This is a genomic window from Microbulbifer sp. ABH2_005, from assembly GCF_056160005.1.
Genome location: NZ_JBSWWI010000001.1, coordinates 2825901 through 2882979, shown reverse-complemented (window position 1 = coordinate 2882979; position 57079 = coordinate 2825901). Strand labels below are relative to the sequence as shown.

Below are 57079 nucleotides of genomic sequence, written 5' to 3'. Positions count from 1 at the left end.
CCGCATCGGTGTGGGTCTCCACTTCCTTGATGGCCTCGGCCACCTGGCGTTGATAACTGCTACTTAGCATTACCATCCTCCTGAAGCACCTCCTCCGCCAAATCCACCGCCCCCTCCGCTGAACCCGCCTCCGGTACCGCCGCCGGAAAAACCGCCACCTGGGTGTCCGGCGCCGAAGCCGCCACTACCATAGTAGCCACCAAAGCGACCGCGCTTGTAATTTCGGCCTTGAACCGGGGAGCTGAGGACAGAGCTGCCGAATAGATGGAGCATCACCAGTAATAGAAATAGACCAACCACAACGGCCAGGCGCCGGTCTTTTTTAGTCTCCACTGGCTCAGCCACATACTCGTTCTTGGTGGCGGCAATGATGGAGTTCACCCCGGCGTTAACCCCTTTGGCTAAATCGCCTTTCTGGAATTCTGGTAACACCTTGGTTTGGATAATATTGGCAGATAGCGCATCGGTAAGCGCGCCCTCCAGACCGTAGCCCACTTCAATGCGGACTTTGCGCTCCTTGGGCGCTATCAAGAAGAGAATCCCGTTATTTTTCTTCTTGTGTCCCAGCTTCCACTCTCTCGCCAATTGATTGGCGTATTCCTCTATGGTGATACCTTGAAGCTCCGGCAGGGTGGCTACTACCAGTTGATTGCTGCTCTCAGACTCATATTGCTGGATCAACTCTGTCAGTTTGTACCTCTCTTCGGCGGTCAGGAGCTCGGCTCTGTCCACCACTCGCCCAGATAGGGGGGGGAACTGCACCTCGGCCCAGAGCACCATGGCCAGCAGCGGTGTGATGAGTGTCAATAAGGTGAGAGAGGGGCGTGTCATAAGGGATTTCCGACTGCCTATTGGAAGTTGACTTCCGGAGCCTTCTCGGCTCCCTCACTGGTAGCCTGGAAGGTTTCCCTAAGCGGCATATCCCGGTATAGGAGTGCGTGCCAGATACGGCCGGGAAAAGTGCGAATCTCACGGTTGTAGCGCTGCACTGCCTGGATATAATCCCGGCGCGCCACGCTGATGCGATTTTCGGTACCTTCAAGCTGAGATTGCAGGCTGAGGAAGTTCTGGTTGGCTTTGAGGTCGGGGTAGCGCTCCACCACCAGCATCAGCCGCGATAGGGCGCTGGAGAGCTGTGTTTGTGCAGCCTCGAACTGTTGTAGCTTGGCCGGATCGTTGAGTAGCTCACCGTCCAGCTGCAGGGAATTAACCTTGGCGCGCGCTTCAGTAACGGCCTGGAGGGTCTCGCGTTCATGGCCGGCGTAAGCTTGAACGGTTTTAACCAAGTTGGGCACCAGGTCTGCGCGGCGTTGGTACTGGTTTTCCACCTGGGCCCAGGCAGCTTTCACCTGCTCGTCATAGGTGGGGATATTGTTGATGCCGCAGCCACTGATAAAGCTTGCCAGCAGACACAGCAGGGTGCAGCGCCAGATTGGCAGGCTGCCGCCGGTCGCAGAGGTCATACGGAATATCCTTAATCTTCCGTGAACCAACCAAGAATAGTCCGCCTTAGTTGCAGTGCTAAAGGTGGCGTAGAGATGGAGCCGAAATGGCACTAAAAGCAACAATTTTCAAAGCCAAGGTGCAAATAGCCGATATGGACCGCGATTACTACGCGGAACACCAGCTGACCTTGGCGCGTCACCCTTCGGAAACGGATGAGCGCATGATGGTGCGCTTATTGGCGTTTGCGCACAATGCGTCCGATGCATTGGAGTTTACCCGAGGTCTCTCCTCTGATGAGGAAGCGGACTTGTGGCAGAAGAACCTCAGTGGAGAGATCGATCTTTGGATAGAGGTGGGCCTTCCCGCCGAGGAGCGCTTGCGTAAAGCCAGCAACCGCGCCGGACAGGTTTTGGTATACAGTTACGGGCGGCGTGCCGCGCCGATCTGGTGGCAAAAGCTGGAAAGTCAGCTCGAGCGCTTTGAAAACCTCAGGGTTTACCATCTCGCCGCTGATACCACCGAGCAACTAGCGCAGATGGCTGAGCGCAATATGGATTTCAGTATCACCATTCAAGATGGCCATATTTGGCTGGCCGATAACAATCACAATACGGAGATTACTCCGCAAATCTGGAAATAGGAGCAGAGAAATTAATGCCTTCTTTTGACATTGTATCTGAAGTGGATAAGCACCAGCTGACCAACGCTGTAGATCAGGTAAACCGCACTGTCATCAATCGCTTTGACTTTAAAGGCGTGGATGCGGAGGTGGAGATGAGCGATTTTTCCCTGGTGGTGCGCGCCGAAGCCGATATGCAGGTAGACCAAATGGTAGACATGTTGCGCGGTGCTTTGATCAAGTGTGATATCGATCCATTGGCGATGGACGTGGGTGAAAAAGAACAGTCTGGCAAGCAGGTCAAAGTGGGTATCACCCTGAAAAATGGCCTCGACAAAGAATTGTCAAAAAAAATCGTTAAGCTAATCAAAGATGAAAAACTCAAGGTGCAAGCGGCTATTCAGGGTGAGCAGGTGCGGGTTACCGGCAAAAAGCGCGATGATCTGCAGCAGGTGATTGCCCTTTTACGTGGTAAAGAGCTTGAGCAGCCGCTGCAATTTAACAACTTCCGCGATTAATTGGTTCTTCAGTGATTCAACGTTTTCTCTTCAGTATTACTCTTGTGTTGCTCTCGCCTGTGGCGGCAGCAGTGGAAATTACCCCCGCAAAGCTGCAGGCCAGCTATTGGGTGGATAACAGCGAAGGGCTGGACATTTCGGGCTTAAGCTTTTGTGCCGGCAAGTTGCTGGCGGTTTCCGACAAGAACTCTGGGGAGATTTACGCTCTGGCACTGGATGGCGATCGCGCCGAGCTGCGCTCCCATCTACTTCTCGCCGATCTGGGTATCCCCAGTAAGGATCAGACGGGGAGTTTATGGGTCGCCCTTACTGAGTTCTTCCGGCCTGCTGATGAGCTGGACTTCGAGGGTATCAGCTGTGCCGATGACACCATTCACCTGGTGAGCGAGCATTACAACCGTATCGCCAATGTGGATGCTCGGGGTAGGGCGAATTGGCAGGAGCATATCTGGTCACCGAAAGCCAGGGAGCAGGGCTATCTGCAAAAGCCCAACGCTTCCAGCGAGGGGTTGGTCAAGGCCGGTGATACCTTTTGGGTGGCAATGGAGCGCGATCCCCGTGGTTTACTGCGGCTCAACGCTAATGGTGAGGTCAGAACATTTACTCTGCCGCCGGTTTCTGGTCTGGATTTTTATGGGCGTTCAGAAGATCTGACCGGTCTCGATTATTATGACGGGGCTTTGTTCACCCTGGAGCGCAATGCCCACGCAGTATGTCGCAGGGAGCTCTCAAGCTTAAAAGCCCAGTGGTGTGTAGATTATCGCGCGTTAGAGGAGTCTCCCGAACGGATTTACGAAGAAACCCGTTACGGCAAGGGAGAAGGCTTAGCGGTCAATTCCCAGGGCATTTTCGTTGTATTGGATAATAATAATGTCGGCCGTGCTCAGGCGCCGGAGGACAAGCGCGCCTTATTGCTGCATCTAGCCCTTCCTGAGAGTAATCATTAGAGCCTACAAGCACTATCTTTATGACTTCAAAGAGAAGTGCAATTTTTGGCACTGGTGCTGTCGCGTTTGGGGCTTGTCAGTTTTGGGCTGAGGGAGCACAAAGACTGTAGTTAGTGCTCGCGCCTGTGAAAACCGCCGCAAAATGCAATCATTGCCTCTTACCTTAGTCTTTTAATAGGAGTGACTGTGATTAAGCGCCTCCTCCTTTGTGTGTTTTTTGTATTGGTGTCATCCCTGGGGATGGCTACAGAAATTATTCCCGCCAACAAACTCAATCATTACTGGGTAAGCGCCAGTGCCGGGCTGAGTATCTCTGGTTTAACTTTTTGTGATGGCAAACTTTTTACGATTTCCGATAAAAAATCAGAAGAGATTTATGAAATTGTCGTGGAGGGCAGGCGCGCTGAGTTGGAGCCTTATTTGACCCTCTATGGGCTTGGTGCCCCGAAAAAAGATAGGCCCACAAACTTTTGGCACTTTTTACTGGATCTTACCCGACCAGCTGCGGCAATGGACTTTGAGGCAATCAGCTGTGTAGATAATAAATTTTATTTGCTGAGCGAGCGCTATAACCGCATTGCAGAAATAAATATGCAAGGTGAGGGCCATTGGCTGGAAAATATGTGGTCGTCCACAGCAAAAGCTCAAGGTTATTTAAAGGGGTATAACCTTTCAGGCGTGGGTTTGCAGAAGATCGGCGATGACTTTTGGATTGCGTTAGAGAGCGATCCCCGCGGTCTGGTAAAGATCGGTCCCAAAGAGAGCGTGCAAATTTTCAAGTTGCCGCCAGTTGCAGGGTTGAATTTTCGAGGGCAATCAGAAAATTTAGCGGCTCTCTATTACTATGATGGTGCGCTGTTTACCCTGGAGCCAAATGCTTATGCGGTGTGCCGAAGGGAGTTGCCAAGCTTGAAAGCACAGTGGTGTCTGGATTATTGGGAACAGGAAAACTCCTCTGAACTCAGGTATGAAGTTTCCCGTACTGGCGGCAAAGGGGATGGGTTGGCGGTGAATGAACAGGGTATTTTTATTGTGTTTGACAACGATAATATTAGCCGCATCCATGATCCTCAGGATCGGAGAGGGCTTTTGTTGCAGCTGGCTTTTCCCGAGGCGCAGTAGGTGGTGGTTGAGAAGTTGCCTGTTCTGTTAGACGAAATTCGCGCTTGTCGCCTCTGTGAGGATCACCTGCCTTTAGGACCCAATCCTGTGCTGCGTGCAGCGGCATCTGCGCGCCTGTTGATCGTAGGGCAAGCGCCGGGGACCAAGGTCCACGCCACCAGTATCCCCTGGAATGACCCCTCCGGTGATCGCCTGCGCGAGTGGTTGTCGATTGATAGAGATACCTTCTACGACGAATCTCAGATTGCCATTATCCCCATGGGCTTCTGCTATCCGGGGCGCGGTAAGGGGGGCGATCTGCCACCGCGCCCTGAGTGCGCCGCAACCTGGCACAAGCGCCTGCTGCAACAGTTGCCTCACTTGCAACTCACACTATTGGTGGGACAATACGCCCAGCGCCACTACCTGCCGCACTGGTATGGCAGCATTACTGAGAATGTTCGCCACTACCGCGATGCTCTGCCAGCGGGGTATTTCCCTTTGCCGCACCCCAGCCCACGCAATACGTTATGGTTGAGGCGCAGGCCCTGGTTTGAGGAAGAGGTAGTGCCCGAGTTGCAAAAATACGTAAAAAAGATTTTGAAGGTTAGATAATGCCGGTTCCGGACAAAATTAAGATCCACCCCTCCTGGTATGATGTATTGGGTGAAGAGTTCAAGAAGCCCTATATGGCCGAGTTGCGCCAGTTTTTGCGGGGAGAAAAAGAGGCTGGCAAGCGTATCTATCCACCAGGTGGGCAGATCTTTAACGCCTTTAACTCGACTCCATTTGATCAGGTGAAAGTGGTGATTCTGGGGCAGGACCCGTATCACGGTGTGGGTCAGGCACACGGCTTGTGTTTTTCTGTTATGCCCGGCGTGCGTATCCCACCATCACTACAGAATATTTACAAAGAATTGCACTCAGATATGGGGATACCCCCAGCGCACCACGGTTGTCTACAACCCTGGGCAGAGCAGGGAGTACTGTTGCTCAATGCCACCCTCACGGTAGAGGACAGCAAGGCTGGCGCCCACCAGGGCCGCGGTTGGGAGCAGTTTACTGATACCGCTATCCATAAGCTGGCGGAAGAACGCGAAGGTCTGGTGTTTGTACTCTGGGGTAGTTACGCGCAGAAGAAAGGCGGTTTTATCGATCGCAATAAGCATCTGGTACTACGCGCCCCTCATCCGTCCCCCCTCTCAGCCCACCGTGGTTTTTTTGGCACCAAACCTTTCTCTCAAGCGAACCATTGGCTACAAGAGTGCGGTGAGATGCCCATTGAATGGGCCCTGCCTGAGGCACATCAGTTAAAAAGAGTTGCTGTAGAAGTTTAATCGCTAAGATCCCTTCGATAAATACCACCTCTCAAAATACCAACCCAGCTTACGATCGTTAAGGGTAAGCTGGGTATATTTAGTCAATTAACCTGAGCGATATTTATAAGTGTTTGAGGCTGCTTCTAGTAATACCTTTGCACTGGTGTATTTAAGTGCCTGAGAGAATTCACCCCATTGATGGCTGATTTTTACTTTTTATAAGCTGTCTATAATGTTTTCAGTCTAAGGTTATGCGGTTTTCTGATGTGAGCTTTTGAGGAGTTCAACTCTTTTTACATAGGTTGGTGCTTTGTGAAATTTTCTGCGATACCTGACAGCTTAATTGGGGGCGTTAATGTTACTGGCGCTAAATGATTTGGTCGATTATCTTTTGGGAATTCTCTCGGCTCCATTTATGGAGGCCCTTCTCACGGCAACTTTTATAGGTTCTGGAGCAGTCCTGAAAAAAAGGATCGATGTAAAAGCTTTTAGAGATTTATGGGGTAATTTTTTTGGCGAGTCTGACTCTGAAATTCATGTGGTGCTTCCTCTGATAAAGCAAAAAACACTTTTCTCTGAGATCGCGAATACGGAAAGTCAAATACCTGAGAATGTGTTGTTTCTGCCTTATAGTGAATCTCTTGGGATACAGCTTCTAAAAGATGCTATTGAAAAAGCATACCCGAAGAAAAATGTAATTTTTCATGATTCCAGGAATTTTGTTGGCGATCAAAAGAGCTTTATCTGTATTGGTGGCCCGGCGGTAAATGTTGTTAGTCGTGATTTGATGCTTACTAGAAAGATAGATTCCAAATTTAAAATGGATTTCTTGGGTCGTTTTGCTGTTGATGGTGTTGATGAGAGCATTTATAGGACCAATACATTAAAAGGGTCGATTACTGAAGATTATGGGTTCATATTTTTTACAGAGAATCCCTACCATAAAAATAGCTGTATATGCTTGATTTTTGGCATATGGTCCCATGGGACTCATTCGGCAGTGCAGGCTTTGTGCCAGAAGGGGGAGCCTCTGAAAGAGTTGGTCAGATACCTTAAAGACAATAAATCTCTATTTGCTGTCACCAAATCTACGGTGAGGGGGATGGTGACAGGCTTTCCATCCGTCGAGAAAATGAGAAAAATAGAGAATTGTTGCCAGGTGTCAGCCGATTCTGCTTAAATTTCTTGCGCTAGGGTGATTAAGGAGGGGGAGTTCGCTCTAGTTTAATGGTTTTCTGACCCTTTGCCTATCTTACATTAGTGGTGCTTGTCAGATTGTGCACTTCCTTTGGGAACGTGTTTTTACTCCCATTATTCTGAAATGATAAATGCGCTAGTTATGTAGGTTTATTGGATCTTAATATGTTTTCATTGAAAAAACATTATCTAACCCTTTCTTGATATTGTTGATTGATAGGTGCGCGGTCTTTACCTCGTTTGCTGCTGGGTCATAGAGAATAATGGCGGGGTAACTGTGGGAATAATTTCCTATTTAGCGGCGCCTTCTTGATCGAATATGATGTAACTGACTGTCCTCCTTTTTTTCAACAGACTTCCAGAGCGGTCGCATCAATAGTCTGGCAAATGCGAACCCTACAAAAAACAGGTTGCAAATATAAGCCATAAAGTAGGGGCCAAATTCTCTCTCAAAGAATATTCCGGCGGCATTTAGGGTGCTTATTATGACCACGGAGCAGGCTATGCCAAAGAGCCCATAGTAGGTGAGTCGCATTATGGTAGAGACAAATTTAAAATGCCTTTTCTTCCAGAGATATACGATAAATCCTGTGGTTGCTACTCCCATCAAGGCACTGCTGATGGACCATACATACCCCGGCTTGATATGAAAATTTAGTAGAGCAAGCGAGAATGCCGAGAGTAGAGCGCTAAATAGGCTGATATAGACGATCATAGCAAGGGACACGACATGCCCCCGGGTGATGGTTTCTACCTTACGGGACTGAAATGTCGCCACCATCGCTGCAAATCCCGCCAAAATGATAGCGACTTCTATTATGTGAAGCAGCTGATCAATTTGTCCCGACAGTTTATCCATCTTTAGCTGTCGTCCTGAGCAGTGGTGATAAGTTGGAGGTAATTACCCGTGAATAAAGGATAGTTTATGCTTTTTTCGACTTGCTGTTTCTGTTGAAGGTTTATATGGGGGTGGGGTTTCTTGACGCCTCAACCTGCTTATCTATTTTCTTTAGCGAAAATTCCAATTTATCTCTTGCCTGTGTATTTCCTAAGTGGGCCTCTCAGTTCATTTTCTCTCACCACCTCCCACATTGGGCGCATAAGCAGTCTGGAAAAGGCATATCCAACAATAAATAAATTTAAAACGAAAGATAAAAAGTAGGGGCCGTATTCCTTATTGAAGCCAATTCCGAGGGCATTTAGCAGATTGACAAGAACCATGGTTCCTGCAAGGCCAAAAAGTAGGAAGTAGGTGATTTTGGCCGCTTTAGATACCGTCTTTAGTCGTTTTTTTATCCAGAGATAAATGATAGAAAAGGTTGTGGCTGCGCTCATTGCAAAGCTGCTTAGGGACCATAGATTCTGATCGCTAATGCCAAAGTTGGATAATATGAGGGTGAAAGCGGCGAGGAGCGCATTGACCAAGCTGATATAAATAATCATTGCAAGGGAGACAATTCTTCCCTTGGTGATCTTTCGCGTCTTCTTGGGCTGGAGTGTGCCTACGATTGCGGCAAAACCGGCCAATACGATGCAGGATTCCAGGGCGATAATAAGCTGATCAATCTCTTTCAATAGCGCCTTCCCCTGCTGCCACGAAAGTGGAAAATAGCATAAACCAGTGTAGTGGCCCTAGTTGCTGCTGTAGTAGATCAGCTAATAAAATTACCGATGTTTCTTTCCTATACCAGTAGAGGATTGTTTGTATGGTTTTAAATATAAAAAGGCGACTCGGAAAGTCGCCTTTTTAATTTGTGCGGATTGGGCGTTAATTTTTAAGCTAAAGGGTCGGCGTCGGCATCGTAAGGCAGTTCCTGAATCTCCAGGGTGCGGCCGTCTTTTAGTTTTAGGGATTCGCCGGCGGCAACTTTGGCGATGGTCAGTACCGCGAGTAACTCTATACCCTCTTCGCTATGACAAGCTTCAACCAGGTTGCCGATGCTTTGTTGTCCCTCAGCAAAAATCTCCAGTCCACTGGCGGGAAGATCACCACCCTCACACTTTGCTCGGTACAGGCGGCGCTTGGCGGCACCGCGAAACTGCATACGGGCGACCACTTCCTGGCCGGTATAACAACCTTTTTTAAAACTTACGCCGCCGAGCAGGTGCAGGTTAGTCATCTGCGGGATAAACATCTCAGAAGTGGCAGCATCAATTTGGGGGATGCCGGCCTCTATTTGTCCCTTTTGCCACTGGTCGTAGCCGGTCGCCTCGCTGTGTGGGGAAAGCATCTGCCAGAGTTGTTGTGTCTTACTGGCAGGGCAGAGTAATGCCAATTGGAGCTCATTGGTCGATTGGGCGATACAGCGTTCACCGTCAAAATTAAAAGTGACACTTTGACCGGGGGAGGGGGCTTCGAAGCCGAGCAGTTGTGCTGTCTGTTCCGCGACATCCTGCCCTTGCAGGCCGAGCCAGTGGAATTCCTCGCTGATATCGCGAAGCTCCGCCTTAAAAAATACGGCGTACTTCGCCAGTGCCTGCTGGGCTATCGGGGCCAGGTTGCGGGGCAGGCGGAGTATAAATTCGCTTTGGGAGAGTTTTAGGGCGCTAAAGGCGCTGATCATGCGCCCTTTAGGGTTGCAGTGGGCGCCCAAAGTGCTGTGTCCATCGGGTAGATTCACAAGGTCGCAGGTGAGTTGGCCTTGTAGGAACTTCTGGCTATCGGGGCCGATTACTGAAACGGCGCCTACTGGGCCGAGATCGATCAGATGTAACCCCTGGCGATTATCATTGCTGGTAAGAGGGAAGTGGGCCCTGCCGCCTTCCCAAATGGCGCCTTCGCTGCTGAGAAAATCCTGCCACTGTTGCTGGTCCATAGTGTTGCCACCTCCGGTTGTCTTGGTGGCATTAATTGGGGATTGCCGCGCCCCTTTTCAAGTTTGCTCAGCTAGCAGGTATACTGCGCGCTTTAACCTGGTTGGAAATGAAGTATGGATCGCAACCGCCTGTTTTGGGCCAGCCGCCGCGGCATGTTGGAGCTGGATCTGGTGCTGCTGCCGTTTCTGGATAATATCTACGAGACTCTGGAGCCTGAGGATCAGCAGCGCTATGTGCGACTGATGGATGAGCAGGACCAGGACCTGTTTGCCTGGTTCATGCGCCGTGAAGATCCGGCCGACCCGGATTTGCTGCGTATAGTGCAGATCATTCGTGACAACACCGGTTTGCAGCAGTAACTCTCGGCCTCAATATTACGAGCGCAGCGCGCGCTTAAGCTGCGTTGTTGCGCGATCGCCTCTCCTTCATCTTTTTTTGCTGCTTGCTACAGGGCAGGCGGTATTGCTGCTGTGGTTGTGTGACCTCCCTCTCTGGCTTTTTTGGCCCTCTCTGTTGCTTGTCTGCGTCTATGCCTTTTTAGAGAAGCGCCGTCTGGGGCGAATGGTTGGGGTTATATCGACCCGGGAGCGCCGCTGGTTTTGGCGGGGTGAGAGTGATGAGGAGCGTGAATTTGAGTTTTGCGGTGAGTTGGTACTGTGGCAGTGGCTGCTGGTAATTCGCGGACGCGATCAGGCCGGCGCATCCCTGCGCCTGGTGCTGGCGCGGGATGCGCTTAATGGGGACGACTGGCGCCGATTGCAGGTGGCACTGCGGTATTCACGTTAGGGCAGATTCCAGCCCGCCCTAACCGCGCTACTTAAATAAACTGCCGCTGATTGGCGTAGTTTTCCGGCACCAATACCGTATCCATCGCCAGTTCCCTCAGGCCTGGATAATCGAGTGAGTAGTGCAGTCCGCGACTCTCGCGGCGGTCCAGGGCCGAGCGAATAATCAATTCGGAAACCAAGGCCAGGTTGCGCAGTTCCACCAGGTCGTTGGTGATGCGGTAGTTGGCGTAAAACTCCAGTATCTCCCTCTGCAGCAGCTTCACCCTGTGCTGGGCGCGCAACAGGCGCTTGCGGGTGCGCACAATTCCCACGTAGTCCCACATAAAGCGGCGCAGCTCATCCCAGTTGTGGGAGATCACAACGTCTTCATCGGAATCCGTCACCCGCGAGGCATCCCACTCCGGCGCCTTGCGCGGTGCTTGCACAGAGTCCAGGTGTTCATCGATATGCAGAGCGGCCGAGCGGGCGTATACCAAACATTCCAGCAATGAGTTGCTGGCCAGGCGATTGGCACCGTGCAGACCGGTAAAAGTGGTTTCGCCGATAGCGTAAAGCTGATCGAGGTCGGTGCGCCCATGCTGGTCCACCATGATGCCGCCGCAGGTGTAGTGAGCGGCGGGCACCACCGGAATGGGCTCTTTGGTCATATCTATGCCGTACTTCAGGCAGTTGCTGTATACGGTGGGGAAGTGCTCGCGCACAAAGGCGGGATCTTTGTGGGAGATATCCAGGTAGAGGCAGTCGGCACCGAGGCGTTTCATCTCGTGGTCAATGGCGCGGGCGACGATATCCCTGGGGGCTAGCTCGCCGCGCTTGTCGAAACGCTCCATAAAGCGGCTGCCATCGGGTAGTTTCAGTTGCGCGCCTTCACCGCGCAGAGCCTCGGTAATCAGGAAGGCCTTGGCCTTGGGATGGTAGAGGCAGGTGGGGTGGAATTGGTTGAACTCCATATTGGCCACCCGGCAACCGGCGCGCCAAGCCATGGCAATGCCGTCGCCGCTGGCGCCATCTGGGTTGCTGGTATATAGGTATGCCTTACTTGCGCCGCCGGTGGCGAGAATTACCGCTTTGGCCTGCAGTAGCTCCACATCTTCTGTGATTTTATTCAGCACATAGGCTCCGGCACAGCGAAAGCGGCCTTTTTGTGGGTCAGGCTGGCGGATCAGGTCTATAGCTACATGATGCTCAAAGCAATCGATGTTCGGGCTGTTGAGAACTTTTACCAGTAGAGAGCTGTGTACTGCTCGACCGGTGGCATCGGCGCTGTGAATAATGCGGCGATGGCTGTGGCCTCCCTCTTTGGTCAGGTGGTAGTCCTCGCCTTCGCGGGTGAAGTCCACGCCCTGGTCGATCAACCAGCGAATGGCTGCGGTGCTCTCTTCCACGGTGAAGCGCACAGACGATGGGTGGCAGAGTCCAGCACCCGCGTCTAATGTGTCTGCAATATGTGACTCCACCGAATCCATCTCGTCCAACACTGCGGCGATGCCCCCCTGGGCGAACCAGGTGGAGCCGTCCTGCAGGCGCTGCTTGGAGAGCAGGGCTACTCGGTACTTGGCCGAGAGATGCAGGGCCAGGGTGAGGCCGGCGGCGCCGCTGCCGATGACAAGAACGTCGTAGTTTACCTGGGCATTCATAGATTTCATTTATCTTTTAGGGTCGCGTAGTATAGCGCCTCTTAATTTTTCGTCGATTTGACGTGGAACTTATGTCCTATTGTCAGTGTCTTCAACACAGTAAAAGAAACGCCTGCGCAGGCAGCCCTTTAATAAATAGTCGTGGCACCCGCAGTGTGGCTGGATATGGGAGTTGGGGATGACAGCGCATCAGGCGTCAACGAGTGACCGTGAGCTGGTAGAGCGAGTTCAAAAGGGAGATAAACGCGCTTTTGACCTTTTAGTACTCAAGTATCAACACAAAATAGTTGCTGTAGTCAGCAGGTTCATCAAGGACCACAGTGAGGTACAGGATGTGACTCAGGAGGCCTTTATTAAGGCCTACCGGGCGCTCGCCAATTTCCGTGGCGACAGCGCCTTTTACACATGGATGTACCGGATCGCGATTAATACCGCCAAAAACCACCTGGTTTCCCGCAGCCGCAGGCCCCCGTCTTCCGATGTGGATCTAGAGGATGCCGAGTTCTACTCTGGCGCCGACCTGTTGCGGGATAACGAAACGCCTGAGAACCAGTTGTTTCGCGACCAGCTGGAATCTGCGGTGCATCGCGCCATACGCGCACTGCCAGAGGACCTGCGCTCAGCGGTTACGCTGAGGGAGCTTGAGGGACTGAGCTATGAGGAGATCGCCGAGGTGATGGGATGCCCGGTGGGTACGGTGCGTTCGAGAATATTTCGTGCACGGGAAGCTATTGACCGGACAGTCCAGGCCGTGATGGCCGGTGAGCCGGAAACACTGGGTGACCGAGGTTAAATTTGCGGAAAATTTTCCCAATTGGGGAAACAAACCGCCGAGAGCCCGGTCATATCTCATACCAACTATGGTGCGTGTGGGCACCGAATAAACGATTGCACAAGAGGGTTAACCCCTATGTCCCACGGGAATCATCAGGAACGTCTCAACGAGTCGCTCTCGGCGCTTATGGATGGCGAAGTCAGCGAGTTGGAGCTGCAACGGCTGTTAAAAGCCTCTGCGGCTTCTGAAGAGTTGGGTGAGCGCTGGTCACGCTACCAACTGGCGGCGAGTGTTATGCGCCGCGAACAGGTCGCCTCCGTCGAAGGCGGCCTCGCTGCGAGTATCTCTGCGGCGATCGATCTCGAAGAGCCTCTGTCGCAAGCGGGGAATGGTGGTGCCGTTGCGGCCAATGGGTTGATCAACAACCGTTGGTGGCGTCCGCTCTCACGCGGTGCGGTAGCGGCCACAGTGGCATTTGCCGCAATCCTGGGGGTTCAACAGATTACCGATACCCAGCAGAATCCAGTGCAGGGTAATGAGCTGGTGGCGGAAATCGAACGACCGGCACAGCCGGTGGTGCAATCTGCCCCACAGCCGTCCGGTTTCTATGTGCCGGCACCATCCACCCGCTCGGTGAGCACTGCAACTCCGAGTTTCGTGCCCGAGCAACGGGGTGTGGTCGGTCAGCAGGTGATTCAGCAGGTGCCTACGCCGGAGCTGATGCGCCACTTGAACCGCGTAATGATTCAGCACTCTGAGCAGGCCGCGCATGTCGGCAGCCAGGGTATGGTGCCTTTCGCTCGCGCGACTTACGGCGAACAAGTTGGAATGTAGTGTGACGAAAGTCGTTTTCAGGGGGAGCCTTATCCGTATTGGAATTCTCAGGGCCAGCAAATTACTGCTGGCCTCCTCTCTGCTGGCGCCGTTGGCGTTTGCGCAGGAGTCCGTCAACACTGTTAACACTATCCCCTCCAGTGCGCCAAGTACTGTGAACCTCGATATGGCCAGCTCCCAGGCAGCGACTGGCGCAGTGGCAGCCTCTGTTGAGGTGGCCGATCCGGCTGCTGAACAGGGTAACCAGGCCCCTACCAATGTCGGCAATGCCGAGCCTGAGATTGTCGATCCTACCGTGCTCTCTTCTGAAGCCCTGGCCAGTCCAGGTGCGGTGTCTGTCGCGGTGGCCGGCAATGAAGTGGAGCAGTGGCTGGCCAAGCTTGCCAAGGCGGTCGCCGAGTTGGAGTACAGCGGGCTGGTCACCTTTGAGCACGCCGGCATGCTCGAAACCCTACAGGTTGTGCATGCGGTGCGCGACGGCGAACAGGTGGAGCGTGTGCGCTACCTGAGCGGCGAGCCGCGTGAATTAATCAGTCATGGCAGCGGCAGCAACTGCGAGTACGGTGTGTCGCCAAGTGCGCGGGCCACACTGTGGAACGCAGTGGGGCAGCAGCAGGTGCAGCGCGCGTATCAATTTATTTTGCGTGGCGAGGAGCGTATTGCCGATCGCGACGCGGTGGTGATCGAGGCCCGGCCGCGGGATCGCTATCGCCTTGGTCTGGTGGTCAGCTTGGACCGGGAAACCGGCTTGCCCCTTAAAACCATGTTGGTGAGCACTCAGGGCCGTGTCCTCGAGCGTTACCAATTTGTACAGCTGGACCTGACACCTGTTGAAGATAGTGCCCTAGAGGCTGTCTCCAGTAATGCGCGACGGGTTGATAATCGCACTACTTGTGAATCTTCCCAGAGCCGCTGGCAAGTGCGCTGGCTGCCGGAAGGGTTCAAGGTGGTATCGGTAAAACCCCTCTCCGATGGGGATATGATGGTCTTCAGTGACGGTCTGGGCGTATTTACCGTGTTTGTGCAGCGCCTGGGTCCTGAGCTCAAGGAGTTTAAAGGTCGGGCCATACGCGGTGCTACCGTGGCCTATATGGACCGAATGGAAGTCAATGGCGTGGCTTACACCATCACTGTAGTTGGGGAGATCCCCGATGCTACGGCGCGCAGAGTAGCCAGCTCTATCGCTGAAAAAGGTTGAGAGCCGTGCTGGAAGAGCGCGGCCGTATTGTGGCCATAGAGTCCGATGCTGTCTGGGTTGAAACTATCCAGCGCAGTGCCTGTAATGGCTGTGAGGCCAAATCCGGCTGCGGCACAGGACTCCTTGGCGACTTCTTTTCTTCCTCCACAAGGGTGAGAGCCGTTCTCAACGGCTACCCAGCCAATAAAATTTCCCTGAATGATACTGCGGTGATTGGCATCGCCGAAAATGCCCTTACCAGCAGTACCCTGCTGGTTTATCTATTGCCCCTGGTTTCCCTGGTGCTTGTTGCTCTGCTGGGGGATTACCTTTTTGCTGAAGCTGGTGCGGTAATTGGCGCCGTGTTGGGCCTGCTGGGAGGTGCTCTCGGAGTGCGCTGGTACAGTCGCCGCCAAGCTTCCAACCCCACCTACACGCCAGTGCTGTTGCGTATTGAGCACAACAGCGGGCAAGGATAACTAAATCTAAACTGATAACTCCAAAGCTTAATTGGAGTCTTTCCATGTTGGCCCGCTGCTATATCGAGCGCTGGCCTCTGCGCACGGCCTTTGTCATTTCCCGTGGGGTCCGCACTGAGGCAGAAGTCGTCGTGGTGGAGGTAAAACTGGAAGGTCGTGTGGGTATTGGGGAGTGCACCCCCTATGCCCGCTATGGTGAGAGTCCAGATTCGGTCGTGCGGCAGCTCGAGCCCCTGCTTTCCGAGCTGGCTGCAGGTTTAAAGAGAAATACTTTAGCGTCGCGGCTGCCCGCTGGGGCAGCGCGTAATGCCCTGGATTGCGCTCTCGCAGACTGGGAGACGAAGTACAAAGATGAACCTTTTGCCGGCCCCGACTCCCTCCCCACCGTACAGACTTTGGTAATCGATAGCCCGGAAGCTATGGCCCTGGCTGCGGGTGAGGTTGCTTCCCAAGGAGTGGAGGTGCTAAAGCTCAAACTGGACGATCACCTGGTCTGTGAGCGGGTGGCGGCTGTGCGTGCCGCCGCACCCAAAGCCCAGCTGGTGATTGATGCCAACGAGGCTTGGCATAGCGCTGACCTGGTCGAGCGTTGCCAACAGCTTGCGGATTTGGGGGTTGCTATGCTGGAGCAGCCTCTGCCTGCCGGTGACGATGAATTTCTTGCCACATTTACACACCCCCTGCCTATCTGTGCCGATGAAAGCTGCCACACCCGCGCCGACTTGCCACGCCTAAGGGGGCGCTACGAAATGGTCAATATCAAACTCGATAAAACGGGGGGGATTCGCGAGGCCGAAGCTCTGGCGGAGGAGGCGTCCGCGCAGGGTTTTGAGCTGATGCTCGGTTGCATGCTGTGTACCTCAAGGGCAATCCGCGCAGCCTGGCCTTTGGGGCCAAAGGCGCGCTACCTGGATCTGGATGGCCCCACTTGGCTGGCGAGGGATACCGAGCCTCCGCTGCGCTTTACTGCTGGCAGGGTTTATTGGTTGTAAGTGAGTAGATCTATCAGAATACTCAGGTACTCTTCGCTGGCAGCATCGGCAGAGATGGGGGGAAACTCCACTGTAATACAGGGCAGGGCGCGTTCAGCGCACCAGGTACCGAAAGAGCCTGGCGTTTGGTAGCCTATCTGCTCGATTAGTGGCAGCTGCATGCCCTCGGCCAGCCAAGCTCCCAGTTCAGTTTTATCCGGATCCTCCACACAGCCCAGGGGCTCGTGGATAGAGACTGTCCAGGGGGGCGCTAGTGTGGCAATCAGTTGGCACAGTGCGGAGGTCTCGCTCTCTGAAGCGGGGCTATCGCCGGTGCTCAGTTGGACGTCGCGGGCATCCGCCGCGCTGTTCCAGCGGTACACATTGCCATCGCCATCCCAGTTCTTTGTGGCAAAGTTGCGGTTCAGGTCCACCCCATGTGCGTTACAGCGGGTGCCCAGCTGGCAACCGTCGGGGTTTACCGCCAGTATCACATGGTGCTTGAGGTGGCCCTCTGCCAGTGAGCGCAATGCGCAAGAGAGCGCCACTACAGCGGCGACCTCATCGCCGTGTGTGCCGGCCATTACCAGGCCTGCTTTGTGGCCGGATTGGGCGGGAAAATAAAAAAGTGGCGCGCCCAGGGCACTGTAACCGTACAGCTCTCTGGGAAGGTGGAATTGGCCTCGCTGTGGGCGTGGGCGCAGTTTGGACATCGCTGGCCTTTACACAGATTTACATAAGGCAGGAGAACTTTTGTGGCTGTATAGCCACTAAATCGTTACTGAATGTCCCCAAAGGGGCCGGAGCTATTTTGCCATGGCAAGCCCTGGAAGGGATTCAAATTCCAATGGTTTCATATTAGAAGGGAACACTAGGGGTAACAAACCTATGGTTAAACGCTGTACACAATATATCTTGGTACTCTGTCTTTTGGTTTCCGGCGCTGCCAGTGCGCGCGGGCTGCCAGAACTTACCGAACTGATCGAGGAAAACTCCCCTGCGGTGGTCAAGATCAACACCGTGGATCGCAGCCGTATGGCTCGCGGTAATAACAATGCGCCGCAATACCAGCAGGAGATCCCCGACATTTTCCGCCATCTGCTCGAGCCGCGCCGGAACCAGCGCCCGGTGGCCAGCATGGGTTCCGGTTTTATCATCTCCAAAGATGGTTATATCGTGACCAATAACCATGTGGTCGATGGGGCTGACGAGGTGAGGGTCACCCTAACCGATCGCCGTGAATACGAGGCCAAGGTCATTGGTACCGATGAGCGCTCGGATCTGGCTCTGCTCAAGATCGAAGCTGAAGACCTTTCGGCAGTACGCTGGGGGGACTCAGAGGATTTACAAGTGGGTGAGTGGGTGGTCGCAATCGGCTCACCGTTTGGTCTCGACTACTCCGCCAGTGCCGGTATCGTCAGTGCCATGGGGCGCAGTATCCCCAATGAGAGCCGTGAGAACTACGTGCCGTTTATTCAGACCGATGTGGCAATCAACCCCGGTAACTCCGGTGGTCCGCTGTTTAACCTCGATGGTGAAGTGGTGGGCATCAACTCCCAGATCTATACCCGCAGTGGTGGCTCTATCGGCCTGTCGTTCGCCATCCCAGCGAGCCTGGCTCAGGATGTGGTGGCGCAGCTGAAGGAGAAAGGGCGTGTGGATCGCGGCTGGCTCGGCGTTGGCATTCGCAATGTGGACCGCGATATGGCCGAAGCCATGGGGCTCGGCAAGCCCTCCGGTGCGCTGGTGGAGCAGGTAAGCCCCGGCACCCCTGCGGCAGAGGCTGGCATCAAGGCCGGAGACATTATCACCCGTTTCGATGGCCGCAAGATTGGTGTGCACGGAGATCTGCCCCATGTGGTTGGCCAGGTCCGCCCAGGTACCCAGGTACCCGTAGAGCTGATGCGCAAAGGCAAGACCGAAAAGCTGCAGGTGATCGTCGGTTCTCTGCCGGGCTCTGATGAGGAGCGCAGCCAGGCTTCTGCACTGCCGGCTTCAAGAATGGGTGGTCCCCTGGGCGTTGTCGTGGAGGAAATCCCTGAGGGTATGAAGCAGCGCTGGAATGTCGATACCGGTGTGCTGGTGCGCCAGGTCATTCCCGGCAAGCCAGGCGCCAAGGCGGGGCTGCGCAGTGGCGATATCATTGCCCAGCTGGGTTTTGAGGAAGTGACCGATATAAGCGACTACGAAACCGTGGTCGACGACCTCCCCAAAGATGAGCTGTTGCCGATCCGCTTCTTCCGCGCCGGCCAGTCAACTTTCCGCACAATTAAGATCGAAAGTTAAGTACAAGAGGCGAATGGTGGCCCAATGGGTCACCTGCCTCTCACCTCTGCCCAGGAGTTCTGTTAGACTTGCGCCACACAGCTGGCAGCTCCGCCAGCTAATCATTTGATTTTTCAAGGGTTTTTATTCCGCAGTGGCCACAGATCTCTCACATATCCGCAATTTCTCCATTATTGCCCATATCGACCACGGGAAATCTACCCTGGCGGACCGCTTCATTCAGGACTGCGGCGGGCTTTCAGACCGCGAAATGGCTGCGCAGGTGCTCGACAGCATGGAGCTGGAACGCGAGCGGGGCATCACCATCAAGGCGCAGAGTGTAACGCTCGATTACAAAGCGCGAGACGGCAAGACCTACCAGCTGAACTTTATTGATACCCCCGGGCACGTGGACTTCTCCTACGAAGTATCCCGCTCCCTGGCGGCTTGTGAAGGGGCGCTGCTGGTCGTGGATGCTGCCCAGGGTGTTGAAGCCCAGTCGGTGGCCAACTGCTACACGGCGATTGAGCAGGGTCTGGAAGTTATCCCGGTACTGAACAAGATGGATCTGCCCCAGGCGGACCCGGACAAGGTCGCTGAGGAGATTGAGGAAATTATCGGCATCGATGCTGCCGATGCGACCCGCTGCAGCGCCAAATCCGGCCTGGGGGTGGAGGATGTGTTGGAGGATCTGGTTCGCTTAGTACCCCCACCGCAAGGTGATGTCGACGCGCCGCTGCAGGCCCTGATCATCGATTCCTGGTTTGATAGTTACCTGGGCGTTGTGTCCCTGGTACGCGTGGTGCAGGGTACCCTGAAAGCCAAAGACAAGATTGTCACCAAGTCGATTGGCCGCCCTCACGTGGTGGATAGCGTTGGTATTTTCACTCCCAAGCGCACAGAAACTGGCGTACTGCGCGCCGGCGAGGTGGGCTTCGTGGTGGCCGGCATCAAGGACATTCACGGTGCGCCGGTGGGCGACACCCTGACTCACGCCAAAGGCGCCGATGAAATCGAAATGCTGCCGGGCTTCCAAAAGGTCAAGCCGCAGGTATATGCGGGTCTGTTCCCGGTTAGCTCTGACGATTACGAAGCCTTCCGCGATGCACTGGAGAAGCTGTCGCTGAACGACGCCTCCCTGTTTTACGAGCCTGAGACCTCCGATGCGCTCGGCTTTGGTTTCCGCTGCGGCTTCCTCGGCATGCTGCATATGGAGATTATCCAGGAGCGTTTGGAGCGCGAATACGATCTCGACCTGATCACCACCGCACCCACCGTGGTGTACGAGGTTGAGCAGACCGATGGCGAAGTGGTGATGGTGGATAACCCATCGCGCCTGCCGGATGTGGGCAATATCGGGGAAATGCGCGAGCCCATCGCCGAGGTGAATATCCTGGTGCCGCAGGAGTATCTGGGTAACGTGATCACTCTCTGCGTGGAGAAGCGTGGTATCCAGAAGGATATGCAGTATGTGGGTTCACAGGTATCCCTGCGCTACGAGCTGCCGATGAGTGAAGTGGTGATGGATTTCTTTGATCGCCTCAAATCGGTAAGCCGCGGCTTCGCCTCCCTGGATTACAGCTTTGTGCGCTTTGAAGCGGCAAAACTGGTGCGCCTGGATATCCTCATTAACGGGGATCGCGTCGATGCCCTGGCGCTGATCGTGCATCGCGAAAATGCCCAGCAAAAGGGACGTGCCATGGCGGAAAAAATGAAAGAATTGATTCCCCGGCAGATGTTCGATGTGGCGATTCAGGCCGCTATCGGTGGACAGGTGGTGGCCCGTACCACCGTGAAGGCTCTGCGCAAGAATGTGACCGCAAAATGTTATGGTGGCGATGTCACCCGTAAGAAAAAACTGCTGGAAAAGCAGAAAGCGGGTAAACGCCGTATGAAACAGCTCGGCCGAGTGGAGGTGCCACAAGAGGCCTTCCTGGCAGTGCTGAAGGTGGATCAATAGCGGGCTGGCCCCGCTATTGGCATCAAGGAAAATAGAGATACGTAATGGATATTAATTTACCTCTGATTCTGCTCTGGTTGGTCGTTATCAGTGGCGGTATCTGGCTGGTGGACAGTTTGTTTTTTGCCCGCCGCCGTAAAAAAGAAGGCGGGGACAAGCAGGAAGACCCGGTTATCGTGGAATACGCGAAGTCGTTCTTCCCCATCCTGGCCATCGTTTTTGTGCTGCGCTCCTTTATTGTTGAGCCCTTCCAGATTCCCTCGGGCTCTATGATCCCGACCCTTCAGGTCGGTGATTTTATCCTGGTCAATAAGTACGAGTACGGCCTGCGTCTGCCGGTATCCCGCAAGAAAGTGGTGGATATCGGCGAGCCTCAGCGCGGTGATGTGATGGTCTTTTTCCCACCGCACATGAACGATACCTACTTTATCAAGCGGGTAATCGGCCTGCCTGGCGATAAAATCGAATTGAAAAACAACGTGCTCTATGTCAACGGAGAGTTGGCTCCGCAGGAGCTGATCCAGGCGATACCACCAGTGAATCCGCAACAGGAAATACTGTGGGAAAACCTCTATGGCAAGCGCCACTTGATGCAAAAAAATGTCCGTGCCAGTCAGTACGGTAACTTCAGCGGCATAGTCCCTGAAGGTCATTTCTTTATGATGGGCGACAACCGGGATAACAGCCTCGATAGCCGTGCTTGGGGCTTTGTGCCCGAGCGCGATGTGGTGGGCAAAGCCTTTGCCATTTGGATGCACTGGGATCATTTGCTCAGTTTGCCCAGCTTTAAACGTGTAGGCTCTATCCAATAACGAAAACGGCCGGCGTTCTGCCGACGATATGGATTGAGGGCAAAAGTCATGAGTAGTGTTATCCAAGCTTCACTAAAGCGTCAGCGCGGTATGAGTTATTGGGGCTGGTTAGTGGTTATTGCGGTGCTGGGCTTTGCCCTCACCTGTGTTTCCAAGATGGCTCCCGCCTACGTGGATGCGCGCTATGTGAGTGAAGCTCTGAAAACCCTGGGGGAAAACCCGGAGCTGGAAAATATGTCGACGGGCCAGATCAAGAAAGAACTGGGCCGTTTCTTTCTGATCAATAATGTGCGCGGCGAGCCCACTAAGGCACTGCAGGTAGTGCGTGGCGCAAAGAGCACAGTGGTCAGTATCAATTACGAGTTGCGCCAGCCACTGATTTATAACGTGGATGTCGTAATGAAATTTAACAAACAGCTCGATACGGCCAAGCCCGAGCTTTGTTGTGATCCTTTGATAGATCTGGAGCAATTCCGCAAACGTGACTGACCTTTTACTGGAGCGCCTCTGTCAGCGCCTTGGCTATAAGTTTGAACAAAGCGCACTGCTGGAGTTGGCGCTCACGCACCGCTCTCACGGCAGCCGCAACAATGAACGTCTGGAATTTCTCGGTGATTCCATTCTCGGCTTTACCATTGGTGCCGCACTCTACGAGCAATTTCCCCAGGGGCGCGAGGGCCAGCTGAGCCGCTTGCGCGCGCAACTGGTGAGTGGTGAAACCTTGGCCAAACTGGCACGCGAGCTGGATATTGGTGACTGCTTGCGCCTGGGTGAGGGCGAGATGAAAAGCGGCGGTTTTCGCCGTGCCTCGATTCTGGCTGACGCGGTAGAGGCCCTGATTGGTGCAATCTACCTCGACGCTGGCCTGGAGGCCGCACGTTCCAGGGTACTGGAGTGGTTTGCTCCACGACTGCAGGAGCTGTCACTGGAAACGGTGAAAGACCCCAAGACCCGGTTGCAGGAATGGTTGCAGGCCCGCAAGAAACCGCTGCCGGAGTATTCGGTTGTGGATGTTTCCGGTGCTGAGCATGCCCAGCACTTTATCGTAGAATGCCGCGTTAGCGGTCTGGCGCAGCCGGTGCGTGGTGAGGCCAACAGTCGCCGCGCCGCGGAAAAAACTGCTGCGGTAGAGGCATACAAACGCCTCACTGGCCAGGACTAACCTTACAATAAGAGCGCGGGCGGCTCACCGCCCGGCTCGGACAGACAGCCCTTGTACATGGGCGCTTCCAACCCTTTTCGGAGAAACTTCTTGAGCGAACAACCCTCTCGCTGCGGCTATGTCGCGATTGTCGGCCGTCCCAATGTGGGAAAGTCTACGCTGCTTAACCATTTGCTGGGCCAGAAGCTGGCGATTACCTCGCGCAAGCCTCAGACAACCCGCCACAATATGCTCGGTATTAAAACCGAGGGGCCCAATCAGATTATTTTTGTGGATACCCCCGGACTGCACTCGGATCAGGAGAAGGCCATTAACCGCTATATGAACCGTGCTGCCTCCAGTGCGGCGCGGGATGTAGACGTGGTCGTATTTGTAGTGGAGCGTACCCGCTGGAGTGAGGGGGATCAGTTGGTGGCCGATAAGCTGCGCGGCCTCAAGTGTCCGCTGATTATCGCCGTCAATAAGGTGGATCAGCTGGAGGATAAGAATGACCTGCTACCCCAGCTGCAGACCCTGGCTGAGCAGAATCCGAATGCCGAGATTGTGCCGATATCGGCGCTACGCAATGTCAATCTCGATGCCCTGGAGCAGGTGATTCTCAAGCATCTGCCAGAAGGGGAACACTTCTTCCCGGAGGACCAGGTTACCGATCGCAGTTCGCGTTTCCTCGCCGCAGAGATTGTGCGTGAAAAAATCATGCGTCAACTGGGTGCTGAAGTGCCCTACCAGGTCACAGTTGAGGTCGAGGAGTTCAAGCAGGAAGGTAAGATCCTGCATATCAGTGCGGCGATCCTGGTAGAGAGATCCGGGCAGAAACGTATCATCATCGGCAACAAGGGTGAGCGTATCAAGCAGATTGGCAGTCAGGCCCGTGAGGATATGGAGCGTCTGTTCGACAGCAAGATAATGTTGAATTTGTGGGTCAAGGTTAAGTCTGGCTGGTCTGATGACGAGCGTGCCCTGCGCAGTCTCGGGTATCGGGACGAGTAAGCTCTTTCAGCCAGCCGCTCGCCATGAAAACTCCACCGCCGGCACAGCCGGCGTATATCCTCCACTCCCGACCCTATCGCGACTCCAGCCTGATCCTAGAGTTGTTCACCCCGGATTACGGCCGGATTGGCTGTGTAGCCCGGGGTGCGCGAAGGGATAAGCAGCGGCGCCAACAGGCGCTGCAGCCATTCACCCCTCTGCTGGTTACTCTGCTTGGTGCAGGATCTCTGAAAACCCTCGGACCGGTGGAGAATGCCGGTGTACCGCTCTGGCTTAAGGGACGGGCAGTGTATGGCGGGCTCTATGCCAATGAGCTAATGGTGCGCCTGCTACCAGAAGGTGAGGCACACTATGGTCTGTTTGCCACCTACCAGCGCTTACTGCAAGAGCTGTCCGGCCTGAGGGGCATGGACAGCGCTGAGTTGGAGGGGCCACTGCGCAGTTTCGAATTACAACTGCTCACCGAGTTGGGCAGTTGCCCGCCTCTGGATTACTGTGCACAGAGCCAGGGCGTTGTGAGTGAGGCTGGCACCTACCGGCTGGAATTGGAGTTGGGCTTTGTGCCGGTACACAGGCAGGCTAGCGCTGCTCTGCGTGAGTGGGAATTTTATGGTTCAGAGCTGCTGGGTATGTTGCGGGCCAAGGAGTCGGGCAGGTGGCCGGCGGAGGTGCTGGGCCCGGCAAAGCGTTTAACCCGTATTTTGTTGCGCACATTACTGGGGGAAAAGCCCTTGCAGAGCCGCGAGTTATTTAAACAGGTTTACGGGAAATGATCGTTAGTATCGGTACCGACATTTGTAGTTACAGCCGTATCGAGTCCGTTTGGCGTCGTCATGGCGATCGTTTCGTAACGCGCATATTGAGCGATGGTGAGCGCTGTGACTTTGCCGACCTGGCCGAAGCCAATCGAGCGGCCTATTTGTGCAAGCGCTTTGCCGCAAAAGAAGCGGTAGGCAAGGCCTTGGGAACGGGTATTGGTGAAGGGGTCTCCTGGCAGGATATTGAAGTGCGCCGGCGCCAGGGGGCAGCTGCGCAAGTGCTACTGCGCGGTGAAGCACAGAGACGCGCTCAGGCGATGGGGGCAGAAGTGATACATCTCTCCCTCTCAGACGAAAAAGACGCGGCCCTGGCATTCGTGATTTTTGAGGCCCGGCGTTAGGCTGGAGCTATACCCCCCGGCCGAACATCGTTGAGGGCTAGGCTACTTCCAGACCAAATAGCGCGTCCAGGTCTTGCTCAGAGGCCCATTCACGCAGGGCGCGAATCTCTCTTAATACCCTGTCCAGTTTGCGTCGGTCGAATTCGGGGTTCTCCTTGCTCTGCTGGGTGCGCAGTTCCTCTTGCAATACACAGGTGGCTTCGCGCAGACGCGACACGCCACAATAGCAGCAACCGCCGTGCATTCGGTGAGTCAATTCAAACATGCCTTTAATGTCGCCGAGGCTTTGCAGGCGTTCCAGTTCCCGCTCATCGGTCATCAGTCCATCTATAAGCATCTGCAGCATATCCCTGGCCAGTTTCGCATCGCCGTTGGCCAGGTTTAGGCTCTCACCGATATCCACCAGGCGCATTTGGTTTGGATTCAGTTTTTCCACTACCTGGGGCGTGATGATTTTGAGCCAGCGTTTGATCATGTGGGATAGCTGGGCTTCACTCACCGGTTTGCTCAGGTAATCGTCCAGTCCGGCAGACAACAAGCGCGCCTTCTCTTCAGCGCCTACATGGGCGGTGAGGGCGATAATGGGGGTGCGGCGGCCAGTTTCCCGCTCGCGGATACAGCGGGTCACTTCAATACCGTCCATGCCCGGCATCTGGATATCCATAAAGACCAGATCGAAGGCGCTTTGCTGCCAGTGCAGTAAGGCTTCTTCACCACTTGCGGCAATCACCACTTCCACACCCTGGGCGCGCAGTAACTCGCCGACCAGGCGCCGATTAGCGGCGTGATCATCTACGGCCAAAACCCGTGGTGGTGCGGGCCAGGGCAGGGCGGGGACGGCGCCATTGCTGGGGCGGGGCTGGCTCTGTTGGGGTACAGCTCTCTTCAGGGCGCGTAGCAGGTTTTCGCGGGTTACCGGTTTGCCGAGGAAGGTCAGGGTGCGGGTGCGCAGTTGCTCGTAGCAGCGGCGCAGCTCCGCCGGGGCACCGAGGACAATCACTCGGCACTGGTAGGCATCGACCAGGGATTGCACCTTAACGCTGAAGTTGTCGAAGTCCCCCTTGGCGATAGCGGTGTCGATAATCACCGCATCTGGCAATGCATCGTGCCGCCACATTTGTTCAATCGCCGGCTGTAAGGTGTCGGTATCGGCGAGCTCCACGGGTTCTACCTGCCACTGCTTGAGCAGTTGTGCGACCTGGGAGCGGGTCAGCTGATTGGGATCGGCAATCAATATACGGCAGTTCGGGAAAAGTACGCGTGGCGGAATGCCGCGATTACGTTCCGGTACTAGGGTCAGTTCCACCCAGCAGGTACTGCCACCATTGGCGGCAACTTCCATACCGGTACAGCCGCGCATACGCTCTACGAGGCTGCGGGCGATAGAGATGCCGAGACCGTTGGCACTGATCTGCTGTGAGTGCTGCGGTGTCTTGGCATTGAGGATTTGTTCCAGCTCGCGGCGGCCCGGCTCATCAATGCGGTTGCCGAGGTCGGTCACACTGATCCGCAATACCAGCTCAGAGTCTTTATTGCTTTGTACCGTAAGGCGCACAGGGATATTGCCATTCTCTGAGCTGCGCACGGCATTGCCGAGCAGGTTGGTAAATATTTGCTTAGTGCGCAACGGGTCGCCAACCAGGGTGGCTGGAAGCTGGGGATCGATCAGCGGCACCAGCTCCAGGCGATGCTCATAGGCATAGGGGGCGAGGATTTGCAGGGTCTCTTCAAGTAGCTGCCCCAGGTCCATGGGGATATGGTCGAGCACCAGATTACCGGATTCGATACGGGAAAAGTCCAGGATATCGTTAATTGTGGTCAGCAGGTTTTCCGAGGAGCGCAGAATGGTTTGCAGATAGTCCTGCTGCAGTTCATCGATTTCGGTTTTTAATAATAGGTTTGTAAATCCGATGATGCCGTTCAGTGGAGTGCGAATTTCGTGGCTGGTGTTGGCCAGGAAGGTCGACTTGATACGGCTTGCCTCCTGGGCTCTTTTACGGGCCAGGTCCAGCTCGATATTCTGCTCTTCCATACTGTCGAGAGACTGGCGCAGGTCGTCCATGCTCTGCAACATATTTGATTTATAGTCCCGCTGATAACTGGAGAGACTCTCGCCCATCTCGTTGATCTGGCTGGCTAGTTGTGCCAGTTCGCGGTTCTCTATTTCATGGGTGCGGCGGTCGAACTCGCCGCGCCCCATGGCCTGTAGGACCTGCCCCATTCGCACCAGGCTGTGGGCAAAACGCTCAGATAAAATCACCGACCAAGCTAAGGCTGCCAGGGTACAGATAATCAGGCCCACCAAACCGACGAGTAATACCTGGTAGGTGCCCACAAGAAAATAGGGCCGGTGCAGTTCAATGCTGATCCAGCAGGTGGTGATGTCCCCTTTTAATGGCTGTAAAACCTGCAGGGTCTCGTCATCCTCAAAAATAAAGGCTTCGCGTTTATTGAGTTGGTTGCTGGTAATAGGGGTGCGCGGTCGCGGGCCCACACTTGCCAAAAGGCCAAGCCCAGTGGTGAGATCCAGCGGACGTTTTTTACTCGCCTCGGTCGAATAGATATGCACCGAACGCACCATATCCTTTTCCAGCATTAGCGCTAGCAGGCTTTTACGTAACCACTCCATGCGCAGCTCGGACGGGTGGCCGCCACTCATCTCGATCAGCTCGGCCAGTTGCTCGGCACTCGCACGTCCGTGACTGAGCAAGAGCTGGCGACGATCGTGCATTTGCTGAAGCGTAAACACCAGGGCCAGAGTCATAGCCAGGATCAGTGCCGGCGCAACCGTGAAGCGAAACATGGTTGAGCGCAATGAGCGCAGCTCGGAAGGCGCCGGTATGGAGGAGTCGGTATTTTTAGGGGCCATGGCAGCTGGGGAGTCTTGTGCGATTATTTTTTCCCCATTTTACCCATATGTAAGAGGGGGCGCACTCTTATACAGGCTCTCAGGTAAATGTTTTTCTATTTTGCTTATCACAGAGGTTGCGTAATAACTCGACTACCTAGTCCACCAAAATAGTCGGTATTTAGCCGGACAGAGCGCTTCGGGTACACTGTGCGGCCGCAATATTTGTCTGGATTCAAGGTACTATGGATTACCCAACGATTGCTGACTGTGTAGGCAATACGCCCCTGATCAAGCTGCAACGCCTGCCCGGTGATACCAGCAATACGATTTTGCTCAAGCTGGAAGGCAATAATCCGGCTGGCTCGGTAAAGGATCGCCCGGCCCTTTCTATGATCAACCGCGCAGAGGTAAGGGGGCAGATCAAGCCAGGGGACACCCTAATAGAGGCCACCAGCGGCAATACGGGTATCGCACTGGCAATGGCGGCAGCTATCAAGGGTTACCGCATGATCCTGATTATGCCGGATAGTGCTACTGCAGAACGCAAGGCCTCTATGACCGCCTACGGGGCCGAGCTCATTTTGGTCAGTGCGGAGGAGGGCATGGAAGGTGCTCGGGATCTGGCTCTTAATATGCAGGCCGAAGGCAAGGGCCTTGTTCTCAATCAGTTTGCCAATACAGATAACCCTCTGGCCCATTACGAGGGCACCGGCCCTGAAATTTGGCAGCAGACCGGGGGAGAGATTACGCACTTTGTCTCTTCAATGGGGACCACAGGCACCATCATGGGGTGCGGTCGCTTTTTGAAAGAGCAAAAGTCTGAAATCCAGATTGTTGGCTTGCAGCCAACCGATGGCTCCAGCATTCCAGGCATTCGTCGATGGCCTAAGGCTTATTTGCCGAAAATTTTTATCCCCGACGAAGTTGATCTCGTTATCGATATGGATCAGCGGGAAGCGGAAGAAATGACCCGCAGATTGGCACGGGAAGAAGGCATTTTCTGTGGCGTTTCCTCTGGAGGTGCGGTTGCCGGCGCTCTGCGTCTCTCAAGTCAAGTGGAGAATGCCACGATAGTGGCAATTATTTGCGATCGCGGTGATCGTTATTTATCTTCCGGACTTTTCAATCAATAAGTTTGATTTTTAACAAAGATTCATTGGGTGCATAGAAATTTTTTCTGCACCCATAATTTACGGGAAAACTTTTAAATATCCATTTTGCTGCCTGCTTAAATTTAATGTTTTCGCTTACCTGCTTTTGAAATTCTTCATTCTTGTTTTCCCTTAACGCTTCTTGTCTTGCAAAGTGCCTTTGTTTTCTAGGTCGATAACTCATCGTTCATACTGTGGGAATACAAACCATTCATTGGCTGATGGCAGGAGAAAAAGGCTAAGAGTTTTATTGGCTAATCAATTAATGTTCTATCTTTCTGTAGAAAAGCCCCAGTAAAGGCTGGTTTTTACTAGATGGGGCGCCAGTTCTCGTGTTGATATGATTATAAAAAAGCCTCCCCGGAAAATCCTTTCAACGTGGCGAGCATTCCTTTGGTCGTATTTTTCATGGTGCGGATTTCTTCACTTAAAAGAGTTTGACTAGTTGGTGTTATGACTTCCAACCCCTTTATTAAACGCTGTCCACTGCTGCGAGTTATCGCTGAATTTCACGCAGCGTATTGAAAACATAAAGAAAATCGTGGACTTTAGTGTGTCCAAACCTATGATAGAAGCGCCCTTAATGAGGGAAAGCCTTCTTTTTGCTTGGTTTTGTTGCAGTACAAGCCGGCAAATGGTGCTTACAAGCTAACTAATTCCTGTTTCGGCCCGGTTAAGACATGGTTCAAGTCAGAAAACATCATTCCTTTGGAGGTGAAAGAGAGCACGACCTGGAAGCCTGGTTGCGCCATGTGCAGAAGCTGGCCGGGTTGGACGGTGCTGCCATAGTGACATTGCGCCGTGCAGCAGAAGTGAGTGCCGAGGCGGAGCAGCGGGCTATCGCCGCGGAAAATATTTGGGCTGAGGGCGCCAGTAGTTTTGCCACCGGCCTCGAAATGGCTGAGATACTGGCGGATTTGCAGATTGATTCTGAGGCACTGGTGGCCGCAGTGCTCTACCGGGCGGTGCGAGAGAAGCGCCTGACGCTAAAAAGTGTTGAGGAAGAGTTTGGCCAGACCGTGGCCAAGCTTATTCGCGGTGTACTGCGTATGGCGGCGATTCGCAGCCGCAGTGCGGATACTGGAGGGGAAAGTAAAAGCGGCGCGGTAGAGGAGCACTCAGAAAATATTCGCCGTATGTTGGTGGCACTTGTCGACGATGTCCGAGTTGCTCTGATTAAGCTTGCCGAGCGAACCTGTGCTATTCGCGCGGCCAAAAATGCTGAGCCTGCAAAGCGCAAGCGGGTGGCCCGCGAAGTAGCCGATGTCTATGCGCCGCTGGCTCACAGACTTGGCATTGGGCATATCAAGTGGGAGCTGGAAGATCTGTCCTTCCGTTACCTGGAACCCGAAGACTACAAACAGATCGCGCGCTTGTTGGATGAAAAGCGGATGGCGCGGCAAAAATATATCGATGAGGTGCTGGAGCTTCTTCGTTCGGAGCTGGCGCGGGCGGACATTGAAGGCGATGTCTATGGCCGGGCAAAGCACATCTACAGTATCTGGCGCAAGATGCGCCGCAAAAATATCGGCTTTTCACAGGTTTACGATATTCGCGCTGTGCGCATACTGGTGCCTACGGTGCGGGATTGCTATGCGGTGCTGGGGATAGTCCACAATCTCTGGCGAAATATTCCCAACGAGTTTGATGACTATATTGCCTCTCCAAAAGAGAATGGCTACCGCTCCCTTCACACAGCAGTGATCGGCCCTGAGCGCAAGGTACTTGAAGTGCAAATCCGTACTTTTGCTATGCATGAGGAGGCTGAGTACGGGGTCTGTGCACACTGGCGCTATAAAGGTACCGACCTGAAAACAGAGAGCCAGGATAGCTATGAGCAAAAGATTTCCTGGTTGCGACAAGTACTCGACTGGCATGAAGAGGTGGGGGGCAATCCCTTACAGGACGACCTGCAGACTGGGGAGGGGGATTCCCGCATCTATGTGTTCACCCCCGATGGGCACGTAGTCGATCTGCCTCGCGGTGCCACTCCACTGGATTTCGCCTACAAAATTCACACCGAGATCGGCCATCGCTGCCGAGGCGCCAAGGTGGATGGGCGCATTGTGCCGCTAAACCACGAGCTGGAAACTGCCAACCAGGTGGAGATTCTTACCGGCAAGCGCGAAGCGCCCAGTCGTGACTGGTTGTCATCCGGTATGGGCTATATCACCACCTCGCGAGCACGGGCCAAAATCATCCACTGGTTCAAGCAGCAAGCCCGCGATCAAAATATTGCCGATGGGCGCAGTATTCTCGATGGTGAATTTAAGCAACTGGCCCTTATTGACTTTAATTTTGAAAAGCTCGCCGCCAAGCTGAATATGCACTCGCTGGACGATCTCTATGCGGCGGTGGGGGCTGGAGACATCGGTGTCGGCCAGGTATTGAATACCGCCCAGCGTATGGTGAAAGTCGACGATGTTGAGCGGGTTCCCTCTCTGACTGCACCGGTGGCGACAGGGGCGGGTAAAGCGGATGTTTATATCGAAGGGGTCGGTAATTTACTGACGCATATTGCGGGCTGTTGTAACCCTGTACCCGGCGATGAAATTATGGGCTACATCACTCTCGGGCGCGGGGTATCCATACATCGTAAAGACTGTACGAATATGTTGCGCATGCAGTCGGAAGAATCTGAGCGGGTCCTAGAGGTCAATTGGGCGGCTAAGCCGAGGGAGCTCTACGCGGTGGAAATCGTTATTGAGGCCTACGATCGCCTGGGGCTGCTACGTGATGTCACCGCCATGCTCGACAGCCAGAAAATCAATATAACGGCGATGCAGACTCACACCAATAAGCATAAGCACACGGTTGAGATGGTGCTCACCGCAGAGATTCACAATTTTGAAGAGCTGAGTTACGTATTGCACCGTATTAATCGCCTGCCTAATGTGGCATCGGCAAAGCGGCGCATGCTGCGCTGAGGGGGATACTTGCAAGATCAATATTCGGTGGAGGACTTGCTCCACCTAATGGCCCAATTACGCAATCCAAATGGTGGTTGCCCCTGGGATCTGAAGCAGACATTTTCCAGTATCGTCCCTTCTACGATTGAAGAGGCCTACGAAGTTGCCGAGGCCATTGAGATCGAGGATTACGAGCATCTGCATGAAGAGCTTGGTGACTTGTTGTTCCAGGTGATCTTTTATTCTCAACTCGGTCTTGAGCAGGGTCACTTCGATTTTTCCCGCATTGTCGACACCTTGGTGCGTAAGCTAGTGCGCCGCCATCCCCATGTATTTCCCAGTGGCGAACTCTATGGAGAGAATGGCCCCTCTGCGGTGGACGAGGCAGAGGTAAAGCGTAGCTGGGAGGCCATCAAAGCCGCAGAGCGTAACGCTAAGGGGGAGAGTGGGGCCCTGGCTGGTGTTACCGCCGGGTTGCCGGCTTTGACGCGTGCGGCCAAACTGCAAAAGCGCGCCTCTCAGGTGGGCTTCGACTGGCCTGAGATCAGTGGTGTGCTGGATAAAATTGAAGAAGAGGTGGCGGAATTACGCGAGGCTGTCGCGGCCGGAAATCGCGAGCATGCCGGGGAAGAACTCGGCGATTTGTTATTTTCCTGTGTCAATGCCGCCCGCCACCTGAAAGTTGACTCAGAAGCAGCGCTGCGTCAGTGCAATCGCAAGTTCGAGCGCCGCTTTGGTTTGGTTGAGGCCGCACTTCGGACCGGTGGACGCGGACCGGAAGAGGCTAGCTTGCAGGAGCTGGACCAGCTTTGGGAGCAGGCGAAAGCCGACGAGAAACAGAAACCAGGTACATAAACGGCCGGAAAAGTCGGCGTTAATCCTGGAGTAACGGGTGTACAACAGTCGCAATCTTGCCCAATTTGGGGTGTACGTGTAAGGTAGCGCTCTTTTGGCGCGGCGGCTATTGGTGCGTCGATAGTTTTGGAGGCTTACTGAACATGCGAATTATTCTCTTGGGGGCGCCGGGGGCCGGCAAAGGCACTCAGGCACAATTCATAACAGAGAAGTTCGGCATTCCGCAGATCTCCACCGGCGATATGCTTCGCGCAGCGGTGAAAGCGGGCACACCTCTCGGCTTGCAGGCGAAAGACATTATGGAGGCCGGCAAGCTGGTTTCCGACGACCTGATTATTGCCTTGGTGAAAGAGCGCATCGCTCAGGCGGATTGCGCAAACGGGTTCCTCTTCGATGGTTTCCCTCGCACTATTCCTCAGGCGCAAGCGCTGTTGGACGCCGATGTTCATATCGACCATGTGCTGGAAATTGCCGTGGAAGATGAGGAAATCGTCAAGCGCCTGTCGGGCCGTCGCGTCCATGAAGGTTCCGGCCGTGTCTATCACGTTGTGTACAACCCGCCCAAAAGCGAAGGTGTAGACGATGTGACTGGTGAGGCATTGGTACAGCGCAGCGACGATACCGAAGAGACTGTGCGCAAGCGTTTGGCGGTTTATCACGAGCAGACCGCGCCGTTGGTTGGCTTTTACCGAGAGCTGGAGGCGCGCTCCCCAGAAGCGGCCCCCAAATACAGCAAAGTGATGGGTGTAGGCAGTATGGATGAGATCCGCGATAAGGTCATCGAGGCACTGAGCTGATTGCTGCAATAACACTTTTAAAAAAGCCCCCATTTGGGGGCTTTTTTGTATCTTCTCAATGGGGCTCTTTGGAGCTTTCAGGGAGAGTTTCCCTTATAGCTGACTGATCAATCCTTAAGATAATCGGCAGTTTTTTCCTGGCAAAATTGTATTACAAACGGGGCCTTTTATGTCCACAGCGATCGTTTTGATGAATTTGGGTACCCCTGCGCAACCTACTGCGCCTGCAGTAAGAGATTTCCTAAGGGATTTTCTTTCCGATCCCAGAGTGGTGGAAATCCCCCGCCCGTTGTGGTTAACAATCTTAAATGGCCTGATATTACCTTTTCGCCCAAAGCGAATTGCACCGGCTTATGCGGAAATCTGGAATTGCAGTGCAGACGATGCACAAGTTGAAGGTTCGCCACTTCTCTACTATACCCGTCGCCAAGCGGAGCTATTAGAAACGCACTTGACGGATAAAGGGTGGGATGTTGCTGTGGAGTTTGCCATGACCTATGGCGAACCGCGACTCGATAAGGTTATTGAGGCGTTGCGAGCAAAAGGCTTTGAATCCTTTATTGTATTTCCCTTATACCCACAGTATTCAGCTACGACCACCGCTGCAATTTATGACCAAGTGGCGCAAATTTTCCGTAAGAGTCGCGATATTCCGGATATTTCTCTGATTCGTGACTATTACCATAACCCTCTTTATATCAAATCACTTGCTAATTCTGTCCGCGAGCATTGGCAGAAACATGGTCAGGCTGAAAAATTAATGCTGTCTTTTCATGGTATCCCCAAAGCGAATGTCGATAAAGGGGACCCCTATTTGCGCCATTGCCAGGAGACTGCGCGACTTCTCGCGGAGGAATTACAAATTTCGCAGGATCGTTGGCAAGTTACTTTCCAGTCTCGATTTGGTAAGGCAGAGTGGTTGCAACCTTATACTGATAAAACATTGATTGAGTGGGGTAAAAGCGGCATTAAGAGTGTCGATGTAATTTGCCCGGCGTTTTCAGCAGATTGCCTGGAGACATTGGAAGAAATTTCGGTAGAGAATCGCGCTAATTTTATCGATGCGGGCGGAAGTGAATATCATTATATTCCCGCGTTAAATTTGCGAGCGGATCATATTGAAGCACTCGCAGCGATTGTCGAAAACAAGTTACCAGGGCCAAAATAAATTTCGGTTTTAAGCCATTTGGGTACCGCAAAAGGCAATTTGATAAGAAAAAGATACTTTTTTGCTGAAAAGTTTCTCATTTTTCGCTTTTTTACTTGCAATGCCGCATATTTTTATTAACTTTGATAAAGTTGTATCGAAATAGGCGGTGCACCGCTCTGTATAAGCAATAAAACAACCCATCGTGGTTTTATTCGATAGCTAACAGGCAGCGCCGCCAGCACACTTTTGGAAGTACTTCTTCTTTTTAGTGAGGAGACAAGGGATGGCAAGAGTAGTAAAAAAGAGTACACGTGCTAAAAAGGCAACTGGATCGACCAAGGCGTCGCCAGTAGTCGTAAAAGCACAAAAAGCCGTGGATGCAGCGAGTAAGTCGCTGGATGCACAAATGGATCGTGTGGCAAAAGCTAAAGCGCGGGCACAAAAGAGTAGTACGGCAGCGGCAAAGACTTCCTTGACTAATGCCAATAGCAAAGCAAAGGATTTACGCGCCAAGCTGGCGATGGCAAAAATGGAACTCGCCAAGGCCAAGACCATGGATGCCGTTCGTCTCGCCGAAGAAGCGGCTAAAGAAAAGGTTAGCGCTCTTTCTAATAGCCTCTCTGCCAAAGCCGATAAAGACCTGGCCGCAGCGCTCAAGGCTTTTGAATCGCGCTGGGTGAAGGCCCGAGAGAAGGCTCACGCCAAGAAAATCAAAGCCGCGGAGAAAAAAGCTGAAGCCAAGGTAAAGGCCGCAGCGAAGAAAGCCGCTGCAAAAGCGAAGGAGTTAGAGAAGAAGGCCGCTGCCAAGCTTAAAGCTGAAGGGCAAAAAGCAAAAAAAGCCGCGACTAAAAAGTCTACTCCCGCCAAAAAAGCAGGTCGTCCGAAAAAGGCTGCCTCTGAAACTAAAGCCGCTAAGCGCGTAGGGCGCCCTAAAAAGGCTACTTCAGCAGCTAAGCCAGCCAAGAGAGTGGGTCGCCCGAAGAAGTCCACCGCCAAAGCGGAAGTGACCAAGAAAACACCGACCCGTCGCGGTCGTCCGCCCAAGGCTGGTACCGGCCGCCGCGGCCGTCCACCGAAGAATGCAGCTTAGTTCAGTATTCTTTTAGTTCGCTGTATGCCCTAGGGCATGGCTGACTCTTCGTCAACCCCGGTTTGTGCCGGGGTTTTCTCTTTGTGCATAACACTAATCTACATGACTAGACATTGTGACCATGCCACAATTCACCCCCCTCGATTACCCGGTTTGAAATAGTTGTGAAGATTCTTGCCCTGGATACCACCTCTGGTGCCTGCTCTGTGGCACTCTATAGTAACGGTCAGATCAATGAGCGCTTCGTACAGGCGGAACGGGATCATACTCGCCGCCTGTTGCCGATGGTGGATGAAGTATTGGCAGAAGCAGAATTAAGCTTATCTAATTTAGATGCCTTTGCTGTGAGCAGGGGGCCCGGCTCATTCACAGGACTGCGTATCGCTATTAGCTGTGTGCAAGGCTTGGCCTTTTCCGCTGATAAACCCGTAGTGCCGGTTTCCAGTCTGGCCGCTTTGGCTTTGGGTGCCAGGCGTGCGCACCCGCATTGGAAGCAATCCCCAATTATTGCGATGCTGGATGCTCGAATGCAGCAAGTATATTGGGGTATCTATGGCACCGAGACGCCCAATGACAGTCTGCTACCTGAAGCGGTGCAGAGCCCGGAGCAGGTTCTACTGTCATTGAACGAGGCTGAACTGACAAATTCTTATTACGGTGCTGGACCTGGTTGGCACTATGAGGCTTTCGAAAAGGCTCAGGCGGAAGAGTTGGACTTGGATGCCTTGATCCATGCGCGGGATATTGCCGAATTGGCTGTACCCCTTTTTCAAGAGGGAAAGGTAGTGCCTGCCGAGGCATTGGAGCCCGTTTATCTTCGCAATGAAGTCACCTGGCAAAAACGTCAAAAAATTCGATCCCGGTAATACATGGAAATATTTCAGATTGTCGTACTGGCCTTGATTCAGGGCCTCACTGAATTTCTTCCCATTTCAAGCTCGGCGCACCTGATATTGCCCGCAGAAGTTCTAGGCTGGCAGGATCAAGGGCTCGCTTTCGATGTGGCTGTACATTTTGGTTCACTGATTGCGGTAATCACTTACTTTCGAAAAGATATTTGGCTACTGCTGCGCGATGGCCTGGGAGGGCTTAAGTCGATGCAGTTCAGTGATGAAGGGCGCCTGGCCTGGCTGATCGTACTCGCAACGATTCCTGTAGGCTTGGTGGGTTTAATTTTTAAAGGCTATATAGAAACTCATCTGCGATCGGCGGGGGTTATAGCGGCTACTACAATCGGATTTGGTTTATTGCTTTGGTGGGCAGATGTGCGCGGCAGACGGGTGCAGACCCTGGCCCAACTCAACTGGAAAAAGGCGCTGCTCATCGGTGGCGCGCAAGTGCTGGCGCTTATTCCCGGTACATCTCGCTCCGGCATCACTATGACGGCAGGGCTGATGCTTGGCATGAAACGCGAAGCCGCCGCACGCTTTTCTTTTCTGTTGTCGATACCGGCGATAGCCTTGCCCGCCATGTTGCTGACATACGATTTGCTTGCTCTGGAATCGGTACCTTGGGGTGATATTTTATTGGGCACACTACTTTCTTTTATCAGTGCCTATTTGTGTATTCATTTTTTCCTGCAATTTATTAGTCGCATCGGCATGGCGCCATTTGCGATTTACCGCCTGATTTTGGGGGCGGCTCTTATTTGGATGATATGGGGGTAATCAATATGGCAACGGTAGCGTTTATTGGTTTGGGCGTAATGGGTTATCCCATGGCGGGTTACCTGGCAAAAGCCGGCCACTCAGTACGGGTATATAACCGTACCGCAAGTCGCGCAGAAAAATGGCTGGGTGAATATCAGGGTGAACGCTTTGCAACACCCGCTGAAGCCGCAAAAGGCGCAGAAGTGGTATTTGCCTGTGTGGGTAATGATAACGACCTTCGCCAAGTAGCCATTGGGGAGCAGGGTGCCTTCGCCACTATGAAAGAGGGCTCACTGTTTGTGGATCACACCACCGCCTCGGCGGATGTTGCCCGTGAACTGGCTGAAATTGGTAAAGAGAAAGGGATAGGCTTTCTCGATGCTCCGGTGTCCGGTGGCCAGGCGGGAGCAGAAAATGGCGTTCTCACCGTAATGGTTGGTGGCGAGGCGGCAGACTTTGAGCGTGTTCAGCCCCTCATTGATACGTTTGCCCGTGCCGTAACCCTGCTGGGCCCGGTGGGCAGTGGCCAGTTGTGTAAAATGGTCAACCAGGTCTGTATTGCCGGCGTTGTACAGGGGTTGGCCGAAGGTTTGCACTTCGCCAAAGCGGCGGGCCTGGATGCCGAACAGGTTGTGGATGTCATTTCCAAAGGCGCAGCGCAGAGCTGGCAGATGGAAAACCGCTCTAAAACCATGCTGGCAGGTGAATATGAGCACGGCTTTGCTGTGGACTGGATGCGTAAGGATTTGGCCATAGTCCTGCAGGAAGCCCAGCGCAACGGTGCCCTGTTACCGGTAACTGCACTGGTGGATCAATTCTATAGCGAAGTACAGGCAATTGGCGGCTCCCGCTGGGACACTTCCAGCCTGTTTGCACGCCTGATGAATGTGCGCTCTTTCGACTGATTTTGATTCTTGAAACTTGTGTAGGGCTGGATGTATCTATTTCCAGCTCTGCATTTCCTACCTCTGTTGTTTTAGATTTCCATGAAAGTATTACTGCTCTCGGCCTATGATGCTGACAGTCACAAGCGTTGGCGTAAAGGCCTGGTTGCTGCCTTTCCCGAGTGGCAATGGACAGTCCTGACACTGCCACCGCGATATTTCAGTTGGCGTATTCGGGGCAACAGTCTTACCTGGGCCAGGGGCGTGGCGGCGCAAACGCTGAGGCAGCAATGGGATCTAATTATTGTCACTTCCATGACGGATCTCAGTGCATTGCGTGGCTTGGTGCCTGAGATAGTGGGCGTGCCCACCGTGGTGTACTTTCACGAGAATCAGTTCGCCTACCCAACCAGTTCGGATGCGTTTCAGTCTATAGAACCGCAATTGCTGAATATCTACACCGCGCTAGCCGGTGATCTGTTGCTGTTTAATTCGGAATACAACCGCCGCACCCTGATTGAGGGAGCGGCCAAGCTTCTGAAGCGTTTCCCCGACTGTGTGCCTGTGGGAGTTTGTGAGGAAATAGAAAGTAAGTCTAAAGTATTGCCGGTGCCACTAGAGGATTCACTTTTTACTCAAGAATACACTCAAACTGATTTTTGCTGGGATCACCGCTGGGAGCAGGGCTTTCAGGGGGAGGTAGCCGATGAAACCTTAATTATTAGCTGGGCCGCTCGCTGGGAATATGACAAAGGTGCGGATCGACTGCTGCAAATCCTTCAGGGCTTAAAAAAGAAAAAAGTCAATTTCCTACTCAATATGATGGGGCAATCGTTTCGCAATACTCCAAAGGAGTTTGAGCTGATTCAACAGGAGTTTAACCAGAATCTCCTGGTGGTAGGTTATGTGGAAAGCGAATCTTTATATCGACAAACCTTAAGTAACAGTCATGTATTTCTATCTACCGCTTATCATGAATTTCAGGGGTTGGCGGTAATGGAGGCTGCCGTAGCCGGCTGTACGCCATTGGTTCCGAACGAGCAGTGTTATCCAGAGTTTTATCCTGAGGATCTGCGTTATTCTGGAGTTGAAGATGCGATAGGCAAGTTAGCAGACTGGGCAAAGAATTCTGAGGAAAAGGTAAGAGGGAGTATGGATTTTAATAAATTCTGTTGGGGACGAATCAAGAAAAGATATGGAAAATTGTTGTCAGGTTTGGTCTGAACTAGTACTACTCATTAGTGAATTCGGGCTGTATTAAATGTTGTAACTTCATCATCGTATGTAGTTGAGATCTTGGTCGCAGTCTGCGGCGAAATATAGCCTTTACGAATATGAGCGAAGGGCAGTGGTATTTATGGAGTTCGGATTAAAAATAAGTTAAACAAAAAATTGAGAATGTGGTTTTTATATTCCGATTAAAGAGCAGCGGCTAAAATTGGATACGATGCAGAAGCGGATTAAAGGGCTGGTGGTAAAGGTATTGCAGGGGGCGGAAACGGCTTTTGGGTAGTGTCATTGAAGCCCTAATTATGCAGGGGGTATAAGTCGAAATTTCAATTCTGGGTGATTTTAGCAGGGGGTAGGGCGGGAAGATATTTATTCAATAAGATCAAATGATAAACAAAATTGACTGGACCAAAGAATTAAAGTTTGTCCAGAGGGTCATAGCTTGCAGAGAAGCTTTAAACTCTGTAAGCTGCCGCGAAAATCGCCATAGTTTATGGTTGCTTAGAAAATAAATAGAAATCCTGCTTTCGGGTTTGCTTTTCCTTTGGGGTCTCCTCTGTATGCGCTCTTTATTCGCCTGCCTGTGTTCGCTTGTACTCGGGGTATCTTCTGCTGTAGCCAGTGTCACAAAGGGTATATGGGATAATGGGTATGAAATTTATCGTGGTGATATCAATGGCGATGGGTTGGATGATCTCTACTTTGAATATCACCGCCCCATAATTCTTTTGCATGGCGAGATAGTAACCCCCATCGTATTGGCTGAGCTACCTAATTTTGTGGTGTACGGAAGCAACGTAGTAGGTGGTCAGAGTTATTCCCCTCCCGTTGCCACCACTTTGAGCGGGGCTGTTATTAAAGGTCTCGAGCGGCTCCCCAGCAATCTGTCGTCAACCGGTGATTTTAATGGTGACGGCGCTCAGGATCTGCTGCTGTTGGGCGCTATTCCTTTAACACTGCATGCCAATGGCAATGGCCTTCCAAGCCAAGCGCAGATATTCGTAGCCGATAGTGCAATTGCGTCAATTCTATCCGCTGCAAACCCAGATGATGTAAAGATTAAAGACGTTAACGGTGATGGCCGTGACGATATTCTGATTGGTGGTAGTGTAGGAAAGACTTTACTTGCAAATCTTTCTGGTTTTTTTGGGGGCAATACTCCAGGCGCAATAAGGATCTACGATTATCAGTATGACGAACTCGGTCGCTTGGTTCGTGTAGCGAAGCTTGGCACCAATGCCAATGCCAGTGAGACGACTTATGTTTACGACGCCGGCGGCAATAGGGTTAGTGAAGCGACAGTTATAGTCGAACCACCTAAAGTGCCTACATCCATCAGCATACCGTCCAGCAGTACGACGGGTAGCTATACAATTAATTGGGGCTCGGCCAGTGGCACAGTCACTACTTACAAGCTTTACGAAGCCACCAATGCAAGTTTTTCCGGTCAAACACTGGTCTACGGTGGTGCGGCTAAAAGTAAGACGTTGTCAGGCAGAGGCAGTGGAACCTATTACTACAGAGTGCGTGCCTGTAACGACATTACCTGCGGTGAATATCGGGCTGGCGGCAACCCCATAACGGTGACATTACCACCTGCTGTCCCCGCTTCCATAAGCGTGCCTTCTGGCAGTAATAATGGCAATTATACGGTCAGCTGGGGGAGTTCGAGTGGTAGCGTTACAACCTACGAACTCTACGAGGCAACAGGCTCGAGTTTTTCTGGGCAGATACGAGTGTATAGCGGTACAGGTAGAAGTATGGCTATCTCGGGCAAGGGTAATGGGGCCTACTATTATCGTGTTCGGGCATGCAACGGCAGTGTTTGCAGTGGCTATCGCACGGGTAGTAATTCGACATCGGTTGTGCACCCACCAGCACCACCAACCATGCGTAGTGGTTCTTTCAAGGCTGATATTGGTGACTACTCTATCCTCTGGAGCTCTTCATCCGGTGCTACTCGCTATGAACTGTGGGAGAGCAGAATGGGGACTGGATTTACGAAAGTTTATGATGGGTCAGACAGATCAAAGCATTTCACTTCAAAACTGGCTGGCGAATATAGTTACAAAGCGAAAGCATGTAATTCAGGTGGCTGTAGTGGTTTCTCTGGCACAAGTAGTGTGAGGGTGTGTATCGGGATGTGTTTGGATTGAGAATAGGGGGCGATTGTTATGATGAACTCAACACTTGAATATCCAAACTCCGAGCCTGCAAAACCCTGCAGTTTGCCGCTTTATGATTTTAGAGATATCGATAGGTATAACATGCGTTTGCTAGTTCAGTGGATGAAATATGTCAGCAGTGTGCTGCTTTGCGTAGCTGGGATCGCTGTCGCAGAAGACGGAGCTCCTGAAATATCTCGGGCCCCCCTGCCCGCTGAAAATTACGCGGTAAGTCCCGGCGGGGTTGATATGCGCACGGGGCAGTTTGTGTACCAGCGCGAGGATCTAACCATAGGGGGCGAGAATGGGCTCTCTTTGGTACGCCAAAATGGGGTCGAGTTCGAGGTGACGGGTCAGCCGTTTGGGAACCTCTCTCATAATTGGATGATTTTCCTGGTGCGCCGGGTACAAAAAGAGCAAGGCACGGCAGATTTTTCGGTTTCTATGGAGGGAAGGTCGACCGGGTTTCGTGGTGGAGCCACTAGTATGAGGCCCTCTCAATCGTCGCCGGGAGGAAAAGAATTACTCGAAGGGATAGGAGAGGGTAGCAATCGATACTGGCTATATACTGCCAAAGACGGTACTGAGGTAACCTTCCGCTCTGAGGGGCAAAAGGACTGCAAGCAAAAGCCTACGGCCTTTAACGGTGGCAGTGAGCATCAGTGTATGTATGCGGCCAAGCTAGTAAAGCCCAGCGGTGAGACCTACACCTTTTACTATGATAATCCCACCTCAAGTTCCTACGATACCAGGTTGCGCAGCGTAACGAGCAACTATGGTTATGCGCTGATCTTCGAATATCTGGGAACGAGTGAAAAGATTCGTGAGGCGTGTGTATTAAATCTGGCAACTCACTCGCTGCCGAGTAACTATGTCTGTCCTAACGGTGTGCCCACGGCAAGCTACAGCTATCACTCTAATGGATTTATTGGTGGTGCCATCAATGCCCTCGGCCATATGTATAGGTATAGCAGCACTTACTCTGGTGATTTAGGAGCTTATAAAGTTCAACATTATTTGCCGGGCCAATCACAGCCATACCTTACCAACGAATATGGTGCGCTATTAAAAGTTCCCGCCACCGCTGGCCAAGCAGTGGATCGACAAATATTCTCCGATGGTCGTGTGTACAATTATTCTTGGAATATCATTTATCACTTTGATGATATTACCCGAGAGCGCGCCGGGGGGACTTATAGCCTAAATGGCGGGCCTGCTGTAGAAGTGAGCTTTGCATTACTCGATCGACCTGGCCGGACCTCAGACACTGGCCAAACAATTTCTCCGGGGCCGTCTGTCATTGTTGACGAGTTGGGGTTAAGGACTTCTGCCAATTACTGTATTCCCAATAATGGCGCTGGCGGAGGCTGCTTTATTGTGCCTGCAAGGTATTGGAGCTATTCCGATGGCAGGACACTTAGCCTCACGTACGATTCTGCGCACCGAAATATTATTGAGCGCCGGTGGAGCACTTGGGGGCCTAGAGGGGCGAGTGCCGATATAGTGACGAGCGCGACCTACGGTAGCTGCCTCACGCCTCTGTTATGTAGTAAACCAACCCAAACGATTGATGCTCGCGGCAACGCAACAGACTTTACCTACGACTCTACCCATGGATCCCTGACCTCTACTCTTGGCCCGGCCGATAAGAATGGAGTTCGGCCTTTAACCTGGCGTCGCTATGCGCAAAAACACGCATGGATTAAGAGTACTTCAGGAGGTTACCGGCAAGTGGCGGAACCGGTATGGGTAGTAACCTCAGAGCACCGTTGCATCAAAACCCAGGGCACCTTCAATCCAGGCAGCGGATTAGGTAGCTGTGCGGGAGGAAGCGCGGATGAGGTGGTAACTACCTATGAATACGGCGGTTCGAATCAACCGAATAATCTCAATGTAACAGGAATGGTTGTCTCTTCAGGGGGTAAAAACTTGAGAACCTGTTATGAGTACGATGACGATGGTCGACAAATTGGCGAGACGAGTCCGCGGGCCGGGTTGGGAGTATGTCCATGAAAACTATCGCACGCACTCTAGGGATATTGGCTCTGCAAGCTGTGCTCCTGACTGGTCCGGTGCTGGCGGCGCAAGTGGCGGCTCCATTCAAATCGGCGCAGCGATTCGATGCCATGGGGCAGCTGACAGGAGAAATTCTGCCGGACCCAGATGGACAGGGGCCGCTCAGGTATCCCGCTACCCGTAACACCTACGATAGTGCCGGGCGCCTTATAAAGGTTGAACAGGGCGAGTTGACAGCCTGGATGAACGAAACCGTAGCACCTTCGAATTGGGGGGCGGTGTTTCTAATCCGTGTGACACGCCACTATTCACATGACGATTTTGGGCGAGTGCTGAACGATAGCGCTATCGCCGATGGTGGGATTCAGTCACAGGTTCACTCCAGCTATAACGCCAATGGTCGGCTCGAGTGTCGGGCAACCCGTATGAATCCGGCCACCCTCTCGGTATTTCCTGCAAATGCGTGTTCAATGGGGACGGCTGGTAACTATGGGGCGGATCGAATAGAGAGATTCACCTACAACCCCCGCGGCCAGATACTCCAGCATCAGAAGGCTTATGGGACCTCTCTACAGCAAGCCTACGCCACATACACTTATTCCATCTCTGGTAAAGTCAAATCGGTAACCGATGCCAACGGCAACCGTACGGAGTATGAATACGATAGCCATGATCGGCGTTCGCGGTGGTATTTCCCTTCCAAGACGGTCAAAGGGCAGGTGAATATCGCTGACTACGAAGCCTATACCTACGACGGCAACGGCAACCGCACCTCGATACGCAAGCGTAGTGGGCATGTGATTGGCTACACCTACGACAAACTCAACCGGGTGATACTGAAGGACCTGCCCGGCAGCGCCAATGATGTCTATTACGGTTATGATCTGAGGGGATTGCAGCAGTACGCCCGCTTCGGCTCGACTTCCGGCCAGGGCGTGAGCACCATCTATGATGGCCTGGGGAGAACCCAGAGCGCAACGACCACTATGGGCGGCGTTTCCCGCACGCTCACCTATCAACACGACCTTAACGGCAACCGTACCCGGGTAACACACCCGGATGGCAACTACTTCACCTATATCTACGACGGCCTGGATCGCAATACAGCCATTCAGCAGTCAGACAGTACCGCGCTGGTTACATTGGATTATGACGCCTGGGGTCGTCGCTCAGAGCTGCTGCGGCCAAACGGTGCTTACACCTTTTATGATTACGACGGCATTTCCCGTTTGAGCGGCTTTAACCACAATGTTGCCGGCAGTGATAACGACGTCGATTATATTTTTGACTACAACCCGGCCAGCCAGATCGTCAGCCGCACAATCAGCAATAGCAATTACGATTATTCAGCCACTCCTATCGGAACCAAGCATTTTACAGCGAACGGACTGAACCAATACAGCGCTGTCGACGGTGTGAACTACAGCTACGATGCCAACGGCAATCTGACTTCCGATGGCACAACTAACTATACCTACGATATAGAAAACCGGCTCACAAGCGCATCCGGCGGCTCCAGTGCCACGCTTGAGTACGATCCCTTAGGACGCCTCTATGAAGTAAGTGGCGGTGGAAGCACCACGCACTTTCTCTACGACGGCGATGCGCTGGTGGCTGAATATGATAAGGCTGGCGTAGTAACCCATCGCTACGTGCACGGGGAAAGGGTTGATGAACCGCTGGTTTGGTACCAGGGCCCGGGAGTCACAGCCAGCGAGCGCCGTTTTCTCTATGCTGATCATCAGGGGTCTGTCTTAGGCATTACAGATACTGCGGGCGATACAGTTGCGCTGAATGCCTACGACAGTTATGGCGTGGGAAATTCAGCCAATGTAGGGCGTTTCCGCTACACCGGACAAGCTTTGCTGCCTGAACTTGGGCTGTATCACTACAAGGCCAGGATTTATTCGCCAGGGCTGGGGCGGTTTTTGCAGACGGATCCGGTTGGATATGAAGATCAGATGAATCTTTATGCCTATGTTGGGAATGACCCGCTGAATATGATAGACCCTAAGGGAAAGGTCAAAGTAAAAGTCGGTGCTGAGGCCTCCCTTGTGGTGATTGCGGGAGCTAAAATTGGTGTTTCAGTTTCCTTTGATACCAAAACGCTTGATGTGACGGGTGAAATTTCTGGTGGTCCTAGGCTAGGGCTTGAAGTAGGAGTAGCAGTTCCAATTGAAGTGGAGGCGAGTGGAAATGGTATTACTTCAATCAGTGAAACTAACAGTTCTGCAACCTTTGATGCGAGTGCCGGAATTGGTCCTGCTGGAGTTGGAAAAGATATTATAGGGGATGATGGGTCCATTAACTCTGATGCCAAAGGTGAAAAAGCTGGAGCGGATTCATCTAAAGGAGATTTTGAACCAAATGTTGGACTCCAGTTGAAAGGCGGTGCAAGTGTTGGTGTAACTTTTAAAGGTGAAGCAACCTATAGTATAAAAAATGGATCAAAAGAAATTGCAAATCAACATTTGGGGTATTAACCATTGATATTTAAGTTTATAGAGAAATATACAGAGTGCTTTATTAAGGTCGCAGGTGGAGATTATTTTTGGAAGCACTACAAGAGGGGGGCTGTTCAGAGTATTTTAGCTCTTATCTTGTTTTTTGGTGTGTTAGGTGCTGTGGTTGGTGTTTTTAATTTGGTAGAGTTGAAAGAGATAATTTTTTACACTATGTTTCTTTTGATTTTTTTCTTTGGTTTTTTGGGGGTGTTAAGCGCAAAGTTTAGAAGTGTAATTATGCTAAAGGGGTATAATTTTTCGGAAGCTAAATATGTTTTATATTTTTTTATTTATGTTGGGATTTTTGGGCTTGTAATTATATTTTTGTAGTAAGACTCTCATTGTTAGAGTCTTTGGTTTGATGTCATGTTGTTTTAAATGGATTTCGGATTTTCTGATCTAAGGCTGCAAAGTAAGCGAGCTGGGATGCTAGATTATTTGAGGGTTCGTATTCATAGTGCGAATTTACGCCTCCCATATAGATATCGGCGTAATTTGTTCAAGTTAGATAAAAGTTTAATATTTAATTTTTAGCTAATGGGAAAATCTAGGACACCCAAATGAATAATTGGGGTCAGAGTAAAATATTGGCGCCCAATAAATAGATTTGCAGTCTAGCCTAGCTTGCCGGTAGACCTTAATTCAAAAAGAAGTTTATGGTATTGCTGATCAGGGGAAAGCGGTGGCTTAGAAGCCGATGTGGTAAAAAGTTGAATTGGTTTTTGGCTTGATTTAGCTGTTGTTAGTTTTCAGGGGATACTTTACCAGATCGAGTCTGAGTCATCATAAATAATTGATAATCACGAACTAGATTTCCAGTATAAAGTCAAGTTGCTCAAAATATGAGACGATTATCGCTTGTTCAACGCTGAGTAACTCTTTCAGTACGCATGCACTCTCTCTTGCCCTGGCTGCCCAGGCATCTAACCGAACAATCGATTTTCAGATCAGTGAAACCTCATGCATTGGTAGTGCGGCTGAGTTCACCAGACTACGTATGCGCTAATTAATTTTACTGGTCGCTAAATATAATATGAACGTAGCGAAATTTAATCGTTGGTTAAATTATATATTAGCGTCTAGTTGAATTTATTGTAAAAATCTTATCTTGAGTCAGTGATTGCTGACCAATTGGGGGAATGTATTCAGGATTTCTTTGCTTTTGAAGTGAGCAGGTTTGAACGCAAAGAACTGGTTGGTGCTTAGGATAATAGCTAGAGTTTCTATTGGAAATTTTTCTAAAGGTGTGGTTTGGTATTTTTCAAGGATGACGATTTTATATCAATCCTTATAGTATGCCTAGCTTATTAGTTAGGCAGCAAGCCAATTTTAAATTGGATGACTGCCTCTTTGCTTTATCGGTATTGCATAAGTTGATGTGGAAATCTAGAGCTTATTTGGGAAGCGATATATTGTAGCCTTTACATCTATTATTGCCATCCACACCGTCCCAGTCATACCAGACCATAACTTTCTTGTCAGCCATAAAGGCGGCTAATAGGGCTGTATGCTGTTCATCTTTATTCGGCTGGCTTGAGGGAATTATAAAACCTTTCGCTTTACCAACATTATGGTTACATGTGCATGAGGTTGAACTCGATGGCTCTATCTCATAGTACAGGTAATCATTGGTTTCAACCCATACTTTAGAAGCAGTGCCTGTGCAACCAGCTGCAGTTGAGGCAGCTGCCCCAGTGATACTTGAACTAAAAAGCAATTAAATTGCGAATCCAGCTTTAACAATATTTCTCATCTTGTTTTCTATAAAAGGTTTTATGTAAATCTTACAATGTAAAAATATAATAATTGTACAACTGAAAGAGGGGGGGTATCAATTTTTATTTATGGTTAGGACTTGCTTTGACCTATAGGCATTTATGTGAAGGGGCGGGGGCCAATAAGATTTTAGGCCTATTAATGCGGAAATTCTTCAGTCAACAAGCCCCTACACTATCGTCAAATATACCGAGTACTGTGGGGCCAGAAGATAAAAGATTAGTCCAATGTTTCTGTGTTATTCAGTGTAATTCTAGCGAGGTAAAGCTGGTGAATCCTCCAAAACAGGTTTCACCGGCAGATCCAAATTCAACAGCTTGTCCCGTGGTTTTGGCTGTAAGTAAAATTGATAAAGCTGCTTGGACATTCTGTGTGGTGTTTCCTGAACCATCCCATCTTAGGGAGGAATTATTCCCGCAATTTGCTTTATCTTCAATTGTTTCATTCAAATAGACAAAGCAGTGATTGTGGTCAATGTGACAGCCTACTTTCCGAATTGTGCTAGTGATGCTGCCAGCAAAGGCATCATAGGTAAACAAAAAGGAAGCTAAAGCAAATATGGCGGATTTTAATTTCATATCCTAATTCTCTATAGAAACTATTTTTCGTATGATTCACGGCGGATTGCCCAGGACATCTTCTTTTGACGTCACTATTAGTTTTCTATTATTACGTATTTGAATCCCTATGAAAACCTTTAAGCGTCAATAAATACTAGTGCTTTTCTGCAAAAAAGAAGATTGCTTCTAGCGCTTGTTGATAAAAAGTTATTGAGCTTTTAAATGTGCTTTTAATTAGCATCTGCTGTAGGTGAGTATGGTAGGAAATACAAGCAATTTAAAGTAAAAAATTTTTGTTCTCATTCCCCCGTTTAATGCTAAGTTCTAGGGCACTAAATATTAGTGTTGTTATAGGCACTTTGTAATTGTTTAGAGTTGTCATAGAGTCGTGAAAGTAAAACGAGAGTAATAGTTTAAGGTTTACCCCTTGGTTGTTAACCTTGATCAAAAAATAAACAGATTGATATCGGTTTAGGTTGGCGTAGGTGTGGTAATGATCATCTTAACGAGAGTTATTAAATCTGATGTTTACAACAATTGGGGTCAGAGTAAAATATTGGCGCCCAATAAATCGATTTGCTGTTTAGCCTTGCTTGCCGGTAGTCCTTAATTCAAGGAGGAGATTATGGTGTTGCTGATCAGGGGAAGAGCGGTGGCTTAGAAGCCGGTGCGGTAAAAGTTTGAATTGGTTTTGGCTTGATTTGGCTATTGTTGTTTTTTGGAGAATGCTTTACCAGTTCGAACCTGAATTATCATAAATAATTGATAAGCGCGAACTAGGTTTTCAGTATGAAGCATCATTTTTCCACCGGTTAGCAATTAACAATATTCTTCCTTAAAGACCTTGAGAGTATTAGTTTTGATGCTGTTCACAATTTTCTGATCGGGTGGTGCTAGTTTTTTGAAGTACTTTGGTGGTCGTAGTTGTTTTTAATTGCAGCTGATTAATTGAGTGCAGGTCTCGAAATTGCTCGTCTAGATACTGTTTGCTCTTGATGTGTGCTATTAGTCTTGTTGCTAATGCCTACTGCATAAGTAAAAAATAGATAAGTGGTAGGACTTAAGATATCTTTAATTTATAGATTACCTGTTGGCTCGCTGAATACTTTTCAGTATTTTTTATGTGGTATAGAGTAATATTTCAGAGGTGTGGTTGAGGGTGTTGATGGGAAAATCTATCAGGATACTGCAGCTAGAAATATAGAAGTTTGAATATGTCACTTTTATCTTTCTTGGTTTGATTGGTGAGGCGAATTTCATCTGTGTAAACTTTGGGTTTTGACAAGAAATAGTAGGTTCGTAACTAGAAGCGTTTATGGATGGGATACCAATGCTGGCTGGGATTGTGTTTCAGTAGAGCTCTAATTCTGAAGTTGTGAATATTAATAAGCAGAAAATTGTTTGGTATAGTTGACAGGCTTTGAGTTGTGGTGATAAATTCCCCGCCTTACGATGTCCCTGTTTACTAAAAGCCCGGCTTCCCAGTCGAGTTTTTTATGTGCTGATTATGTCTCGCCTTGTAATGGTAGTCAGTCTATTCAAATTCCGCTTGCTTGTGGTGGCTAGCATTGACGGGGATGCTAGAAACAGTATTTCAATAACTATTGATAAGATTTGAAATGAAAAAAGTAGTACTCGCTGTCTTTATGTTTTTATTCTCTCTTAAAGTTTCTGCTACGAGTAGTAGTGGGTATGTAGATATATCTGATAATGCTGTCCTGCTCGTTGGAGGTGAGAACAGTAGGCTTTTTGTATACGGTGTAACAATGAACGATTCGGAGTGCGACAATAAAGATGTTCCGGTGTTGTTATTCTCTGAAAATGATATAGCTAAAGAGATGTATTCTATGATCATGATGGCTAAAACAGCGGGAGAGAGGGTGAAAATAATCTCTGGAGAATGCGTAGATCTTGGTGGGGTTACTTATAACTCAATCACCTCAGCCTATATGGAATAATTGGAGCAGAGTAAAATATTGCACCGCTAGCACCTGGTTGTTGGGCCACAAAAGCAATATTGGTTGATGATCCTCGTGGAGAAGCAGAGGAAATGTTATCTCATTGTGTTGGTAACCAAAACATTGAGTTGTTATGGCTGGTTCCTCTCACTGCTTTAGAGTACGAACTAATAAAGATTAAAGGAATTGAAGAATTTGATCGGTTGGAGGCTATAAGTAATGTTTCTTTATTAGATGTGAACAGGGATGGAATCGTTTAGCTATAATTGCTAACTTAATTTCTTTTTCAACAGGGTGTGTCAGACTTGGTCTGACTATCCCAGCTAATGTCAAGTATTTACAAAAATAGAAAAAAATGCCTTTTAGAATTTTGCTTAATAAAATAATCTGCCTATCTCTGCTCTCTCTCACTTCTACCGCTGCTCTTGCGCTGGATGATGAGGATAAGGAAATTCGTTTGGTGGAAGCCCTTAGTGGCGACATGATTTACATACACTTAAAAGAACCTACTAGTAAAAAGTCAAGTTGCTCAAAATATGAGACGATTATCGCTTGTTCAACCGTGAACAACTCTTTCTGTTCGCATGCACTCTCTATTGCCCTGGCTGCCCAGGCATCTAACCGAACAATTGATTTTCAGATCAGCGAAGCCTCATGTATTGGTGGTGCGGCTGAATTCACCAGGCTACGTATGCGCTAATTTAACTGTAATAAGTTCATCAGGATAAGGTGTGTGGGCTACACTTTAATGCTTAGGGTTAAGTTATATAATTGAATTCTCAGAAAAATTTTTACAACTAGCTCGCCCTTATTAACTAGCATGGTAAGAAAGTTTTCTTACCATGCTTTGTCCTTTCTTTCGTACAAGAAAGCTTGGATGAGGGTGAGGATACTAGAGCGTAAATAGTTAATTGAGTGATATTGATTATTTTCCAGTACGATGCGTGGTCTGTTGTTTTTTAAGGGAAACCAGTTGGAATAAATTCTAACGCTTTAACTACTTGGTTTGTTAATTTAGATCAGCTAGTCAATCTTAGGCTGGCTAGCTGATCTGCTGTTCTATCGACACTTCGTCGGTTATGACGGAAACCTAGGGTTTATTTAGAAAGTACTATATTGTAGCTGATACACCTATTGCTACCATCGGTACTGCGCCAGTCATACCAAGTTTGAACTTTCCTATCAGGCATAAATGCTGCCAAAAGAGCGGCATATTGTTCATTCTTATTTGGCAGATCGGCGAGAGCTTTAAATCCCTTCGAATTACCAACACTGTGGTTACAGCTACAAGTAGTTGATGGCTCTTTGTCAAAGTACAGGCTATTATCAGCCTCCACCCAAAGTTTAGAAACACTGCCTGTGCAACCGGCCGCAGTCGAGGTGTTGGCTCCTACGATGCTCGAGCAAAAAAGCAATGAAAGCACAGTTCCAACCTTTGCGATATTCTTCATTTTATTTTCCTAAATAAGTAATCCTATAAATTTTGGTGTAAAAGGAAAAAAGAAAAAGTTTGAAACCTGAATTAATTATCCGAAACCAAGGAGGAGAAATATATAAACAATTGGGGGCAGAGTAAAACGTTGTTAAATAGATTCATTCCAAGACATACTGACCTATGGGGTGAAGATATTAAAAAGTGAATCTATCGTATCGCCATCGCAGAAGTTCACTTATAACGCTCAGCGAGTTGCCAGTTTTCGACACGCTTAGGTAAAGACCTCGGGCATTCTTCATCATCACCGTAATATGGATATGTATCAAAACTGTCATTGACCTTGCGCCAAACATTCGCTGCCCAGCTTGTCGGTACCCCCTCCCGGTTCGAGACAGATATAATTGGGTGGCGGCTTGTTGATCGCCTGACCCAGTCAGTGATTTATCGCCGGGTGCCTCCTTAATAAACCCCGTGAATGCCTGAGATTAACCCTAAGCGTTGAGACAATTGACTGGCACAGGGATACTTAGCATCTGGCCATTACTTGAGTTCTCTCGCTCGCACCCAGGCCAAACCGAGCCCGGCTGCAACCGTAATCCCCATACCTATCACGCCACGGATGCCGAATTCAGTGCTGAATATAAAGTGATCGGCAAACAGACCGACGAGGATAGCACTGTAAAAGAGCGCCCCTACGAGATAGGCAGGTGCGATACGATTAGCAACCGTGTAAGCAAGATTCTGCGGGACGAATAGCAGCGCGGGGATCGCGAGAATCCATAGCGACGATGCTTCCAATTGCGCGCCCTCCCAGGCCGCAATAGACACGCTAAAGATCAGCATCCCAACAGCGTAGTAGAACATGATGCGTTCGGGCGGCTCGGTCCGGCCTGCAACCCCCGTTGCGACACTACCTGCCGCACGCGCTACTCCCGCCAGCAGCGCGAGGAGTGAGTAAGGGTTCAAAATGCCCTGGGCACTGTGTTGGAGTAAAATGAGGCATACGCCAAGGAACGCCAATATCGCTAGGCAGATAGTTGCGGCACTAACCCGATGACCGAGAAATACCTTTGCTATCAACATGGCGAAAAATGGATTCGTACTTTCCAGGACCAGCGCATCCGCGACCGGTATGCCCTTCAGTGCCCCGTAGAAGGCAGAAAAATAGATAATCCCCGATACTGTCCGAATGGTGAGGATCCACGGGCTCACAGGCTTTATGCCCGCCCATCCTTGCCGTATCAAGAGAAGCATCCCGGATAATGGGGCAAGTAGTACGACTTGTGCTGCTAAAAGTACAAAGGGGCTTAAGCCCACGCCAGCACCTAACTTACCGGCAATGCCGATACAGCCCATCAACACTCCACCGGCGAGGGCTAGTCCAACACCTAGGGAGTGGTTCTGATATGTAGATGGCAAGGTTTCACTACCTTCAGCAAATGTGGGTTAAACCCGGGCAAGGCGTGATAATAATGTCTTCATTCGCGCTTCGAACAAGTCAGTATAGAAAGGGGCCTATGTACGATAAAACCCCTCGATTGATCGGTTTCCCTTCAGGTTGGCCCAGCGATATTGTTGCGACAATTACATGGCAACTGGAGTCAGCGTCCCAACCCCGCATAAAAACAGGGCAGTCCCTATACGAAAACGGAAACTGGCTTTCCCTAGCACCCAGGCTACGTCTGGTCCGAACTATCAGATTACAGGATATCGTTAGCTTTTTCCTACAGAAAGGTGCGGGTATCGTGATTCAATAATTGGGGTCAGAGTAAAATATTGACATCTATTAAAACCTTTTAAGAACTTACCCTTTTAGCCTATGGCCATAAATTCAAGGAGTGATTTATGGCTCGTTTAACACGTCTCGCTCCTATAGGTATCACTCAACATATTATCCAGCGTGGCAACAATCGCCAAGTATGCTTTGGTTCAGAGGATGATTTGGCTGCTTATATGGGTTGGCTCCGGGATTATGCGGAACGGTACTCAGTACAAGTACATGCATGGGTATTTATGACCAATCATGCCTATTTGAGGTATTACCCTGCAGGAGCAGGCCATTTCAAAATTAATGCAGACTCTTGGTCGTATGTATGTTAGATATTTTATAATTGGAAACCTAGTTAAATTTTGTCCTGAGTTTATCCTAAGGAGCTGCGTTATTGTGGAGTTGAAGATGCGATAGATAAGCTAGCAGATTGGACGAAGAACTCTGAGAAAAGACAAGAAAAAATTTCGATTCTAATAGGCCCCGTTGGGGGCAATTTAAGAAAAGATATGGAAGATTTTTCTCAGATTTGGTCTAAACACATCTACTTATGGGTGAGTCTATTTACTCATCTCCTTCGCTCTTTGGGTGGTGATTAAGTCATATTTTATTTCGATGACAAAGTCAATTTTTGTTGCAATTGACCAACCTTTGTTTACCAAACTTCTAGCCTCTATAAAATTACAAATCGGCAGTATAGTCCTAAAAATTACTATGCACTTTTCTGTAAGTCCCTGGCTTATATTGGTAAATATAATACGCGTACGCATCACGAAATCTATGCTATAACCTAGCTCCTTCAAATGATTAATTTATATTTAAGATAGGCCTTTTTTGACTATAGATATTGTTTATATTCAATGTTTACTTCCCGGTCCAATCAAGCTGTACCATAGATAGCAGTCCAACTGCTATTCTTTTTCCTAAGGAAGCCCAGTAACACTCTCAAGTGGCTAACCCGAAATTTGTCTCATTAATATTCCTTTTATTGAATTTAATCAGGAAAATTTCGGTAATTTCATTAGGAATAGAGGTTGTTTCTGTCAGTAAATAGGGGGGACTTATTACACTGTTGCTTGATTGCAAGTATATTCACGACAGATTAACTGGGTTTCATCCGGAGTTAGGGTTTCACCAGTCAAACCACATAAAAACTTCTCGCCATTTGGTTGGTTATAGTCGCAGTGGCGGCATTGGCCAAAGGCTTTAAGGTGGTTTTGTTGCTGAATGGTTTGCAGTAGCTTCCGCAGCGATTCCTCAGTGGCCTCTTGCTGGGCTTCAGGCATGCTTGCCAGAGCGGCTTTTAGCCAGGGCGAAGGAAATAGTGTTGATACTATCGCTTGCCCCTGAGTCGTTAAAGTCATGTGAGACACACGTTTATCTTTCTGGTCGGCTGTCTTTACGATCAGTTGCTTCTTTTCCAGCACCTTCAATGTTTGAGATACCGTTCCCTTGGTCTGGCGCAAATACTCGGCGACAGCTATTGGCGTATTCGAATAGCGGTTGCACTGCGACAAATAATGCAAAGCCTCTAGTTGCACCGGTTGTAGGCCGTATTCGCTCAGTAGGCCGCGCCCCTCACTGCGAAGCAAGCTGCTCAAGCGCTCTAGTAAGCGGGATGTTATTTCAATGTTCATGAGAAAAATGGTATCGACTAAAAACATTGTTGACAACCATTAATGTGACATGTCAGTCTATATTAGTATCGACTCGAAACGAAAAGGAAGACACCAATGAAAATCCTCCCTTATTTTGCCCTCTCTGCACTAACAATCACTTCTCTGGCGCACGCTGATGGGAGCCATCGAGGTGGTGTGCACGCCGGTATTTCCGAGGGGGTACTGGCACCATTTGATATTGTGCATGCTCGAGTGAGTTACCAGGGTAATGTGGCAACATTTCACATGGGCGTGTCCGGTCAGGCGGGCAGCAATAAGCCTACTGCCAACGGTAAACTAGCTGGCAGCGATGTGTTTTCTTATGTATGGCCGACGACGCTCAATAGCTCTACTGTTGGGTTTGCAGAAAATGCAGGCATCCTAGCCCTGGCGGTTACAGCACATCCAGACTTTGACGATACACCGCTATACGATGAAAATGCCGATAATGATCCCGGTAACGATGGCAATGTATGGCACAGTCATTGGGTTGTACTAAAGCCCAATGAGCGTTGTGGAGCAGATGCCTTAGCTGTGGTAGATATTCCTGAGGGTAGCAAGCCCACCTTGCCCAATACTTGGCCTGGCCTACCATTATTGCTTGATAGTCCGGGATGGGACCCGATAATCAATGAGGACATTGTAGAAGTGAAAGTGGCCTTCGATCACCGGGTAGATTTGAGCGCTGTGCAATACGATGGGGTAACTGCTGGACTCAGAGTGAACCAGAGTGCGCATGCTCCGCTGCTTTGTGTTGTCAATGTAATGGATATCGCCTCTGGTGACTTAAGCCTGCCGGGGAAAATAGAGCAGTAAATTGTGCATTGCTGACAGATTGAGCGTTTTCGCTTGAATCTTGTCGGTAAAGTCCAAGGATGGACTTGGTGGGATATAAGGGAATATTTGAACTATTTGACAGGCTCCCTAGTATTTTATACCTCTTTGCAGATCAACAAATGGATAGTATGGAAAAGATTTGCCTGGTATTTTAAGTTGTATTTTTGATACTAGATAATCATTTCGCTCACTTCACTCCCCTTTGCAATCAGTTTTGCTTCCTCTCATCGCTATATGGTGTAAGAGGTGAGCTTTCTATCTGAAATATAATATTCAAGTGTTTTTTACTTCTATCGTTATTTGGGTGATGTTAATTATTTGTCATGAAAATCCTTGCTGAAAGGAATTAATAGACTTTAACTGTATTAATTTCTATCTTTATTGGTTGATATGTTAAGCGTTAATTAGGAAAAGTAGATTCTTGGGTGTAATTTAATGACCTTGATCGTTTGTCCTCCATCTTAAAATCATCTTTCAGTAAGCTAAATTGAAAGCGGATTTTCCTCTTAAGGGAATAAAAGGAAATGATGAATATTGAAGTTAAGCGAATACTTTGTTTGGTTGCGGTCTTTTTCTTGAGCGCCGGTAACCTATTAGCCAAAGAGATGAACGGTTCTACGGATATTGATAAGGGAGCCTTCAGTCAATCACAGAGTTTTGGCTGTATCCAGCAGTATCCTGTCACTGACCCGAGATGGCAGGGCTTTGAGGTTTCACAATTTAAACAACATCTTTCTGCTACTCCTTTCGAAACAGCTGGGGTTGCAGTTTCTACTTTAGCTCTTGGCTTAATGGATTGGGATTGGGGCTCCAGTAGTTTTGGTACAAGCAGCGAGGGATTCTTTGGGGACGATACCGCCAAC

56 protein-coding genes (2 of these 56 only partly in view) are annotated in these 57079 nt (G+C 50.7%); 42 read left to right on the top strand and 14 right to left on the bottom strand.

Annotated elements, in window-relative coordinates:
- The 3 genes in view from ACXAFI_RS12550 to ACXAFI_RS12540 are tightly spaced (at most 17 nt apart) and all read right to left on the bottom strand, a layout consistent with a single transcriptional unit that may run on beyond the window.
- Positions 1–70, bottom strand: the beginning of a protein-coding gene (locus ACXAFI_RS12550) for a TPM domain-containing protein (protein WP_253868892.1). 542 nt of this gene lie to the left of the window's left edge; 70 of the gene's 612 nt are visible here — the first part of the coding sequence; it begins with the start codon at positions 68–70; its stop codon lies off the left edge, out of view.
- Complete coding sequence (locus tag ACXAFI_RS12545; RefSeq protein ID WP_475109083.1) at positions 70–831, bottom strand: TPM domain-containing protein; 762 nt, start codon at positions 829–831, stop codon at positions 70–72. The genes ACXAFI_RS12550 and ACXAFI_RS12545 overlap by 1 nt, the downstream gene beginning before the upstream one ends.
- 17 nt (positions 832–848) lie before the next feature.
- A complete protein-coding gene (locus tag ACXAFI_RS12540; protein ID WP_444921589.1) occupies positions 849–1463 on the bottom strand; it encodes a LemA family protein in 615 nt (204 codons plus the stop codon).
- Positions 1464–1549: 86 nt separating this feature from the next.
- Between ACXAFI_RS12540 and ACXAFI_RS12535 the strand changes: the two genes are divergently transcribed.
- From ACXAFI_RS12535 to ACXAFI_RS12505, 7 genes are all read left to right on the top strand, one after another.
- A complete protein-coding gene (locus ACXAFI_RS12535) occupies positions 1550–2086 on the top strand; it encodes a YaeQ family protein (RefSeq protein ID WP_152452568.1) in 537 nt (178 codons plus the stop codon).
- 14 nt (positions 2087–2100) lie between these two features.
- A complete protein-coding gene (locus tag ACXAFI_RS12530) occupies positions 2101–2583 on the top strand; it encodes a YajQ family cyclic di-GMP-binding protein (protein ID WP_152452570.1) in 483 nt (160 codons plus the stop codon).
- A 71-nt stretch (positions 2584–2654) separates the two neighbouring features.
- Positions 2655–3530, top strand: a complete 876-nt coding sequence (locus ACXAFI_RS12525) for an esterase-like activity of phytase family protein (protein ID WP_475109082.1) — start codon at positions 2655–2657, stop codon at positions 3528–3530.
- Between the two features lie 186 nt (positions 3531–3716).
- A complete protein-coding gene (locus tag ACXAFI_RS12520) occupies positions 3717–4652 on the top strand; it encodes a hypothetical protein (RefSeq protein WP_475109081.1) in 936 nt (311 codons plus the stop codon).
- Positions 4653–4667: 15 nt separating this feature from the next.
- A complete protein-coding gene (locus tag ACXAFI_RS12515) occupies positions 4668–5246 on the top strand; it encodes a uracil-DNA glycosylase family protein (protein WP_475109080.1) in 579 nt (192 codons plus the stop codon).
- Positions 5246–5968, top strand: a complete 723-nt coding sequence (ung, locus tag ACXAFI_RS12510) for a uracil-DNA glycosylase (protein WP_475109079.1) — start codon at positions 5246–5248, stop codon at positions 5966–5968. Before ACXAFI_RS12515 ends, ung begins: the two co-directional genes overlap by 1 nt.
- A 337-nt stretch (positions 5969–6305) precedes the next feature.
- Positions 6306–7130, top strand: coding sequence for a hypothetical protein (locus ACXAFI_RS12505; RefSeq protein ID WP_475109078.1), 825 nt, complete (start codon positions 6306–6308; stop codon positions 7128–7130).
- Positions 7131–7442: 312 nt separating this feature from the next.
- On the opposite strand, the gene ACXAFI_RS12500 is transcribed toward ACXAFI_RS12505, so the two are convergent.
- From ACXAFI_RS12500 to ygfZ, 3 genes are all read right to left on the bottom strand, one after another.
- A complete protein-coding gene (locus tag ACXAFI_RS12500; protein ID WP_475109077.1) occupies positions 7443–8006 on the bottom strand; it encodes a hypothetical protein in 564 nt (187 codons plus the stop codon).
- Positions 8007–8173: 167 nt separating this feature from the next.
- Positions 8174–8722, bottom strand: coding sequence for a hypothetical protein (locus ACXAFI_RS12495; protein WP_444921596.1), 549 nt, complete (start codon positions 8720–8722; stop codon positions 8174–8176).
- 200 nt (positions 8723–8922) lie between these two features.
- On the bottom strand, positions 8923–9963 hold the full coding sequence (gene ygfZ / locus ACXAFI_RS12490; protein ID WP_475109076.1) for a CAF17-like 4Fe-4S cluster assembly/insertion protein YgfZ: 1041 nt from the start codon (positions 9961–9963) through the stop codon (positions 8923–8925).
- Positions 9964–10077: 114 nt separating this feature from the next.
- Here ygfZ and ACXAFI_RS12485 point away from each other — a divergent pair, with 114 nt between their 5' ends.
- A complete protein-coding gene (locus ACXAFI_RS12485; RefSeq protein WP_152452590.1) occupies positions 10078–10323 on the top strand; it encodes an FAD assembly factor SdhE in 246 nt (81 codons plus the stop codon).
- Positions 10298–10750, top strand: coding sequence for a protein YgfX (locus tag ACXAFI_RS12480; RefSeq protein WP_475109075.1), 453 nt, complete (start codon positions 10298–10300; stop codon positions 10748–10750). The genes ACXAFI_RS12485 and ACXAFI_RS12480 overlap by 26 nt, the downstream gene beginning before the upstream one ends.
- 31 nt (positions 10751–10781) lie before the next feature.
- Here the strand turns inward: ACXAFI_RS12480 and nadB are convergent, their stop codons facing one another.
- Positions 10782–12398, bottom strand: a complete 1617-nt coding sequence (gene nadB / locus ACXAFI_RS12475) for an L-aspartate oxidase (RefSeq protein WP_475109074.1) — start codon at positions 12396–12398, stop codon at positions 10782–10784.
- 169 nt (positions 12399–12567) lie between these two features.
- Here nadB and rpoE point away from each other — a divergent pair, with 169 nt between their 5' ends.
- From rpoE to ycjG, 5 genes are all read left to right on the top strand, one after another.
- Positions 12568–13182, top strand: a complete 615-nt coding sequence (gene rpoE, locus ACXAFI_RS12470) for an RNA polymerase sigma factor RpoE (RefSeq protein WP_152452594.1) — start codon at positions 12568–12570, stop codon at positions 13180–13182.
- A 117-nt stretch (positions 13183–13299) separates the two neighbouring features.
- Positions 13300–13998, top strand: a complete 699-nt coding sequence (locus tag ACXAFI_RS12465; protein WP_475109073.1) for a sigma-E factor negative regulatory protein — start codon at positions 13300–13302, stop codon at positions 13996–13998.
- A 1-nt stretch (position 13999) separates the two neighbouring features.
- Positions 14000–15196: a MucB/RseB C-terminal domain-containing protein gene (locus tag ACXAFI_RS12460; protein ID WP_475109072.1), complete on the top strand. Its 1197-nt coding sequence runs from the start codon at positions 14000–14002 to the stop codon at positions 15194–15196.
- A 5-nt stretch (positions 15197–15201) separates the two neighbouring features.
- Positions 15202–15654: a SoxR reducing system RseC family protein gene (locus tag ACXAFI_RS12455; RefSeq protein ID WP_475109071.1), complete on the top strand. Its 453-nt coding sequence runs from the start codon at positions 15202–15204 to the stop codon at positions 15652–15654.
- Between the two features lie 44 nt (positions 15655–15698).
- The gene (ycjG, locus tag ACXAFI_RS12450; RefSeq protein WP_475109070.1) at positions 15699–16646 is read left to right on the top strand and encodes an L-Ala-D/L-Glu epimerase; all 948 of its coding nucleotides are present in this window, start codon (positions 15699–15701) and stop codon (positions 16644–16646) included.
- Here the strand turns inward: ycjG and mpaA are convergent.
- Complete coding sequence (gene mpaA, locus ACXAFI_RS12445; RefSeq protein ID WP_475109069.1) at positions 16634–17338, bottom strand: murein tripeptide amidase MpaA; 705 nt, start codon at positions 17336–17338, stop codon at positions 16634–16636. The genes ycjG and mpaA overlap by 13 nt on opposite strands.
- Before the next feature lie 175 nt (positions 17339–17513).
- Here mpaA and ACXAFI_RS12440 point away from each other — a divergent pair, with 175 nt between their 5' ends.
- From ACXAFI_RS12440 to acpS, 8 genes are all read left to right on the top strand, one after another.
- Positions 17514–18911, top strand: a complete 1398-nt coding sequence (locus ACXAFI_RS12440; RefSeq protein WP_475109068.1) for a Do family serine endopeptidase — start codon at positions 17514–17516, stop codon at positions 18909–18911.
- 133 nt (positions 18912–19044) lie between these two features.
- Positions 19045–20850 (top strand): translation elongation factor 4, encoded by a 1806-nt coding sequence (gene lepA / locus ACXAFI_RS12435; protein WP_475109067.1) that lies wholly within the window; start codon positions 19045–19047, stop codon positions 20848–20850.
- 44 nt (positions 20851–20894) lie between these two features.
- The gene (lepB, locus tag ACXAFI_RS12430) at positions 20895–21662 is read left to right on the top strand and encodes a signal peptidase I (RefSeq protein ID WP_152452608.1); all 768 of its coding nucleotides are present in this window, start codon (positions 20895–20897) and stop codon (positions 21660–21662) included.
- Between the two features lie 48 nt (positions 21663–21710).
- Positions 21711–22151 (top strand): DUF4845 domain-containing protein, encoded by a 441-nt coding sequence (locus ACXAFI_RS12425; RefSeq protein WP_475109066.1) that lies wholly within the window; start codon positions 21711–21713, stop codon positions 22149–22151.
- The gene (gene rnc, locus ACXAFI_RS12420) at positions 22144–22824 is read left to right on the top strand and encodes a ribonuclease III (RefSeq protein ID WP_475109065.1); all 681 of its coding nucleotides are present in this window, start codon (positions 22144–22146) and stop codon (positions 22822–22824) included. The genes ACXAFI_RS12425 and rnc overlap by 8 nt, the downstream gene beginning before the upstream one ends.
- A gap of 57 nt (positions 22825–22881) precedes the next feature.
- Positions 22882–23814, top strand: a complete 933-nt coding sequence (era, locus tag ACXAFI_RS12415; protein ID WP_444921608.1) for a GTPase Era — start codon at positions 22882–22884, stop codon at positions 23812–23814.
- Positions 23815–23837: 23 nt separating this feature from the next.
- Positions 23838–24587 carry a DNA repair protein RecO gene (gene recO / locus ACXAFI_RS12410; protein WP_475109064.1) on the top strand — a complete coding sequence of 250 codons (750 nt, stop codon included), beginning with the start codon at positions 23838–23840 and terminating at the stop codon, positions 24585–24587.
- Positions 24584–24973 (top strand): holo-ACP synthase, encoded by a 390-nt coding sequence (acpS, locus tag ACXAFI_RS12405; RefSeq protein ID WP_475109063.1) that lies wholly within the window; start codon positions 24584–24586, stop codon positions 24971–24973. The genes recO and acpS overlap by 4 nt, the downstream gene beginning before the upstream one ends.
- A gap of 37 nt (positions 24974–25010) precedes the next feature.
- Here the strand turns inward: acpS and ACXAFI_RS12400 are convergent, their stop codons facing one another.
- Positions 25011–27842 carry a response regulator gene (locus tag ACXAFI_RS12400; protein WP_444921611.1) on the bottom strand — a complete coding sequence of 944 codons (2832 nt, stop codon included), beginning with the start codon at positions 27840–27842 and terminating at the stop codon, positions 25011–25013.
- 224 nt (positions 27843–28066) lie between these two features.
- Between ACXAFI_RS12400 and cysM the strand changes: the two genes are divergently transcribed.
- Positions 28067–28957: a cysteine synthase CysM gene (gene cysM, locus ACXAFI_RS12395; RefSeq protein WP_475109062.1), complete on the top strand. Its 891-nt coding sequence runs from the start codon at positions 28067–28069 to the stop codon at positions 28955–28957.
- Here the strand turns inward: cysM and ACXAFI_RS12390 are convergent.
- The gene (locus tag ACXAFI_RS12390; protein ID WP_475109061.1) at positions 28947–29159 is read right to left on the bottom strand and encodes a hypothetical protein; all 213 of its coding nucleotides are present in this window, start codon (positions 29157–29159) and stop codon (positions 28947–28949) included. The two genes, cysM and ACXAFI_RS12390, sit on opposite strands and share 11 nt — an antisense overlap.
- A 496-nt stretch (positions 29160–29655) precedes the next feature.
- Between ACXAFI_RS12390 and relA the strand changes: the two genes are divergently transcribed.
- The 13 genes from relA (at position 29656) to ACXAFI_RS12325 (ending at position 46554) form a co-directional block, all read left to right on the top strand.
- Positions 29656–31902 carry a GTP diphosphokinase gene (gene relA / locus ACXAFI_RS12385; protein ID WP_152452624.1) on the top strand — a complete coding sequence of 749 codons (2247 nt, stop codon included), beginning with the start codon at positions 29656–29658 and terminating at the stop codon, positions 31900–31902.
- 9 nt (positions 31903–31911) lie between these two features.
- Positions 31912–32739, top strand: a complete 828-nt coding sequence (mazG, locus tag ACXAFI_RS12380; RefSeq protein ID WP_475109060.1) for a nucleoside triphosphate pyrophosphohydrolase — start codon at positions 31912–31914, stop codon at positions 32737–32739.
- A 143-nt stretch (positions 32740–32882) separates the two neighbouring features.
- On the top strand, positions 32883–33536 hold the full coding sequence (adk, locus tag ACXAFI_RS12375) for an adenylate kinase (RefSeq protein ID WP_475109059.1): 654 nt from the start codon (positions 32883–32885) through the stop codon (positions 33534–33536).
- A 169-nt stretch (positions 33537–33705) separates the two neighbouring features.
- Positions 33706–34704 carry a ferrochelatase gene (hemH, locus tag ACXAFI_RS12370; protein ID WP_475109058.1) on the top strand — a complete coding sequence of 333 codons (999 nt, stop codon included), beginning with the start codon at positions 33706–33708 and terminating at the stop codon, positions 34702–34704.
- A gap of 265 nt (positions 34705–34969) precedes the next feature.
- Positions 34970–35776, top strand: a complete 807-nt coding sequence (locus ACXAFI_RS12365) for a hypothetical protein (RefSeq protein WP_475109057.1) — start codon at positions 34970–34972, stop codon at positions 35774–35776.
- A gap of 164 nt (positions 35777–35940) precedes the next feature.
- Positions 35941–36642, top strand: a complete 702-nt coding sequence (gene tsaB, locus ACXAFI_RS12360) for a tRNA (adenosine(37)-N6)-threonylcarbamoyltransferase complex dimerization subunit type 1 TsaB (protein WP_475109056.1) — start codon at positions 35941–35943, stop codon at positions 36640–36642.
- A 3-nt stretch (positions 36643–36645) separates the two neighbouring features.
- Complete coding sequence (locus tag ACXAFI_RS12355; protein ID WP_475109055.1) at positions 36646–37443, top strand: undecaprenyl-diphosphate phosphatase; 798 nt, start codon at positions 36646–36648, stop codon at positions 37441–37443.
- A 5-nt stretch (positions 37444–37448) separates the two neighbouring features.
- Complete coding sequence (locus ACXAFI_RS12350) at positions 37449–38330, top strand: NAD(P)-dependent oxidoreductase (RefSeq protein WP_475109054.1); 882 nt, start codon at positions 37449–37451, stop codon at positions 38328–38330.
- An 81-nt stretch (positions 38331–38411) separates the two neighbouring features.
- A complete protein-coding gene (locus tag ACXAFI_RS12345) occupies positions 38412–39533 on the top strand; it encodes a tRNA-queuosine alpha-mannosyltransferase domain-containing protein (RefSeq protein ID WP_475109053.1) in 1122 nt (373 codons plus the stop codon).
- 566 nt (positions 39534–40099) lie between these two features.
- Positions 40100–41695 carry an FG-GAP repeat domain-containing protein gene (locus ACXAFI_RS12340; protein WP_475109052.1) on the top strand — a complete coding sequence of 532 codons (1596 nt, stop codon included), beginning with the start codon at positions 40100–40102 and terminating at the stop codon, positions 41693–41695.
- Positions 41696–41713: 18 nt separating this feature from the next.
- The gene (locus ACXAFI_RS12335) at positions 41714–43717 is read left to right on the top strand and encodes a hypothetical protein (protein WP_475109051.1); all 2004 of its coding nucleotides are present in this window, start codon (positions 41714–41716) and stop codon (positions 43715–43717) included.
- On the top strand, positions 43714–46203 hold the full coding sequence (locus tag ACXAFI_RS12330) for an RHS repeat domain-containing protein (RefSeq protein ID WP_475109050.1): 2490 nt from the start codon (positions 43714–43716) through the stop codon (positions 46201–46203). The genes ACXAFI_RS12335 and ACXAFI_RS12330 overlap by 4 nt, the downstream gene beginning before the upstream one ends.
- Positions 46204–46206: 3 nt before the next feature.
- Positions 46207–46554 carry a hypothetical protein gene (locus ACXAFI_RS12325; protein ID WP_475109049.1) on the top strand — a complete coding sequence of 116 codons (348 nt, stop codon included), beginning with the start codon at positions 46207–46209 and terminating at the stop codon, positions 46552–46554.
- A 1688-nt stretch (positions 46555–48242) separates the two neighbouring features.
- Here the strand turns inward: ACXAFI_RS12325 and ACXAFI_RS12320 are convergent.
- Positions 48243–48578, bottom strand: a complete 336-nt coding sequence (locus ACXAFI_RS12320; protein WP_475109048.1) for a hypothetical protein — start codon at positions 48576–48578, stop codon at positions 48243–48245.
- 1601 nt (positions 48579–50179) lie between these two features.
- Between ACXAFI_RS12320 and ACXAFI_RS12315 the strand changes: the two genes are divergently transcribed.
- From ACXAFI_RS12315 to ACXAFI_RS12305, 3 genes are all read left to right on the top strand, one after another.
- Positions 50180–50518, top strand: a complete 339-nt coding sequence (locus ACXAFI_RS12315; RefSeq protein WP_475109047.1) for a hypothetical protein — start codon at positions 50180–50182, stop codon at positions 50516–50518.
- A gap of 59 nt (positions 50519–50577) precedes the next feature.
- The gene (locus ACXAFI_RS12310) at positions 50578–50778 is read left to right on the top strand and encodes a hypothetical protein (protein ID WP_475109046.1); all 201 of its coding nucleotides are present in this window, start codon (positions 50578–50580) and stop codon (positions 50776–50778) included.
- Positions 50779–50873: 95 nt separating this feature from the next.
- Positions 50874–51218 (top strand): hypothetical protein, encoded by a 345-nt coding sequence (locus ACXAFI_RS12305; protein ID WP_475109045.1) that lies wholly within the window; start codon positions 50874–50876, stop codon positions 51216–51218.
- A gap of 397 nt (positions 51219–51615) precedes the next feature.
- Here the strand turns inward: ACXAFI_RS12305 and ACXAFI_RS12300 are convergent, their stop codons facing one another.
- Positions 51616–51969, bottom strand: a complete 354-nt coding sequence (locus ACXAFI_RS12300) for a hypothetical protein (RefSeq protein WP_475109044.1) — start codon at positions 51967–51969, stop codon at positions 51616–51618.
- A gap of 524 nt (positions 51970–52493) precedes the next feature.
- A complete protein-coding gene (locus tag ACXAFI_RS12295; RefSeq protein WP_475109043.1) occupies positions 52494–53372 on the bottom strand; it encodes a DMT family transporter in 879 nt (292 codons plus the stop codon).
- Between the two features lie 426 nt (positions 53373–53798).
- On the opposite strand from ACXAFI_RS12295, the gene ACXAFI_RS12290 reads away from it, so the two are divergent.
- The gene (locus ACXAFI_RS12290) at positions 53799–54053 is read left to right on the top strand and encodes a transposase (RefSeq protein WP_475109042.1); all 255 of its coding nucleotides are present in this window, start codon (positions 53799–53801) and stop codon (positions 54051–54053) included.
- 732 nt (positions 54054–54785) lie between these two features.
- On the opposite strand, the gene ACXAFI_RS12285 is transcribed toward ACXAFI_RS12290, so the two are convergent.
- Complete coding sequence (locus ACXAFI_RS12285; RefSeq protein ID WP_475109041.1) at positions 54786–55385, bottom strand: MarR family winged helix-turn-helix transcriptional regulator; 600 nt, start codon at positions 55383–55385, stop codon at positions 54786–54788.
- Positions 55386–55454: 69 nt separating this feature from the next.
- On the opposite strand from ACXAFI_RS12285, the gene ACXAFI_RS12280 reads away from it, so the two are divergent.
- Together ACXAFI_RS12280 and ACXAFI_RS12275 are read left to right on the top strand one after the other, a co-directional pair.
- Positions 55455–56195, top strand: a complete 741-nt coding sequence (locus ACXAFI_RS12280) for a hypothetical protein (protein ID WP_475109040.1) — start codon at positions 55455–55457, stop codon at positions 56193–56195.
- Between the two features lie 545 nt (positions 56196–56740).
- On the top strand, positions 56741–57079 hold the 5' end (the start) of the coding sequence (locus ACXAFI_RS12275; RefSeq protein WP_475109039.1) for a DUF2279 domain-containing protein. The gene runs 621 nt beyond the window's last position; only the first 339 of its 960 coding nucleotides appear in the window; its start codon is at positions 56741–56743; the stop codon falls past the right edge of the window.

What these genes read in the sequence shown, in the direction of transcription:
- ACXAFI_RS12320 (WP_475109048.1), bottom strand. Translation starts at nt 48,578, where the DNA reads ATGAAATTAAAATCCGCCATATTTGCTTTAGCTTCCTTTTTGTTTACC.
- recO (WP_475109064.1), top strand. Translation starts at nt 23,838, where the DNA reads ATGAAAACTCCACCGCCGGCACAGCCGGCGTATATCCTCCACTCCCGA.
- ACXAFI_RS12330 (WP_475109050.1), top strand. Translation starts at nt 43,714, where the DNA reads ATGAAAACTATCGCACGCACTCTAGGGATATTGGCTCTGCAAGCTGTG.
- mpaA (WP_475109069.1), bottom strand. Translation starts at nt 17,338, where the DNA reads ATGTCCAAACTGCGCCCACGCCCACAGCGAGGCCAATTCCACCTTCCC.
- ACXAFI_RS12365 (WP_475109057.1), top strand. Translation starts at nt 34,970, where the DNA reads ATGGCAAGAGTAGTAAAAAAGAGTACACGTGCTAAAAAGGCAACTGGA.
- ACXAFI_RS12335 (WP_475109051.1), top strand. Translation starts at nt 41,714, where the DNA reads ATGATGAACTCAACACTTGAATATCCAAACTCCGAGCCTGCAAAACCC.
- ung (WP_475109079.1), top strand. Translation starts at nt 5,246, where the DNA reads ATGCCGGTTCCGGACAAAATTAAGATCCACCCCTCCTGGTATGATGTA.
- rpoE (WP_152452594.1), top strand. Translation starts at nt 12,568, where the DNA reads ATGACAGCGCATCAGGCGTCAACGAGTGACCGTGAGCTGGTAGAGCGA.
- ACXAFI_RS12315 (WP_475109047.1), top strand. Translation starts at nt 50,180, where the DNA reads ATGAAAAAAGTAGTACTCGCTGTCTTTATGTTTTTATTCTCTCTTAAA.
- nadB (WP_475109074.1), bottom strand. Translation starts at nt 12,398, where the DNA reads ATGAAATCTATGAATGCCCAGGTAAACTACGACGTTCTTGTCATCGGC.
- ACXAFI_RS12355 (WP_475109055.1), top strand. Translation starts at nt 36,646, where the DNA reads ATGGAAATATTTCAGATTGTCGTACTGGCCTTGATTCAGGGCCTCACT.
- cysM (WP_475109062.1), top strand. Translation starts at nt 28,067, where the DNA reads ATGGATTACCCAACGATTGCTGACTGTGTAGGCAATACGCCCCTGATC.
- ACXAFI_RS12285 (WP_475109041.1), bottom strand. Translation starts at nt 55,385, where the DNA reads ATGTTTTTAGTCGATACCATTTTTCTCATGAACATTGAAATAACATCC.
- lepB (WP_152452608.1), top strand. Translation starts at nt 20,895, where the DNA reads ATGGATATTAATTTACCTCTGATTCTGCTCTGGTTGGTCGTTATCAGT.
- ACXAFI_RS12500 (WP_475109077.1), bottom strand. Translation starts at nt 8,006, where the DNA reads ATGGATAAACTGTCGGGACAAATTGATCAGCTGCTTCACATAATAGAA.
- ycjG (WP_475109070.1), top strand. Translation starts at nt 15,699, where the DNA reads ATGTTGGCCCGCTGCTATATCGAGCGCTGGCCTCTGCGCACGGCCTTT.
- ACXAFI_RS12390 (WP_475109061.1), bottom strand. Translation starts at nt 29,159, where the DNA reads ATGAGTTATCGACCTAGAAAACAAAGGCACTTTGCAAGACAAGAAGCG.
- relA (WP_152452624.1), top strand. Translation starts at nt 29,656, where the DNA reads ATGGTTCAAGTCAGAAAACATCATTCCTTTGGAGGTGAAAGAGAGCAC.
- ACXAFI_RS12305 (WP_475109045.1), top strand. Translation starts at nt 50,874, where the DNA reads ATGCCTTTTAGAATTTTGCTTAATAAAATAATCTGCCTATCTCTGCTC.
- ygfZ (WP_475109076.1), bottom strand. Translation starts at nt 9,963, where the DNA reads ATGGACCAGCAACAGTGGCAGGATTTTCTCAGCAGCGAAGGCGCCATT.
- ACXAFI_RS12340 (WP_475109052.1), top strand. Translation starts at nt 40,100, where the DNA reads ATGCGCTCTTTATTCGCCTGCCTGTGTTCGCTTGTACTCGGGGTATCT.
- ACXAFI_RS12280 (WP_475109040.1), top strand. Translation starts at nt 55,455, where the DNA reads ATGAAAATCCTCCCTTATTTTGCCCTCTCTGCACTAACAATCACTTCT.
- ACXAFI_RS12485 (WP_152452590.1), top strand. Translation starts at nt 10,078, where the DNA reads ATGGATCGCAACCGCCTGTTTTGGGCCAGCCGCCGCGGCATGTTGGAG.
- ACXAFI_RS12545 (WP_475109083.1), bottom strand. Translation starts at nt 831, where the DNA reads ATGACACGCCCCTCTCTCACCTTATTGACACTCATCACACCGCTGCTG.
- ACXAFI_RS12300 (WP_475109044.1), bottom strand. Translation starts at nt 51,969, where the DNA reads ATGAAGAATATCGCAAAGGTTGGAACTGTGCTTTCATTGCTTTTTTGC.
- hemH (WP_475109058.1), top strand. Translation starts at nt 33,706, where the DNA reads ATGTCCACAGCGATCGTTTTGATGAATTTGGGTACCCCTGCGCAACCT.
- era (WP_444921608.1), top strand. Translation starts at nt 22,882, where the DNA reads ATGGGCGCTTCCAACCCTTTTCGGAGAAACTTCTTGAGCGAACAACCC.
- acpS (WP_475109063.1), top strand. Translation starts at nt 24,584, where the DNA reads ATGATCGTTAGTATCGGTACCGACATTTGTAGTTACAGCCGTATCGAG.
- ACXAFI_RS12440 (WP_475109068.1), top strand. Translation starts at nt 17,514, where the DNA reads ATGGTTAAACGCTGTACACAATATATCTTGGTACTCTGTCTTTTGGTT.
- adk (WP_475109059.1), top strand. Translation starts at nt 32,883, where the DNA reads ATGCGAATTATTCTCTTGGGGGCGCCGGGGGCCGGCAAAGGCACTCAG.
- ACXAFI_RS12350 (WP_475109054.1), top strand. Translation starts at nt 37,449, where the DNA reads ATGGCAACGGTAGCGTTTATTGGTTTGGGCGTAATGGGTTATCCCATG.
- ACXAFI_RS12400 (WP_444921611.1), bottom strand. Translation starts at nt 27,842, where the DNA reads ATGGCCCCTAAAAATACCGACTCCTCCATACCGGCGCCTTCCGAGCTG.
- ACXAFI_RS12465 (WP_475109073.1), top strand. Translation starts at nt 13,300, where the DNA reads ATGTCCCACGGGAATCATCAGGAACGTCTCAACGAGTCGCTCTCGGCG.
- ACXAFI_RS12425 (WP_475109066.1), top strand. Translation starts at nt 21,711, where the DNA reads ATGAGTAGTGTTATCCAAGCTTCACTAAAGCGTCAGCGCGGTATGAGT.
- ACXAFI_RS12540 (WP_444921589.1), bottom strand. Translation starts at nt 1,463, where the DNA reads ATGACCTCTGCGACCGGCGGCAGCCTGCCAATCTGGCGCTGCACCCTG.
- ACXAFI_RS12535 (WP_152452568.1), top strand. Translation starts at nt 1,550, where the DNA reads ATGGCACTAAAAGCAACAATTTTCAAAGCCAAGGTGCAAATAGCCGAT.
- ACXAFI_RS12290 (WP_475109042.1), top strand. Translation starts at nt 53,799, where the DNA reads ATGGCTCGTTTAACACGTCTCGCTCCTATAGGTATCACTCAACATATT.
- ACXAFI_RS12345 (WP_475109053.1), top strand. Translation starts at nt 38,412, where the DNA reads ATGAAAGTATTACTGCTCTCGGCCTATGATGCTGACAGTCACAAGCGT.
- ACXAFI_RS12505 (WP_475109078.1), top strand. Translation starts at nt 6,306, where the DNA reads ATGTTACTGGCGCTAAATGATTTGGTCGATTATCTTTTGGGAATTCTC.
- ACXAFI_RS12530 (WP_152452570.1), top strand. Translation starts at nt 2,101, where the DNA reads ATGCCTTCTTTTGACATTGTATCTGAAGTGGATAAGCACCAGCTGACC.